Source organism: Pedobacter sp. KLB.chiD (genome assembly GCF_047040275.1).
Lineage (GTDB): Bacteria > Bacteroidota > Bacteroidia > Sphingobacteriales > Sphingobacteriaceae > Pedobacter.
On record NZ_CP178207.1, the window covers coordinates 2,421,585 to 2,479,255 of the forward strand.

The 57,671-nt window shown below is 43.3% G+C and carries 31 protein-coding genes and 1 pseudogene (2 of these 32 cut by a window edge); 11 read left to right on the forward strand and 21 right to left on the reverse strand.

Translation table 11 applies throughout. The features are described from left to right. Together ACK1I8_RS09875 and ACK1I8_RS09880 are read left to right on the forward strand one after the other, a co-directional pair. A protein-coding gene (locus ACK1I8_RS09875; RefSeq protein WP_412469159.1) for a glycosyltransferase family 4 protein crosses the window boundary here: on the forward strand, positions 1–446 show its final stretch. The gene continues 625 nt to the left of window position 1, outside the view; only the last 446 of its 1,071 coding nucleotides appear in the window; its start codon lies off the left edge, out of view; the stop codon is at positions 444–446. A gap of 1 nt (position 447) precedes the next feature. Next, positions 448–1,494, forward strand: a complete 1,047-nt coding sequence (locus tag ACK1I8_RS09880; protein WP_412469160.1) for a glycosyltransferase — start codon at positions 448–450, stop codon at positions 1,492–1,494. Here the strand turns inward: ACK1I8_RS09880 and ACK1I8_RS09885 are convergent. Next, positions 1,491–2,312, reverse strand: coding sequence for a glycosyltransferase family 2 protein (locus ACK1I8_RS09885; protein ID WP_412469161.1), 822 nt, complete (start codon positions 2,310–2,312; stop codon positions 1,491–1,493). The genes ACK1I8_RS09880 and ACK1I8_RS09885 overlap by 4 nt on opposite strands. Before the next feature lie 242 nt (positions 2,313–2,554). Between ACK1I8_RS09885 and ACK1I8_RS09890 the strand changes: the two genes are divergently transcribed. Then, on the forward strand, positions 2,555–3,346 hold the full coding sequence (locus ACK1I8_RS09890) for a murein L,D-transpeptidase catalytic domain family protein (RefSeq protein WP_412469162.1): 792 nt from the start codon (positions 2,555–2,557) through the stop codon (positions 3,344–3,346). On the opposite strand, the gene ACK1I8_RS09895 is transcribed toward ACK1I8_RS09890, so the two are convergent. The 6 genes from ACK1I8_RS09895 to ACK1I8_RS09920 form a co-directional block, all read right to left on the reverse strand. Next, positions 3,343–4,872: a L,D-transpeptidase family protein gene (locus tag ACK1I8_RS09895; protein WP_412469163.1), complete on the reverse strand. Its 1,530-nt coding sequence runs from the start codon at positions 4,870–4,872 to the stop codon at positions 3,343–3,345. The genes ACK1I8_RS09890 and ACK1I8_RS09895 overlap by 4 nt on opposite strands. A 182-nt stretch (positions 4,873–5,054) precedes the next feature. Continuing rightward, positions 5,055–5,954, reverse strand: a complete 900-nt coding sequence (locus tag ACK1I8_RS09900) for an SDR family oxidoreductase (RefSeq protein WP_412469164.1) — start codon at positions 5,952–5,954, stop codon at positions 5,055–5,057. A 108-nt stretch (positions 5,955–6,062) separates the two neighbouring features. Further along, complete coding sequence (locus ACK1I8_RS09905) at positions 6,063–7,544, reverse strand: TolC family protein (protein ID WP_412469165.1); 1,482 nt, start codon at positions 7,542–7,544, stop codon at positions 6,063–6,065. Further along, positions 7,545–8,903: an HlyD family secretion protein gene (locus ACK1I8_RS09910; protein WP_412469166.1), complete on the reverse strand. Its 1,359-nt coding sequence runs from the start codon at positions 8,901–8,903 to the stop codon at positions 7,545–7,547. Then, positions 8,896–9,900, reverse strand: coding sequence for an ABC transporter transmembrane domain-containing protein (locus ACK1I8_RS09915; RefSeq protein ID WP_412469167.1), 1,005 nt, complete (start codon positions 9,898–9,900; stop codon positions 8,896–8,898). Before ACK1I8_RS09915 ends, ACK1I8_RS09910 begins: the two co-directional genes overlap by 8 nt. A gap of 181 nt (positions 9,901–10,081) precedes the next feature. Further along, on the reverse strand, positions 10,082–10,537 hold the full coding sequence (locus ACK1I8_RS09920) for a GNAT family N-acetyltransferase (RefSeq protein ID WP_412469168.1): 456 nt from the start codon (positions 10,535–10,537) through the stop codon (positions 10,082–10,084). A gap of 167 nt (positions 10,538–10,704) precedes the next feature. Here ACK1I8_RS09920 and ACK1I8_RS09925 point away from each other — a divergent pair, with 167 nt between their 5' ends. Together ACK1I8_RS09925 and ACK1I8_RS09930 are read left to right on the forward strand one after the other, a co-directional pair. Then, the gene (locus ACK1I8_RS09925; protein ID WP_412469169.1) at positions 10,705–11,562 is read left to right on the forward strand and encodes a helix-turn-helix domain-containing protein; all 858 of its coding nucleotides are present in this window, start codon (positions 10,705–10,707) and stop codon (positions 11,560–11,562) included. Positions 11,563–11,634: 72 nt separating this feature from the next. Next, complete coding sequence (locus tag ACK1I8_RS09930) at positions 11,635–12,825, forward strand: FAD-dependent oxidoreductase (RefSeq protein WP_412469170.1); 1,191 nt, start codon at positions 11,635–11,637, stop codon at positions 12,823–12,825. A 119-nt stretch (positions 12,826–12,944) separates the two neighbouring features. Here ACK1I8_RS09930 and ACK1I8_RS09935 read toward each other — a convergent pair whose 3' ends face one another. Together ACK1I8_RS09935 and ACK1I8_RS09940 are read right to left on the reverse strand one after the other, a co-directional pair. Then, positions 12,945–13,643, reverse strand: coding sequence for a type 1 glutamine amidotransferase domain-containing protein (locus ACK1I8_RS09935; protein WP_412469171.1), 699 nt, complete (start codon positions 13,641–13,643; stop codon positions 12,945–12,947). A 6-nt stretch (positions 13,644–13,649) separates the two neighbouring features. Further along, the gene (locus ACK1I8_RS09940; protein ID WP_412469172.1) at positions 13,650–13,793 is read right to left on the reverse strand and encodes a hypothetical protein; all 144 of its coding nucleotides are present in this window, start codon (positions 13,791–13,793) and stop codon (positions 13,650–13,652) included. Between the two features lie 142 nt (positions 13,794–13,935). Between ACK1I8_RS09940 and ACK1I8_RS09945 the strand changes: the two genes are divergently transcribed. After that, positions 13,936–14,826: a GNAT family N-acetyltransferase gene (locus ACK1I8_RS09945; protein ID WP_412469173.1), complete on the forward strand. Its 891-nt coding sequence runs from the start codon at positions 13,936–13,938 to the stop codon at positions 14,824–14,826. 89 nt (positions 14,827–14,915) lie between these two features. On the opposite strand, the gene ACK1I8_RS09950 is transcribed toward ACK1I8_RS09945, so the two are convergent. The 8 genes and pseudogenes from ACK1I8_RS09950 to ACK1I8_RS09985 all read right to left on the reverse strand — a co-directional run bounded on the left by ACK1I8_RS09950 (position 14,916) and on the right by ACK1I8_RS09985 (position 47,985). After that, positions 14,916–15,575, reverse strand: coding sequence for a hypothetical protein (locus ACK1I8_RS09950; RefSeq protein WP_412469174.1), 660 nt, complete (start codon positions 15,573–15,575; stop codon positions 14,916–14,918). A 65-nt stretch (positions 15,576–15,640) separates the two neighbouring features. After that, positions 15,641–16,228 carry a Crp/Fnr family transcriptional regulator gene (locus ACK1I8_RS09955; RefSeq protein ID WP_412469175.1) on the reverse strand — a complete coding sequence of 196 codons (588 nt, stop codon included), beginning with the start codon at positions 16,226–16,228 and terminating at the stop codon, positions 15,641–15,643. Between the two features lie 312 nt (positions 16,229–16,540). Beyond that, complete coding sequence (locus ACK1I8_RS09960) at positions 16,541–28,687, reverse strand: MBG domain-containing protein (protein WP_412469176.1); 12,147 nt, start codon at positions 28,685–28,687, stop codon at positions 16,541–16,543. 530 nt (positions 28,688–29,217) lie between these two features. Continuing rightward, on the reverse strand, positions 29,218–29,763 hold the full coding sequence (locus tag ACK1I8_RS09965; protein WP_412469177.1) for a cupin domain-containing protein: 546 nt from the start codon (positions 29,761–29,763) through the stop codon (positions 29,218–29,220). A gap of 93 nt (positions 29,764–29,856) precedes the next feature. Then, positions 29,857–30,243 (reverse strand): annotated as a pseudogene (locus ACK1I8_RS09970) (transposase); the annotation flags it as partial. Positions 30,244–30,283: 40 nt separating this feature from the next. Continuing rightward, positions 30,284–31,087 carry an SDR family NAD(P)-dependent oxidoreductase gene (locus ACK1I8_RS09975; RefSeq protein ID WP_412469178.1) on the reverse strand — a complete coding sequence of 268 codons (804 nt, stop codon included), beginning with the start codon at positions 31,085–31,087 and terminating at the stop codon, positions 30,284–30,286. A 67-nt stretch (positions 31,088–31,154) separates the two neighbouring features. Next, a complete protein-coding gene (locus ACK1I8_RS09980) occupies positions 31,155–32,051 on the reverse strand; it encodes a PorP/SprF family type IX secretion system membrane protein (RefSeq protein WP_412469179.1) in 897 nt (298 codons plus the stop codon). Between the two features lie 13 nt (positions 32,052–32,064). Continuing rightward, entirely contained in the window at positions 32,065–47,985 is a 15,921-nt protein-coding gene (locus tag ACK1I8_RS09985; protein WP_412469180.1) for an MBG domain-containing protein, read from the reverse strand. Between the two features lie 761 nt (positions 47,986–48,746). Here ACK1I8_RS09985 and ACK1I8_RS09990 point away from each other — a divergent pair. The 5 genes from ACK1I8_RS09990 (at position 48,747) to ACK1I8_RS10010 (ending at position 54,589) form a co-directional block, all read left to right on the forward strand. Continuing rightward, entirely contained in the window at positions 48,747–50,033 is a 1,287-nt protein-coding gene (locus ACK1I8_RS09990; RefSeq protein ID WP_412469181.1) for a LuxR C-terminal-related transcriptional regulator, read from the forward strand. A 131-nt stretch (positions 50,034–50,164) separates the two neighbouring features. Beyond that, positions 50,165–51,577 carry a serine hydrolase domain-containing protein gene (locus ACK1I8_RS09995; protein WP_412469182.1) on the forward strand — a complete coding sequence of 471 codons (1,413 nt, stop codon included), beginning with the start codon at positions 50,165–50,167 and terminating at the stop codon, positions 51,575–51,577. Between the two features lie 61 nt (positions 51,578–51,638). Beyond that, on the forward strand, positions 51,639–51,896 hold the full coding sequence (locus ACK1I8_RS10000; protein WP_412469183.1) for a hypothetical protein: 258 nt from the start codon (positions 51,639–51,641) through the stop codon (positions 51,894–51,896). Between the two features lie 316 nt (positions 51,897–52,212). Next, the gene (locus tag ACK1I8_RS10005) at positions 52,213–53,127 is read left to right on the forward strand and encodes a M23 family metallopeptidase (protein ID WP_412469184.1); all 915 of its coding nucleotides are present in this window, start codon (positions 52,213–52,215) and stop codon (positions 53,125–53,127) included. A gap of 196 nt (positions 53,128–53,323) precedes the next feature. After that, positions 53,324–54,589, forward strand: a complete 1,266-nt coding sequence (locus ACK1I8_RS10010; protein ID WP_412469185.1) for a DUF2268 domain-containing putative Zn-dependent protease — start codon at positions 53,324–53,326, stop codon at positions 54,587–54,589. Between the two features lie 95 nt (positions 54,590–54,684). On the opposite strand, the gene ACK1I8_RS10015 is transcribed toward ACK1I8_RS10010, so the two are convergent. From ACK1I8_RS10015 to ACK1I8_RS10030, 4 genes are all read right to left on the reverse strand, one after another. Then, entirely contained in the window at positions 54,685–55,869 is a 1,185-nt protein-coding gene (locus tag ACK1I8_RS10015; RefSeq protein ID WP_412469186.1) for a retropepsin-like aspartic protease, read from the reverse strand. Positions 55,870–55,946: 77 nt separating this feature from the next. Then, positions 55,947–56,780: an XAC2610-related protein gene (locus ACK1I8_RS10020; protein WP_412469187.1), complete on the reverse strand. Its 834-nt coding sequence runs from the start codon at positions 56,778–56,780 to the stop codon at positions 55,947–55,949. Positions 56,781–56,792: 12 nt separating this feature from the next. Next, the gene (locus tag ACK1I8_RS10025; RefSeq protein ID WP_412469188.1) at positions 56,793–57,434 is read right to left on the reverse strand and encodes a hypothetical protein; all 642 of its coding nucleotides are present in this window, start codon (positions 57,432–57,434) and stop codon (positions 56,793–56,795) included. Positions 57,435–57,491: 57 nt separating this feature from the next. Next, positions 57,492–57,671: the end of a gliding motility-associated C-terminal domain-containing protein gene (locus tag ACK1I8_RS10030; protein WP_412469189.1), read on the reverse strand. 3,279 nt of this gene lie beyond the right edge of the window; only the last 180 of its 3,459 coding nucleotides appear in the window; the start codon falls outside the window, past its right edge — the gene reads right to left on this strand; it ends in the stop codon at positions 57,492–57,494.

The following is a 57,671-nucleotide window of genomic DNA, read 5'->3' on the forward strand; positions in this document are numbered from 1 at the left end:
AACTAGCTGGCTATCCGATTAAACTTGCCGGTAGTATTGCGGATTCGCACTATTTCCAGACTTACGTTGAACCACTGATTGGCGACGGCGTAGAACTGCTTGGAAACTGTAGCCATGAAACGCTTAATGAGTTAATAGGCAACGCCAGATGCGCGCTCATTACCCCTTGCTGGGATGAGCCTTTCGGCCTTGTTGTTGCCGAAAGTCTGGCTTGCGGTACGCCAGTAGCGGGCATTTCCCGCGGGGCATTGCCCTATCTGGTCACCGCCGGAACGGGTTGTCTGACCAGCAGTAATGATCCAGGGGAACTTGCAAATTGCATAAATAAGGCTGTTGAAATGGATCGGGCAGCCTGCCGCCGCCAGGCCGAAGAAAATCTGGATATTGAACGGATGATCGATGCTTATGAATTATTGCTAGCGGATACTGTAACCCGTGTAGCCTGATATGGAAATTGCTTTTTACGTTCATCACCATGGTTCAGGCCATTTGATGAGGTGCCTGGCCATTGCATCTGCCCTCAAAAACTGCCATATTACTTTTTTGGGGAGTGGACTTGAACAACATAAATCAGTAATCCCAGGCGATATTGACCTTATTTATTTACCGATGGATACGCCTGTTGTTGAGGACCATTATTTCCTGAATCAAAGCCAGGAGGGACTGCACTATGCACCGCTTAATGTTAGTGGACAGCTCCAGCGGGTAAATATCATAACCAGCTTTTTGGCCAGCCGCCCCAAATTGCTGTTTGTTGTCGACGTTTCAGTTGAAGTTGCCATGCTATCAAGGCTCTGTGGCGTACCCACAATCGTTGTCAGGCAACATGGTTTGCGGGATGATCTGCCACATCAAATCTGTTATCGAAATGCCATTGGATTGTTGGCGCCTTTTGACGTGCAGATGTCTGGAAAAGTACCAGCCTGGATCAATGAGAAAACTTTTTATAGTGGTGGGCTTAGTCGGTTTGCACCCAGTGCAGACCTGTCTGATGCCAGTAAAAGGAACGTAGCAGTGCTGATTGGGAGTGGTGGTACGAGTATAGATCACGATTTTTTAAATCATCTGTCCGGACAATGCACAGAATGGACCTTTCAGGTTGTGGGCAATAGCCAAAATGCGCAAAACATCAATAATTTACATTTTCATGGAAAGTTAGAAGATCCCCGGGATATTCTGGCAGACTGCTGTATAGTGATCGGCAATGCTGGCCATAATACAGTGATGGAATGTGCTTCGTTGAATAAACGGTTTATTGCCATAGCCGAAGAACGCCCATTTAAAGAGCAGGAAGAAAAAGCCATTATTATTGATAAATTGAAACTGGCAATGCACATCCCGGCCTCAGCGATATTCCACACGGATTGGAAAGAAATGCTTGAAAATTTATTAACCAGCCGCCCCAACTGGACAGGATTTATCAGAAGCGATGCAGCCGAACGCGCAGCAGCTTATCTGATGAGTACCCACCACTCTATTTTTCAGTATAATTAAGTCAATTTCAGCGCTTTTTCAATTTCCTGTGCTGAAGGCAAACGCCTTAATTCCAAATGGCCTTCAGACCATTTGATCAATCCCGCTTGTTCAAATTTAGTCAGCCAGCCTTCCATAGGCCAAATTCCCCATTTGCCCTGGAAAGCTTTTGCATTGCTGATAATATCTGAAAGGTGATTCATAGGCGGATCGTAACTGGGGTGATACTGATGGAAAGCCGTGGCATTTATCGTTTCCATAGGTACCTGCCTGGCTTTTGCGGCAAAAGCAAAATCGGTGTCTTCCGCCCCATATCCGGTAAACCGCTCATCAAATCCGCCAATTTTCCTGAAAACGTCTTTACTGCAGCCAAAATTAAGCGACCAAAAAAGCTCATAGGGATATTGATCAACATTTTCGCGTATGGGATCTGGTATGCTATATGCCCTCATACGTTCGAAAAGGTCTTTCTTTTCCATTGCCTGTGCCGTAAGATACCGCACCCGACCAGAGATCAGTGAATCAGTGCTGGTAAAAGCCTGAGCATAAACGGAAAGAAAATCTGGCGCAGGAATACAGTCAGCATCCAGAAATACTACCCGATCGTGACACGCTGATGATAAGGCAGCATTTCTTGCAGCTGCCAAAGGTAAATGATGAACACAGTTAACCACATACTGTTTGAGCGGAAAAGTACAGGCAGGCAGTGGATAGGGTTCCTCATTCATGTGTATAATGACAAGTTCCGAAGGTTGTGTTGTGCCAAGTTCCAGGCCGCTGATCATATTGATAAGTGCATTGCGTCGGTTTTTGACGATCGTAACCAGTGAAATATCCATGATATCTTAACTTGTCAGGAGGTGAAAAAGTTTGAAGAAATCCATTTCTGAAACGACTTTGGAGTCAGAACCTGGAGAATATATACAAACAAGATGGTTTTATAGGTTACATCGTTATCATCATGTAATTGTCAGCATTTGGCTTAAATTAGCAAACCGTTTGCCAATGTCGTATATTTGTTACATAATCCAAACAGCCTATAGAAAAAGCCCTTACTTTAAATTATTTTAATCAGTTATCTATGAGAAAATACATTTTGGGCATCTTCTGTATCATTTTATCCTTAAGCTTCTTCTTATTGGCTATGAGCAATAAAAAAATCGAGCATCCTAAAACGGTTGCCGGTGTTTCATCCTTGATTAAGCCAAGTTATGCCGCTTATGCAAAGTCGCTTTATAACCAGGTTCATTTAAAGGATTCCGGTCTGACTTATCCGGTGTTTGAAAAAGCACTTACCGGATATTTTAACCTGAAAGAAGCTGGCAGGTTATCGGATCATGCGCTTTTGAGTATTGCAGACTTTGACCAGAGAAGTACCAGAAAACGGCTATATGTACTGGACCTGAGTAAGAAAAAAATGATTCTAAATACCTGGGTAGCCCATGGCCAGCGTAGTGGCGATGATGAAACTGTGACTTTTTCAAACCAGAATGATTCGTATAGCAGTAGTATCGGTTTTTACGTTACTGGTGAAGAATATGTTGGGACGCATGGCAGGTCGCTCAGGTTAGATGGTATGGATGCTGGCTATAATGATAATGCCAGAATGCGTTCTATCGTTATCCACGGTGCACCTTATGTTAGCCAGGGTACCATTGCGGCTTTGGGCCGTTTGGGAAGAAGCCAGGGCTGTCCGGCAGTAAGTCCTGAGCTTTCCGATCAGTTGATCAGTGCAATGGGCGAAGGTAGCGTGCTTTTCATCAATAAAAGTGCAGAAAAATATGCTTCACGCTACCTGGATGAGCAGCATGCCGCATTGGCCGCGTTACCAGCCCTGAACAATACTGATCAGGGCGAGTTCCACCTGGATTAGGCTTTATTCAAGTGGGTATAAAGTACCGCATCCTGACCATAAATATCATTGGCAAACATTAACTTACCACTGCCTGAATCTTTCCAGCAGGTAAAGTAGGCGAGGTATACCGCAACCTGTTTGGGAAGTGAAATGTTTTCGGCTTTAGGATTTTTGCTTTGCATGCCTTCCCTGATTTTATCAAATTTTTCACCCGGGCCAAAAAGTACCCTGGCCAGTTCCAAAGGCTTTTCCAGCCGTACACAACCATGACTTACGGCCCTTACTGCTAAATTAAAGGCAGCTTTTGCTGGTGTATCATGCAGGTACACACTGCTTTGGTTATTGAACAGAAATTTGATTTTACCCAGTGAATTGTCTGCTCCCGGCTGTTGCTTAAAGGTATAGGTTTTACCGGCATCAGGTGCCGACCAATCAATAGTCTCCGTATCTTCCACCTTTTTACCTTTATAAAAAACATCAATGTTTTTGTTGCTTAAATAATAGCGGTCCTGAGTGGCATACTTCACAATTTCATTACTGGCTATACTTTCAGGAATATTCCAAACCGGATTAACCTGTACACTGTGTATCATGCTTTTCAGTTGAGGCGTTTCGCGGTTAAATGCCCGGTCCTTTTTCAGATCATTTTCATCATATTCGATCAATGAGGTTGCCTGTCCTGTATTGCGTCCTTCCCCTACGCAAACTTTCATGCTTAAAACTGGCTTTTGCTTTTCAATTACCTGAAGTTCAAAAGCCGGAATATTTACCCATACATATTTATCTTCCTGTTGAGCGGTATGCCATCTCAGGCGTTCCATGTTTACGACAATGATCCGTCTGGTTTCCTCAGTAGAATGGCCTGGGGCGGCGATATTTTGACTCAATGCAGTCTGAAGCATTTTATAAGCTTCGGAACTGGGTTGGATACTGTCTAGAAATGCAGAGATATTACGGGTTTGATAAGGTTTTATAAATGAAAGGGAATCTGGCCGGAGCACCTTGGTATAAAACTGTGCAAATATTTTTCTTGGACTCACAACGCCATATTGCATGGCTGCCGCATAATCGGTAATAGCACCACTTGCGATCAGTTCGAGATCAATAACCGCATCATAAGCTTGATCAAGTGTGTTGACCTCCTTTTTGGAATAGATTTTTGCTAATGCAGCATTTAGTTTTGCCGCCTGAAATTTTTCAGGCGAAAGACCATGTTCTTTCACCGCATTAATCTTTTTAGCAGCTTTCACTAATCCACTATCGGAAAGAAATTTAGCGATCAGAAGCGGTTGATAGTCTGCCTGCTCATAAATTTGCTGAGTAAACTTTGGGTTAGACATTGATTTAGCCCTTTTGTTTAACACAGCTTTCAATTTATCACTCAATACCTCAGCATCAAGGTCTTTATATAATTTAATTCCGGTAACCTTAGCCAGTTCAGCACCGGTTTCAGACTTAGGCTTTCGACAGGCCTCAAATAGCAGCAATAATGGTAAAAGCATTAATAAGCTTATCAAATGTTTAGGTAATTGCGTATTCTTCATGCTCATATAATTTATTTTTTGTTAAATTGTTTTCACTATTTAGATAACCAACTGTTAATCAACGACTTATTTTAAACAGAAGGTATTTTTATAAATTTTACATTTGTGGATCATTAAAATATAAGTACAAAAAATGCCCTGATGATGACCAGGGCAAATGATTAAAATTGATTTGTAATTGACTAAGGGTGTCCGCTTCCACCTGCTGCACCATAAATCTGCCCGGTTGCATAACTTGCGCTGTCATCTGCCAGTTGCACATATATTGAAGCCAATTCAGCCGGTTGGCCTGGCCGGGCCAAAGGCGTTTGTTCACCAAACTTTTCAATGGCATCCTGCGGTTGGCCACCACTGGTTTGCAGCGGAGTCCATACGGGACCTGGTGCCACTCCGTTTACACGGATGCCTTTAGGACCAAGTTGTTTTGATAAAGATTTAACAAAGGCTACATTGGCGGCTTTGGTCTGCGCATAATCAAAAAGATTTTCAGAAGGGTCATAAGCCTGCACCGAACTGGTTGATATAATCACCGATCCAGGTTTTAAATGTGGAAGCGCTGCTTTAGTGATCCAGAATGGTGCGTAGATATTGGTTTTCATTGTGGCATCAAATTGCTCTTCACTTAAGTCTGAAAGTGAGTCAACGGCCTGTTGTTTACCTGCATTATTCACCAATATATCCAGGCCGCCCAGTTTTTCTACCGCAGCATCAACCAATTGTTTGCAAAAGTCGCTGCTGGTAATATCACCTGGGATGGCGTATGCTTTTTGTCCGGCATCGGTAATAAGCTTAATCACTTCATCTGCATCAGTCTGTTCTTCTGGCAGGTAATTGATCGCCACATCGGCCCCTTCACGTGCATAGGCAATGGCTGCTGCCCTGCCAATACCAGAATCACCACCTGTAATTAAGGCCTTTCTGCCCTTCAACCTGCCAGAGCCACGGTAACTTTCCTCACCATGATCGGGCTGAGGGATCATTTTACTGGCCAGTCCGGGCGGCTGCTGTGGCTGGCGCTGAAAAGGTGGTTTAGGATATTGTTCCAGTGGATTTTTTAATGCCGTGTTTTGTTCATTTTCCATAGTTAGATATTTTAATGTTACTTTAAGGCAACAAGGTAAAATGGCCTTTGTTCAAATTATTTTCACTTTAAAATCACCTATCCAACTATTAAAAATAAACTATTATAATCAGCGTGATAAACGTTTCCCTGCCTGGTAATAAATTTCAGCCATTGCTTTCTGTAGATTGGCCTGTAACTCAGCCCGTTTTACCTGCATTTCGATCAGTTTAGTTTCCCGTGCATTGATCAGGAAAAGATTACTCTCTCCCAGTTCAAACTTCTGCTGTTCACCGTTAACAAGTGTGCGTTGGCTGGCTACGTTCCTGGTTTGCAATTCAAGTTGCCCCTGGTAGCCCTTGTATTGGTTAAATGCAGCCAATACTGCTGTCTGGATTTCCCTACCTGTTTGCTGCAGACCATATGCGATATCAGCCTGCTTGATTCTTACCTCACGAAGCTTGCCGCGCTCTTCCCTTAAAAACAAAGGGATAGCAAAATCGATACCCACCTTATAATTAGCCAGCTGAAAATCATAACTATCTGCTACGTACGAAAAATCCCGTCTTCCAGCTAAAAAAGCGCCCTTTACGCTCAGTTTAGGTTTTAACATCTCTCTTCTATACTGTTCCTCAACGCCTAACTGGGCCTGCTTGCTTTTGATCTTTAACAGCGTAGGATGAGCCTCTGTGGCATGGCTTACCAACGAATCAAGCTGTAAACTGTTCATTAAACCCTGCGCATCTGCTATATTTTCCGGGACAGCAAGTGAAGGAAGTTCCTGAGGTACACCATCTGCAGACCATAAATTATTAGAAAGTATAAGCCGGGCATTGTTCAGTTTAACTACAGATTCCTGAAGCTGAACCCTACGGTCTTGAAGTGTAATGGATGCCTCTACAGAATCAATCGGCGGTTTATCGCCAATCAGCACCTGTGCTTTTAAGGCACGGAATCTTTTTTCAGCAAGATCAACGCCTTCAGCAGTAAAACGTTGTTGTTCGAAAGCGTAATACCAGTTCCAATAGTCTTTGAGCGCATAAAGCCATACCGCATTGATCTGCGAAATTTTATCTGCCTCCGCATAGTCTACCATGATCTTTGCCTGGCGCAGCGTATTTCTGCGCGAGTCTATTAAAAGCCCCTGCCCCAGCGGAATACTAAGGCCTATACCCGTAAGCCCTGTATTGCTGGTCCTCGTTTCCGGGTTATTATAAGTCCCAACATTACGGTCATAACCAATATTTAAATCTGCACCTGCTAACCAAAGCGGAACCTTCAATTGGCTGTTCCAGTGGTTATAATATTCAGTGCCACCAAAAATTTTTCTACCAAAAGAAGCAACCACCTCCGGATCGAAATTCCCAAGCGACTGTAGCACTTTGGCCTGGGAGGCTTTAGGCAGCAAGGCAGCCTGTTTAACAACGGGATGTCCTGCCAGTACAATTTCCTGTAAATCGCGGAGCGAAAACACCTGAACACCTGCATCGTTTTTTTGCTGAGCAGATGCGGAGCAGACCAGAACAGACAGGTAGATGATAAAAACATTGCGCTTAAATAATGCCGCCAACCATCCTGGTCCGGAGGCATGCTTTGCGTAGTCAATCCTCATTTACTTATTATTGATATTTTCAGCAGTCGGTGCCTTATCTAAACTTGGCGGAAACCCGTTAAGCTGACGCCAGATCTCATACCATACCGGAACCGAGCGCAGGATAACCCTGCCATAAACCCCTGATCCCTGTCGCAACTGAATCGGCCATGGCTCATCACCCTCAGGCACCTTGTCGAGCTGCCTCACCAGTATACGGTATTTGCCATTTGTACTTACCCTGTCGATAACAGATACCTTACCTCCAAAAGTTCCCACTGCTACCGATGGCCAGCCTGAAAACTGAACAGAAGGCCAGCCTTCAAACTGCAGCCGAACATTGCTACTGTCTAAAATAAGCGGAACATCCATTGCATCCACATAGATTTCGGCAGCAACCTGCGGAGATAATGGCTGCAATGTTGCTACAGATTCACCTTCCTTAATATTCTCTCCGATACCCGCTTTATATGTTTTTACGATATAACCATCCTGCGGAGCACGCACTACGTAAAGCCCCCTTCTGATGTTGATATTTCTCATTTCATTCCGCAATTTTGATATCTCTTCTCTTACGGATGCTTTACCAGAAATCGCAGAACTCAGATCTGATTGTGCTGAGGCTAAAGACTGCGCATATTTTACCTTAATGTTATCCAGCTCGATAATGGCATTGGCCAGCGACTGCCTGGAATTATTGAGTTTATTTTCCTGCGCAACTTCTTTGGCCTTATCTTCGGCCAGTTTTAATCTTCTCGATTCGATATCAGTCAACGAAAAAAGACCGTTTTTATAACCTACCTCATAGCGTTCCAACCGTACTTTACTGGTTTGGTAAAAGTTTTTTACAGCCACCAGTTCAGCACTATCAATACTGACCTTGTTTTTCGCCTGCTTAACATCGTTGCGGGCGGCATCCAACTGTACTTTTAAACCATTATTCAGGGCGTTAATCTTGGCATCGCTTGCCGAAATCTTTTGATCGGCCGCCTGTTCGCTCCCCCTTTTGGCAGTCAGCTGTTCATCCAACCGTTCAGGCAATTCGGGATTGAAATAAGAATGGCTAGTTTCAGAAAGCACCAAAATGGTGTCGCCCTTTTTCACCTGCTGCCCTTCCGTTACGGCCCAGTATTCAATACGTCCGCCAATTTGGTTCTGTATGGTCTGCGGCCTGTCTTCAGGGCGTAAGGCCGTAACAGTGCCCCGACCAGATATGGTTTGCCTCCATGGCAGCAGCAATATGACGATAAAAAGTACAGCTACTCCAATCATTATTCTCCCCAGCAACCTTGGGCCGTTAACCGAAATTAATTGGTCCTTAGATAATACCGCATACTCATTCACTTTCCTTACCACCAGTTTTTTAGTCTGACTAATCATGCTGCAGTTCTCCTTCCTCCAGTTCCATATCGGTTACCACGGCAAGTTTCTCACTTCCCGTTACCATATCGAAAACGGTATTTAAACTGGTCATCAATTTTTCAACGGCATAAGTAATCTGTACAATAATCACTTCTGCGGCAACAAACTGCCCAAAAGTCATTTCCCTTTGAACAACAAAATAAGAGCCCAGCAGTAAAAGCGCACCCATCAGGGTAGTCCTTAAAACTACAGCGCTGGCAAACAGCCGTTTCAAAATGCTAAAGTGATCATTCCTCGCTTCCACATATCTGGAGGTAATTTCGTCAGTCACTTGTGCTATTTTATCCATTTCATGCTTTTTCCCGCGATAGGCATCCAGGTCTTCGGCCACATTTTCCAGATAAGCCACAACTTCATATTTATACTCCGATTCCTCAATGCTGGTTTCCACTCCTCTACGGTAATAAATGGCAATAATGACAACAATACAGGCGATGGTAAAAATGCCAAAACCAATAAATACCGGGTGGTAGAACGAGAGCAGTATGGCACTGAAAAATATCAGCACCCCTGATGCCACAATATCTATCAATAACTTGGTAAGACCTTTCTGTATGGTGAGCACATCAAAAAACCTGTTCACCAGTTCTCTTGGGTCTTCACCTTCAAATTCCTTTTTTTTAATTCTGGGCAAACGATAGGCAAATCCGATGGCTGCCTTGATAAAGATTTTTTGTTCTAAATACTCTACCAGCGAAAGCTGCCCCAAAAGCAGCATCCCACCAACTACAATTCCAATTAAAATTGCAGCAATCAGAATATAGGTTGAACTGTACATCGAACCGTTTGCGAGCAGATTAAAAACTGCTGCCGTACCCAGTGGAAGGGATAAGCCAATCAAGCCGATGAAACCGGCATATAGAAAGATGTAATTAATTGTAGATCGCTCCACATGAAGCATTTCTACAAGCCTCTGCCAAGGCGTAGGAGTCAAGTTTGTATGGTGCTTTTTCATAAATCGTACACGTAACACCTATCCGGTAAATTATGTTTTTGAAAACGTTTTTTTTCCTTTATCACCGCGCTTTTCGTTCTAAATTTGCCGCAATTCCAAAATTATTCGGTATATACAAAATACGGTAGAAAAAATAGAAAATTCTATTAGCGCGGATATATCAGCGATAAAATTGCATCAATCAACATTCTAACCTCATGGTTGTTAGTAATGGTTTAAAACCCGCTTTTTCATAGGCTTTTACAGCCGAGGCATTTTCGGCATAAACTTCCAAGCGTATTTCAACGATACTCTTAGATTTCGCCCATGAAATAAGTGCATCGAGGATAAGCTTATTCACTCCCCTTCCGCGCTCCTCTGGCACCACATACATAAACCCAATATAAGCATACTCTTTAAATAAATTATAGGACTTTTCTGCTGGCTTGATGAGTACATAGCCAGATCCTAACAGCCGTTTTTTATCTTCAACCACCATCAGGGCAGCTGCCGAGGAACTAATTAAACCAGGAAGATCATAGTACGTAATCTTCTCCTCTTTCATGGTTACATCAAAAGGACGCTCTGCTGAGATTACACCCTGCTCAAATCGCCTTAAGGTCTCCAGATCCTCATGTGTTGCTTCCCTAACGATCATAATTTTGAATATAAACTATCAATATTTTTAGCACAAATAAACATTTTAATTTTAAATAATCAATATAATTTACCTCTGGAGTACTGTTGCTGCTTTATATTTGTTTACCAGCTTATTTGCTTCGTTTTCGAAAGCCGACTTTTCTAATATCTTTGTTTAATCTAGCTATGGCGAAAAAGGTACAACACATCCCGGTCAACATTTTACCAAAGGGCACTACCCGGGGCATCATGATGTTGAGAAAATACTTTGATGGATATCCTGACAATAAAAACGTTAGTCGGCCGCATCGTGATGATGGCTATACCTTTATTTTGCAGGAAAAAGGAATTACGCATATTGAGATAGATTTTAAAACCTATCGTATTCAGGCACCGGCCATCCTATATCTCCATCCAAGCCAGGTTCACCGGCTGATTGCATTTGAAAAAGCAAAACTCAGCACCTGGATCATTGCAGAAGAAAACCTTCATCAGGCATACCTGAGGGCATTGAACGACCTCATGCCTGTAAACGCCTTGATACTGAGCGAAGCAACCCTTTCCATTTTTTTGCAGATGGTTTCTTTATCTTACACACTTTCAACAGAATTGCATGGCAACTTATATCATACCGCCTTAAAAGAAAGCATCAATACCTTAGCAGCATTCGTCACTTCATTATATCAGTCGCAATCTAATCTTAATGAAAATCAAAATAGGTTTGATATGATAGCCAGAGCCTTCAGAAAGGAACTGGAACTTCGTTACAAAACCGTTAAACGTCCGGCGTTATATGCAGATTTTCTGAACATTTCAGTTTCTTATCTCAACGAATGTGTAAAGGCTGCTACAGGGCAATCGCTTTCCAGCAATATACACCAGCGCGTTATTTTAGAAGCCAAAAGGCTTCTTTATCATTCCGACAAATCGGTAAAAGAAATTGCAAATGAACTCGGTTATGATGATTATTCTTATTTCATACGGCTGTTTGTAAAGGTTACCGGATCAAAACCTTTAGACTTCAAACGCAAAAACCGCGGATAGTCCTATACTTACGCTGAATAGACGTTCTTTTTAAGCGTATGATGCCTTTCCTTTGTGCAAATAAAACAGCATATGGAAACTTCTAAAAACATAAATTTAATATATGGGCGCCAAATCGCAATTGTTGGTGGTGGCCCCGGAGGACTTGCCCTGGCGCGTTTACTACAGCTCGAAGGTGCAGACGTGAAAGTTTACGAACGGGATATCAATCAGAAAGCGCGTGTACAGGGCGCCATTGTGGATCTACATTATGGTTCAGGTCTGAAAGTGCTTGAGGCAGCCGGACTAATGGATGCTTTTAAGGCCCGGTACATGCAGGGTGCAGATAGGTTTAAGCTGGTAGATGAAAATGCAAATATCCTGTTAAATGATTTGTTTCAAACTGGCAGATACACTTTCGGCGACGAGAATTTCCGTCCTGAAATTGATCGGGGTGCGCTGAGGGATATCCTGATTGATTCGTTACAGCCGGGTACGGTGGTCTGGGACAGTCAGCTGATTAACCTGTCTCTCAGTAATGGCCGATGGAAAATGCAATTCAAGAACGGCACTTACGACAGCTCCGATCTGGTAATTGGTTGTGATGGATACCGTTCCCGCATACGGGAATACCTCACCGACATCAAACCGGTATATACTGGTGCGGCCATCATCCAGGGAGAAATCGATGATCCCAAAACAGCTTGCCCGGAAATATACCAACTGTTCAACAATGGAAGCCTTATGGCAACCGGACAGGGAAAAATGCTTACCGTTCAGCCCAGGGGCGACGGTGGCCTAACCTTTTATGCAGCGGCTATGTATCCGGAAAATTGGGAAAAGACCAGCGGTTTAAATTTCAATAGTCCCGAAGAAGTGCGTAGCTATCTTTACAACTTTTATAATGGTTGGCATCAGGCATTCTATACACTTTTTAATGCCTGTTCACAATTCACCTACCGGCCGCTTAACTACCATCCGTTAAACTTGCGCTGGCAAACCAGACCCAACATCACCGTTTTGGGAGATGCAGCTCACCTGATGCCGCCAAATGGCGAGGGAGTAAATCTGGCGATGCTGGATGCGCTTGACCTCAGCAATTGCCTAAGTAGCGGAGTCTATTCAGATATGGAAGCTTCGTTAAGAGCTTACGAGGAAATGATGTTTGCAAGAGCTTCTCCTATCAGCGAAGAAACTGTAGAGGGAATTGAGGATTTTGCTTCGCCAAACCACGAATCAATCCAAAAACTCATACGGTTTTTCGGGAATGAAGAAAACAATTAGGATGATATAAACACAGTTCAAAACTTTAATATTACGTGCATCAGCTTAATTCCCTGATCAATCATCCGGATGTGAACCCGAACTTTTTAGGTTCGGGTTACATTTCCAATTTTAAGGCATCAGCTGGCGGCCGCCGTCTTAGTTAACAAATCTATAAGTGCCCTTGCAGAAGGGCCTGCCGATAGTGGATTTTGACCGGTAATAAGCAAGCCGTCCTTCTCAACGTGCGATAAAAATGGCACAAGTGCCGTTTTTACTTCTGCGCCAAGTTCTTCTAATCTGGTTTGAAGCAGATACGGCACGTTCCCAGTTCGGCCCACTAAAGTCTCTTCGGTATTGCTGAAAGCCGAAATGATTTTTCCCTTTAAAAACCCTGGCCGTTGCCTTTCTGCACTAATCAATGCCGCTGGTCCATGACATACAGCGGCAACCGGTTTTCCAGCGTCGAGGAAATTAAGTATTAAAATTCCACTATTATTGTCTTGAGCGAGATCCCATATCGGGCCGTGGCCTCCGGGATAAAACACCGCATCATAATCTTCAGACCTGACCTGATTTAGAACCTGGGTTTGCGAAAAGGCTGCTTTTGCCGCCTCATCATCGTTATACCTCCGGTTGGAACCGGTTACATGCTCCGTTAATTCGCTCATTGGATCAACAGGTGGCCTCCCTCCTTTCGGACTAGCTAAGGTTACCTCATAACCTGCATCTATAAATTCATAGTAGGGATCTGTAAATTCACCCAACCAAACACCTGTTTTCCCATCGGTATTATCCATGCCGCTATGTGAGGTTAATACCATTAACACTTTTTTCATATGATTTTATTTAATATCATCAGGTTCCAGTTCATTTCCTTCCTCATCAATGCGTTGGTGTTCATTCCAGTTTGAATCCGCTTCAGTTTTATCCTGCTGCTCCACATTTTCTTCTTCTGGCCGCTCTTCCTTTTCTTTAGGGTCTATCATAACAATCGTTATTAGTTTAAGTAATAACATTGCTGCGCATAAAATAGTTCAGCAAAATTGAATTTATATCCGGTTGCTCACCATAAGTTGTTGTTTACAACTGATGAAAAAGAAATGCCTATATTTATCGGAGACACTTATCATGATCAAAAAAGAAATTTTAACAGACAGGCTGATATTAAATGAACTGGAAACGCACGACCATTTGTTTATTTTTGAGCTGGTTAATTCTGCAGGATGGCTGGAGTTTATTGGCGATAGAAATATACGTACTGCTGAAGATGCGCTGGCCTATGTTGAAAAAATTATCGCCAGTCCTTTTATTAAATATTGGAAAGTGAAACTGAAAGCAAATGACCAATCTGCTGGAATCATCACCCTGATTAAAAGAGATGATCTGGAACATTATGATATCGGATTTGCTTTTTTACCTGGCTATACGGGAGCAGGATATGCCTTTGAAGCAACAAATGCTGTGCTTGAATCGCTCCCGGAAACGGTTTTGGCAGATCAGATACTAGCCATTACCAGGGAAGCAAACACGCGGTCGGTAAAGCTGCTGAAAAAGCTGAAGTTTACGTTTGAACGCCAGCTGGATGCAGCCGGAAAAACACTGTTGCAATATACTTTAAGCGCAGCCGAAATACAGATTGGCAAAATTACCCGTTCATTTTTTAACCTGTTTAACAATACGCTTAAGGAACCCGATTTTGAACCGGTATATCAGCTGTGTACCACTTCTGCAAGCATCATCAGGAAATCTGGTACGCAAGCAGACGTTTACGGACTGGAATCTTTTATTGAACCCAGAAAAAAAATATTAACGAACGGGACTTTACAGCAATTCAGCGAATTTGAAACGGATGAAGAAACCAGAATTGTCGGGAATATCGCACAGCGTTATTCAAAGTACCGTAAACAAGGACTGCTAAACGGCGTTTACTTTGAGGGCCGCGGACATAAATTTTTCCATTTTATGAAAGAGGCTGGCGAATGGAAAATTGCTCAGGTGATCTGGGAAGATGAAGTTTAAATCTAATAAGGAAGCCATAAATATTTCCAAGTTCCTATCCGTTCCCTATACTGCTGAATACTCCTTAAAAATTAGTGGGAGCTGCTGATTTAATTTTTTTCTTTTTTCCTGACCAATAAGCAGTAAATGGCTATACATCCCGGAATCATCGGAAGAACGGCAGTCCACATTCCCGGAAAATAATACTTCCCGGTGGTTCGAAAATAAAAGTTTGGCATTTTTAATATCCTTGTGCCTTCAATTGAGGCCGTTAACGGATGTAGATCATGAGGAAGCAATTTGGGTGCAATCAGCGGAAAGATAAAGTGTGTAAATTCTGCTACACCCGGACCAATAAATATAAACCAGGCCACAAATCCAGCTATTGGTACTTTATAATAGAGTCCGAGAGAAGTAAGCGTATAGATCACCGGACCAATTAGCGCAAATACCATTAAAAAACTCCTTTCACTCCATGGAATACCAAACAGCCTGCTCATTGCCGGCGCAAAGCCCATGAGGTATTCCTCCACAATGTGAATCTGCAGACCTGCAACAGTAAGGATAAAAAGTGGAAGGATGATATTCGGTTCCACGGGCTTTCTTAAATAGGTAAAGTACCAGCAGAACAGGCCAACCAGTGCAGAGCCTCCTACGATTACAACAGGCGGAAGACCGATAGAAAGATATCCCATAATGGGTGCCACAATGGTAAAAGTACAGGCTGCCAGAAAGCTGACTTTTTGAAATAATGATAAGGGGTTTTTCATACCAGAATAATTTTAACCCGAAGGTACAACCCTGTAACCCTACTGCATTTATCATATGATAAAAACTATTTCATCGCCCTGATTCTGCTTAAGGATACCTGTGTGATACCGATATAGGAGGCCAGATCGGCCAGGCTGATGCGTTGTAAAAGCGGTCCGTATGCTTTCAGGAATTTATGGTAAGCAATATGAGCTGTTTCTTCAAGGATACCGCCGATCCTTTCCATCATATTCACCGAAGCCAGAGAAAGTAGTTTCCTATAAAAGGTTTCCATGGAATGATACTGCTGGCAAAGCAGATCGAGATCATCGTAATTGAGACAGGTAATCAGGGTATCTTCTAGGGCCATAACCGCATATGAAGAAGGCTGTTGAAGTACAAAACTGTCCAGAACAGTAAACATATCACCTTCAGCGAAAAAGCGCATAATGAATTCGCGGGTATCTGTATAAAAGAAAGTTTTAGCCAAACCACTGTCTACAAAATAGATCCGCTTACAAACCGTTCCACTCTCCAAGATCAGTTCGCCTTTGCGGTACTTCTTTTGGTAGAGTTTTGATATCAAAGTACCTTTTGCCCCGTTTTCAAGTTTCGAAAGTAAAGAAACAAAGCTTAAAAAATCAGTTACGTTATAAAAATGATCTGTTGCCATAGTTGCAAATTAAGGAAATTGCAGTCAAATGCAGATCTGTTTTCGTAAAGCATTTGCCTGGTATAGCTTGTGATAACTGAAATGACCTGTTGGATGCAACACATCATTAAATTTGCGTCTCATTAAAACATTTAATCTTCATTTGAGCCAAAATTTAGGTCGACAATGATTCCTTTTGCTCACCCTAGCCGTTTTAGGATGAACAAAAGAAATCCGATTAAATGTTCTTATTATCGTAACCTGCTTTGACCAACTATTTTCAGCATCAAGAAAAAAGTAGCGTGTATTCGGCTATTGATGTTTTCATCGTCATTACTTTGTTAAGATGGTGATAAAGCCCTTCTGAACCAGTTTGTCCGGTCCATAGGTAATGATGTAATAATAAGTACCTTCTGCCAGCAGATTGCCGCCGAAAGTGCCGTTCCAGCTGTTGTCATAACCTTTCTTCTGGTATACCTTCCTCCCATTACCATCTATGATAATGACTTCATTCTGCGGATACATATCAATGTTCTGTACCATCCAGGTATCGTTAATACCATCGCCATTTGGCGTTAGGATGTTCGTGGCTACCAGCTGATAATCTTCAGCTACCTTAATGGTAATGGACTGGATACTGCTGCACCCACTTGCATTAATAACCCGCACGGTATATGTTGTGGTTTGCGCCGGACGTACCGTTAATGTAGCGGTATTTTGTCCACCAATGATACCACTTGCTGTAGACCAACTATAAGCTGTGCCTCCGCTGGCCGTCAGTATAGTGGTTTTCCCTTTGCTGAGTTCCGTACCCTTATCGCTGATAATATTTACGGTAGGCAGAGCATGAATTGTTAAAATGCCTTCTTCATAAACAAAATCGTAATTTCCGGATACACCGCCGGCTGGAGTTAGTGGATACGTGCCAGCCATATTCCTGTCTGCTGTGGTACTTACCTTTGGTTTGCTGCCGAGAACCTTTTCAGTCTCCCCGGATTTGAATCCATTGTAGCTTATTCCTAATGCCGGCAAATCATCACCCTGACACATTTTTTCCGGGTTAGCCCTTACCTTGAGTATTGCCTTCGCGATATCCAGTTTAGCACCAATATAGTTAATGATATAATTCGCATTTAAACTCAGGCTGCCCTGGCTGATGGTATAAGTTCCTGCATCCTCCCCGGATACACGGGTTAAATCACCTGAAAAACGGTCTCCATTTACTAAAGCCGGACTGAAAGTATAATTCAATGCCGGATCAGCATCACCATAGGTTTTGCGCTGTGCACCGGCCGTTACCGTAATCGCTTTCCTGCCAATCGTCAGATCAGCTCCTATATAGCTTAAATCGTAATTATCGCTCAAAGTCAATGTGCCCTGGTTGATCGCGTAGGTTCCAACGTTTTCGCCGACATTGCGCGTCAGGCTGCCTGCGAATTTATCACCCGTTACCAGTGCCGGAGCAAAGGTATAGCTCAATGCAGGATCGGCATCACCATAGATTTTACGCTGTGCATCGGTCGTTACCGTGACCGCTTTTTTGCCGATTGTCAGATCAGCGCCTGTATAGCTTAAATCGTAATTATCGCTCAAAGTCAATGTGCCCTGGTTGATCGCGTAGGTACCCACATTCTCGCCTGATAATCTGGTCAGATCACCTGTGAAACTGTCGCCCGTTACCAATGCCGGAGCAAAAGTATAACTCAATGCCGGATCAGCATCACCATAGGTTTTGCGCTGTGCATTGGCCGTTACCGTGACCGCTTTTTTGCCGATTGTCAGATCAGCGCCTGTATAGCTTAAATCGTAATTATCGCTCAAAGTCAATGTGCCCTGGTTGATCGCGTAGGTACCCACATTCTCGCCTGATAATCTGGTCAGATCACCTGTGAAACTGTCGCCCGTTACCAATGCCGGAGCAAAAGTATAACTCAATGCCGGATCAGCATCACCATAGGTTTTGCGCTGTGCATTGGCCGTTACCATGATCGCTTTCTTTCCGACCGTCAGATCAGCGCCTGTATAGCTTAAGTCGTAATTGTCATTCAAAACCAGCGTGCCCTGGTTTATCGCGTAGGTTCCAACGTTTTCGCCGACATTGCGCTTCAGGCTGCCTGCGAATTTATCACCCGTTACCAGAGCTGGAGCAAAGGTATAACTCAATGCCGGATCAACATCACCATAGGTTTTGCGCTGTGCATTGGCCGTTACCGTAATTGCTTTCCTGCCGATCGTCAGATCAGCGCCTGTATAGCTTAAATCGTAATTATTGCTCAAAGCTAAAGTGCCTTGTTCGATGGCATAACTGCCTATATTTTCTCCCGACATACGGGTTAAATTACCTGTAAAACTGTCGCCCGTTACCAGTGTTGGAGCAAAGGTATAGCTCAACGCCGGATCAGCATCACCATAGGTTTTGCGCTGTGCATCGGCCGTCACCGTGACCGCTTTTTTGCCGATTGTCAGATCAGCGCCTGTATAGGTCAACGAGTAGTTACCGTTCAAGGCCAATGTACCCTGGTTGATCGCGTATGTACCCACATTCTCACCTGGTAATCTGGTCAGACTACCTGTGAAACTGTCGCCCGTTACCAATGCCGGAGCAAAAGTATAGCTCAGCTTCGGATCATTTTCTCCATAGGTTTTGCGATGCGCATCGGCCTTTACCGTAATCGCTTTCCTGCCAATCGTCAGATCAGCACCTGTGTAGCTTAAATCGTAATTATCGTTCAAAGTCAATGTGCCCTGGTTGATCGCATAGTTACCCACATTCTCACCTGGTAATCTGGTCAGACTACCTGTGAAACTGTCGCTATTCATCAGAGCCGGACTGAAAGTATAGCTCAGCTTCGGATCATTTTCTCCATAGGTCTTGCGCTGTGCATCGGCCATTACCGTAATCGCTTTCCTGCCGATCGTCAGGTTAGCGCCTGTATAGCTTAAATCGTAATTATTACTCAAAGCTAAAGTGCCTTGTTCGATGGCATAACTGCCTATATTTTCTCCCGACGTACGGGTCAAATTACCTGTGAAACTGTCGCCCGTTACCAGTGCCGGAGCAAAAGTATAGCTCAGCTTCGGATCATTTTCTCCATAGGTTTTACGCTGTGCATCGGCCGTTACCGTAATTGCTTTCCTGCCGATTGTCAGATCAGCGCCTGTATAGCTTATGTCGTAATTATCGTTCAAAGTCAATGTACCTTGTGCGATGGCATAACTGCCTATATTTTCTCCCGACGTACGGATCAAATTCCCTGTGAAACTGTCACCCGTTACCAGTGCCGGAGCAAAAGTATAACTCAATGCCGGATCAGTATCACCATAGGTTTTGTGATGTGCATCGGCCCTTACCGTAATCGCTTTCCTGCCAATAGTCAGATCAGCACCTGTGTAGCTTAAATCGTAATTATCGTTCAAAGTCAATGTGCCCTGGTTGATCGCATAGGTTCCCACATTCTCACCTGGTAATCTGGTCAGACTACCTGTGAAACTGTCGCTAACCACCAGAGCCGGACTGAAAGTATAGCTCAGCTTCGGATCATTTTCTCCATAGGTTTTGTGATGTGCACCGGCTGTTACCGTAATCGCTTTCCTGCCGATTTTCAGATCAGCGCTTGTATAGGTAAGCGAGTAGTTACCGTTCAAGGCCAATGTACCCTGTTTGATCGCATAGGTTCCGACATTCTCGCCTGGTAATCTGGTCAGAACACCTGTGAAACTGTCGCTATTCACCAGAGCCGGACTGAAAGTATAGCTCAGCTTCGGATCATTTTCTCCATAGGTTTTGAGCTGCGCACCGGCCGTTACCGTAATCGCTTTCCTGCCAATCGTCAGATCAGCGCCTGTGTAGCTTAAGTCGTAATCATTGCTCAAAGCTAAAGTGCCTTGTTCGATGGCATAACTGCCTATATTTTCTCCCGACGTACGGGTTAAATTACCTGTAAAACTGTCGCCCGTTACCAATGCCGGAGCAAAGGTATAATTCAATGCCGGATCAGCATCACCATAGGTTTTGCGCTGTGCACCGGCCGTCACCGTAATGGTTTTCCTGCCGATTGTCAGATCAGCGCCTGTATAGCTTATGTCGTAATTATCGTTCAAAGTCAATGTGCCCTGGTTGATCGAATAGGTTCCCACGTTCTCACCTGGTAATCTGGTCAAACCACCTGTGAAACTGTCGCTATTCACCAGAGCCGGACTGAAAGTATAGCTCAGCTTCGGATCATTTTCTCCATAGGTTTTGAGCTGCGCACCGGCCGTTACCGTAATCGCTTTCCTGCCAATCGTCAGATCAGCGCCTGTGTAGATTAAATCGTAATTATCGTTCAAAGTCAATGTGCCCTGGTTGATCGCATAGGTTCCCACATTCTCACCTGGTAATCTGGTCAGACTACCTGTGAAACTGTCGCCCGTTACCAATGCCGGAGCAGAGGTATAGCTCAATGCAGGATCAGCATCACCATAGGTTTTGCGCTGTGCATCGGCCGTCACCGTAATGGTTTTCCTGCCGATTGTCAGATCAGCGCCTGTATAGCTTATGTCGTAATTATCGTTCAAAGTCAATGTGCCCTGGTTGATCGCATAGTTACCCACATTCTCACCTGGTAATCTGGTCAGACTACCTGTGAAACTGTCGCTATTCACCAGAGCCGGACTGAAAGTATAGCTCAGCTTCGGATCATTTTCTCCGTAGGTTTTGCTTTGCGCACCGGCCGTTACCGTAATCGCTTTCCTGCCGATCGTCAGATCAGCACCTGTGTAGCTTATGTCGTAATTGTCGTTTAAAGTCAATGTACCTTGTGCGATGGCATAACTGCCTATATTTTCTCCCGACGTACGGATCAAATTCCCTGTGAAACTGTCGCCCGTTACCAATGACGGAGCAAAGGTATAATTCAATGCCGGGTCAGCATCTCCATATGTTTTGTGATGTGCATCGGCCGTTACCGTAATCGCTTTCCTGCCGATCGTCAGATCAGCGCCTGTATAGCTTAACTCGTAATTGCCGTTCAAAACCAGCGTGCCCTGGTTGATCGCGTATCTACCCACATTCTCACCTGGTAATCTGGTCAAACCACCTGTGAAACTGTCGCCCGTTACCAATGCCGGAGCAAAGGTATAATTCAATGCTGGATCAGCATCACCATAGGTTTTACGCTGTGCATCGGCCGTTACCGTGATCGCTTTTCTGCCGATTGTCAGATCAGCTCCTGTATAGCTTAACTCGTAATTATCGTTCAAAGTCAATGTACCTTGTACGATGGCATAACTGCCTATATTTTCTCCCGACGTACGGATCAAATTACCTGTGAAATTATCGCCGGTTACCAGCACCGGAGCAAAGGTATAATTCAATGCAGGATCAACATCACCATAGGTTTTATGCTGTGCATCGGCCGTTACCGTAATCGCTTTCCTGCCAATCGTCAGATCAGCGCCAGTATAGCTTAAATCGTAATTATCGTTCAAAGTCAATGTGCCCTGGTTGATCGCATAGTTACCCACATTCTCACCTGGTAATCTGGTCAGACCACCTGTGAAACTGTCGCCCGTTACCAGTGCCGGAGCAGAGGTATAACTCAATGCCGGATCAGCATCTCCATAGGTTTTGCGTTGTGCATTGGCCATTACCATGACCGCTTTCTTTCCGATTGTCAGATCAGCGCCTGTATAGCTTATGTCGTAATTATCGTTCAAAACCAGCGTGCCCTGGTTGATCGCATAGGTTCCCACATTCTCGCCTGGTAATCTGGTCAAACCACCTGTGAAACTGTCGCCCGTTACCAATGCCGGAGCAAAGGTATAATTCAATGCCGGATCAGCATCACCATAGGTTTTACGCTGTGCATCGGCCGTCACGGTGACCGCTTTTTTGCCGATTGTCAGATCAGCACCTGTGTAGCTTATGTCGTAATTATCGTTCAAAGTCAATGTACCTTGTGCGATGGCATAACTGCCTATATTTTCTCCCGACGTACGGGTCAAATTACCTGTGAAACTGTCGCCCGTTACCAATGCCGGAGCAGAGGTATAGCTCAATGTAGGATCAGCATCCCCGTAGGTTTTGCGCTGTACATCGGCCGTCACCGTAATGGTTTTCCTTGCAATATTAAGTTCGAAAGTTACCGACTTAGCCGCAGGAATATTGTTATTTCCTTCCTGACTGGCCGTGATCGTTACTTTACCTGCTTTTTTGATTTTGATCTTCCATTGGTCGCTATCGTTCTGATCCTGGTAGGCTTCTGCGGTATTCGGATCCGCTGAGGCATAACTTACCTTTAAACCGGAACTGGCATTGGCACCAGGCCCAAAAGGGGCATCGCCGTAGGTTTTACTGACGATACCACTCATGGTAATGACCTGATCTTTTACCGACGACTCATAAGCGCCCAGATCAATATTGGCACCTACCAAACGTGGATTGCCAGCCAGATCCTTGTCGGTATTAAGCTTATTTCCTGTAGCCAAGTTGTAAGCATCATTACTACCCTGGCCAATGGCTGCACTGCCAGGTTGCAAGGTTAAATCGCCATTACCGGGATTGGCAAAATTAGGATTGCCGGTAATGATACCTGGGGTACTGGCATCCAAACCCTTAACAATGCTGTTAATAATGCTGAGTCCTCCTTTATAACCACTTATATTATTACTTTTTAAATTACTGTATAATATGCTGTTGATAATTTGGCTACCTGAATTATCATCATAATAAAGCCAACCGACTTTATTACCCATCATACTCATATTAAGCAGTTTAGGAGAAGACTTAGTATTAAACATCACCTCGCCGGGACCACCAGCCCAATTACCATAAAAACTGCTTTGGCTGATCACAGTTGAAGAAGAAACATTATACATCCCCCCACCTCTGGTAGCCATATTACTATAAAAACTACTTTGGTTAATTATGGGAGAGGAATTTTCATTATACATCCCCCCTCCAAAAGATGCACTACTGCTATAAATCCGGCTTTGGGTGATTGTTGGAGAAGAGAAATGATTATACATTCCCCCGCCGACTCCACCAGCACAATTACTATAAAAACTGCTTTGGCTGATAGCAGGAGAAGAAGCAGAATTAAACATCCCCCCGCCCGAAACGCAATTAATGGCAATATTATTTACTTCGATAACTTTTAAATAACCATTAGCATTCCCCCCATTTATACTAAACCCGTTTAATTCGGCCAACCCTACATCTCCTGCCGAAATAAGCACATGGTAAGCATTTTCGCCATTATTCTGGAATGTCAAATCTGCTCCACTACCCGTAACGATATCATCATTATTAAAATCTCCGGATAAAATGGTGCCGTTATTCACGCTACCCGCCCCGGGTAATATACGTTTATCGTTTAGCGTATTAATGCCATTACTGGGATCGAAACCGCCATAAAGTTTTACATTTTTAACCATTACAAACGACCGGTCACGGGGATCAGCCATGTGGGTACCATCTGCAAATTGATCTGCATCATGGGCACTATAAAGTGGTGTATAGGTGCCTTTGGCGACATAGATCGAGGATACCTTTTCATTGGTTTTCGCAAAGACGAGTGCATCTGCCAGTTCAGGAATCGCATTGGCCCAGCTATCGCCGCTGCCATTGCCTTTTTCAACGTTAATGTTCTGATTCACATAAAGCAGTGTATCTCCAAAAGCTTTAAAATCAAATTTGTACTCATAAGCGCCTATATCGATATTGGCACCTACCAGACGTGGATTGCCTGCAAGATCTTTGTCATCACTTGGTTTATTTTTTGTGATACGCGTATAAACTGAATTGCTCCCCTTCCCAATCGCCGCACTGCCTGGTTGTAGGGTTAAATCGCCCTTCGCAGGGTCAGTAAATTTAGGATCGCCAGGGATAATACCGGTGGTATTGACGCTATAATCTTTTATGATACTGCTATTGAAGATGAGCTTATTAACAGCCCCACCAATTTCCGGAACGTTATTATATATAATGCAGTTATAGACAGTACCAGCAGCATTAGGGTTATAATAAAGTCCACCACCAAAACCTGCTGTATTACCTGTGATGCTGATATTAAGGAGGCTGGGTTTTGAGATAAAACCAACACATATTCCCCCACCTAGGTCGGTAGCCTTATTATGGTAAAAACCGCTCTGGCTGATCGTGGGAAAAGAGCTTGACATGTATATACCCCCGCCATTTTTAGCCATATGATTATTAAAAATGTTATGCGTAATCTTTGGAGATGAGCTGATAATAAACATCCCGCCACCAAAATAAGATTGGACTTCCAAACTATTCAATTTGATGAGCACACTACCATTCGCATTCCCACCCTGTACAATGAACCCATTTAATTCAGCTAGCCCAACATCTCCAGCCGAAATGAGTACATGGTAGGCATTTTCACCATTGTTTTGGAATTTCAAATCTGCTCCACTGCCTGTAACGATATCGTCATTGTTAAAATCTCCGGATAAAATGGTGCCATTATTCCCGCTACCGGCCCCGGGCAATATACGTTTATCGTTTAGCGTATTAATGCCATTACTGGGATCGAAACCGCCATAAAGTTTTACATTTTTAACCATTACAAACGACCGGTTACGTGGATCAGCCATGTGGGTACCATCTGCAAATTGATCTGCATCATGGGCACTATAAAGTGGTGTATAGGTGCCTTTGGCGACATAGATCGAGGAGACCTCTTCATGGGTTTTCGCAAAGACGAGTGCATCTGCCAGTTCAGGAATCGCATTGGCCCAGCTATCGCCGCTGCCGTTGCCACCGTTTACATTTTTATCCACATAAATCAATGACGGCACTTGAGCATAATAGGTGATATCAAACTGATCGGCTTCTGTATTCCCATTACCTGCAGCATCCTGGGCCATATTAGCTGCAATATTAACTGTAACCACGCCATCAGCTTTTGGTAAGGCATCAAATGTATATGTTTTTCCACTGCCCGAAAACTTACTGATCGTAGCATTGCCTAACGTGATACCGCCTGATGTAAAACCACTTACCGATTCTGAAAAAGTAACCGTAAATTGGATTGGCGAAGTAAAAGTCGAGCCACCTGAAACGCCAGCACTACTACTAATCACCACCGATGGAGCGGTCGTATCAACTGTAAAAGTATGGGTATTACTATTTGCACTCACCACATCACCCCTTACCTGAGCAGTTGCATAAACGGTATGTGAACCTGATGCCAATGCTGCAGGCATTGTTAGCGACCAATTGCCGCCAGTTGCCGTTGTGGTACCTTTAGCCATTCCATCTACATAAACCATAACAGTTGCACCCGCCGTTGCAGTACCTGTAAAGGTTGGGTAAGTTGTGTTGATAAAACCGCCATTGTTAAAACTATTCACTACCGGCGGTGGAGTTATGGATTGAAATTGTACCGACACGGAATTAGACACTAAGTTCCCAGTGTTATTCGCATCGCTGGCCACATTGGCGGCCAGGCTGACTGAAACGGTTCCCGTTCCACTTGGTGTAACGTTGAAAGTATAAGGCCCCTTACCTGAACCAGAAAAACTGGTCGGGTCCACATTTCCACCGCTCACTGTAACATCAGAAGCTGTGAATGTAGAACCCACGCTTTGAGAAAAGTTTACAGCAAAGGAGATAGGGGAATTATACGTTGGGCTGGCAGATGGGGTGCTCACTATAGTGGTCAATGCAGGAGCGGTGACATTGAATGGTGCAGATGTGAATGTATCATAAGTAGATATGTTATTTGGCTGAATATTCCCAATGAAGACGTCATTAACGAAGACATTCAAACGTTGGTCAAGACTGTTATAGTTACGTTGTATTGCCTTAAAGCGGATCTGATAGGCGCCGGTAGGTAACGCCAAAGACTGAGAAATGCTAGCATTATTATCTCCTCTACTTGCCAAAAAGGCAACGGCATGGCCATCAAAGGCGGTAGAAGCTAAAGTACTGTTATTTAGCGAGATACCAGCTTCTCCAGTAAAGAACCATGGAATGCCTACCACACCCTGTGTAGTCTTGAGGAAGTTACCTGATGTGACATTGTTGTCTTCAAAGCTATTATTCTGTAGTGCATTTGGGATAAGTGTACCGGTACCACTGGCAAGAACTTGTAACTGGTCTACAAAGGCGGTAACGTCACCATTGCCTGAAGCACTGCCAGCGCTCTGTATCCGCAATGTTGGCGCAGCGGCAAAGCTTTTGGTGATGGTATAGGTTTCACCAGAAGTATAAGGCGCATTGCTGACGCCCGCGCTCAGGCCTGTAGCGTTGGCCAGGTCAAGTCTGATAGTACCATCGCCAGTTCCCGTATTAACAACAACCGTATAGGTGTTGCCGGAGCCGGACACGCTGCTTACTGAGGCACCGCTTATCCCAGTAGTGGTCAATGAAAAGTTACTGGCTGTTATTCCTGATACAGGTTTGTCAAACGTCACCTGAAATGGAACAGTTGAGGCATTAGTTGGGCTCAAACTGCTGCGAACTATTGAAGATACTGCAGCCTCATTAATAACAGTTACACTTTTAGTAGCCGTATTACTATCTGCATTAAAATCATTTACCGTAAAACTTACCGTTCGGGTTGCTGTATCAGGCGAAAGTACGAGATTATGAAAGGTAGTTGCTCTTAAAGCAGCCTGCCATTGCGCAACTGTTGCATTCCCCCCTATTGATGCTAAAGTTAATACCCCTGTATTAGAATTGTAACTACCCAATATGTAACCGAAAAGCATCCCATTGTTATTGCTAAAAGTTAAAATATCTTGCCCTGCATGGAAATTTCCGATAATTTTTACTGTGGCATTGTTTAACGTTGTATTATCTGCATCTGAAACCGTTAATGCATTATCTATGACCACTGGCGACCCTGAAAAGGTATTTGAACCACCTGTCGTGATAACCACAGGGGCTGCATTTGGCGGGGTAAGGGTATAGGTTGCTGAAGCCGTGTTGCCGTTTCCTGCTTCACCCAGTGCTACATTAGCAGGCACCGTAACACTAACCGCAGCACTACCAGAAGGTTTTACAATAAAATTAAAGATGGTGTTATCAGCAGTACTCAGATTGCTTGCTGTGCCATTGGTTACCGTAATATCAGAGGTTATAAATCCATTAACGGCTTCCGAGAAAGTAACGGTAAATGGAAATGGGGATGTACTGGCCGAGCTACCCGATGCACCAGCCAAACTACTGACCGTAGTATTAACTGATGACTCGTAAGCCCCGATATCAATATTGCCTCCTAAGAGACGTGGATTGCCGGCAAGATCAATATCTCTAATCAATTGATTCCCTGGTAGCGCATTATAAGCAGGATTATTACCCTTCCCAATCGCCGGACTAAAACGTTGCAAGGTTAAATCACCTCTGGATGGGTTGGTAAATTTGGGATCAACAGTAAAAACGTCCGCAGATTCAATACCTTCAAATTTCGAAGCGTCAAAATCTTTTATAATACTGTTTGTGATTTGTAACTTCAAGTTATATCCTGGAGAGGAAATTTTATTAATCTCTTTTTTATCCGGGTCATTCTGATTATTTGGCGTAAGATTGCCATACAAAATGCTATTGATAATCTGCCCATCTGAAAATCTATCATAATAAAGTCCTCCGCCGGTTCCATCAGTCGCTAAAGCGATGTTTCCAGTAATGCTAACATTAAGCAGAACCGGTCTGGATGTATCTGATATATATATTCCACCTCCATTGCCAGCACTATTATCGTAAAAACTACTTATGCTGATTTTAGAATGAGAAGCAAAACAATTAAACATACCTCCACCTTTATCCGCAGCTATATTCTCATAGATATTACACAACCGGACTGTAAGAGGACATGATGCGTTAAATATTCCACCACCGGAATTATCTGAAACAGCAATATTATTGTTTATTATGATATATGAAGTTCCATTTGCATTCCCCCCTTTTATGCTAAAACCATTCAGTTCCGTTGAAGTGTATGATTCACCTGAAACGATTACATGATAGGCATTTTCTCTGTTATTCTGAATCTTTAAGGTTGAACCACTACCTGAAACTATATCATCATTGTTAAAATCTCCACATAAAATGGTGCCATTATTACCTCCTGCCATACCCGGCAATATGCGTTTATCGTTTAAAGTTTTAATTCCATGATCTGGATCAAACCCACCGTATAGCTTAACATCTTTAACCATCAGGAAGGAGCGGTTACGGTGATCGGCTCCATTTGCCAATCCGGTACTATCTTTAAAATTATTATCTCCATTCTGCGGGCTATACATGGGTTTATAAGTGCCTTTGGCCACCCAAATTTGTTTAATGGCTGTATTGCTTTTCGCAGCTTTAAGCGCATCAGCCAATTGTTTTATTGGGCTATCCCAGCTATTTCCAATGCCATTGGCTTTGTTGATATTCACAAAAAGGATACCATTGGCATCTGGTGTTTGGGCCATAACGTTTAAACCCACAATTAAGCTCAGCAGAAGGGTTAGTAGTTTTTTTCTCATGATGTTTGTTTGGTGCCGCAAAACTAAATACGCCAAGCGGCATTTTTCCCACCCAGATGGTGTAGTTCTGCCTACCCATCCCGGGTAGGTTTTGCGTTTTTAGGCTTTATATTAATGTTTTTTGCTTCTTGACTTTGAATTTTGCAGGTATATCCAACACTCTTGATCATTTGTAATGAGCGCGTGATGAATTTGGAGTATCTTACTAAGATTTGCTTGTTTCCCTTCATCCAAACATCATCTCACCAAAGTAAATGGCATAGCTGGCAGAAAAAATGCATCGGAAGCAGGAAGCCAGGAAGATGATCTTGACAAGTAACTATATGATCATGAAAAGCGGCAATATGATCCTGACTCATGGGTATATTATAACAAATCAGGTGAGAAAAGAAACGGCCGTTTTATCCGACGATTCAGGCTGCAGATTCCATCTAAGTTAACCCTTGCTAATCAGGATAATGACAGCCATCCAATAAAAATATGAATTGAGGGATTTATCGGATGGCGATATCACAAATCATGTTTTGGACTTACACACAGTACTTATCCACCAGCTTTTGTTTCATCCCACTTTTTCCTGCCACCCATGAAAGTAAATTGATAAAAGGGCCTGTTATTTTTCCTTTCCAGCCTGGCAATCTCATGTCGCTCATTTTACCACAAACGGCCAGATGAATGGGATTTCGGGGAATATTATTTTTGGAATAAAGTCCGTCACCAGCCAGACCACATAAAATCCGGAGGGTATCTTCCAGACCCGTTGATCCGGGTTCTACCCGGTTGGTGAAAGTGATCGGCTGATTGTCTGGATTAAAAAAGCGATGGATCTCACCTTTCCTGACCAGATAGGAGTCTCCCGGTTGCAATAGAATCTCTTTTCCTCCCTGCAGTTCCATTCCAAGCCTGCCTTCCACGGCTGTAAAAAGTTCACTATAGGCTGTATGGTAATGTAAGGGATTGCCACCACGGGGTTCCAGTGAGATTTCAAGCTCACTGTACAGCCCGGCTGTTTCCGCAGAAGTTTTCCGGAAATGAATGGTTTCCTTTAATTCTTTATTATAAATGATGTTTTTCATCTTCCTTATACTTTTCATTAATAGCTTTTCTTATAAAAATACTTAGCGGTCCTAACTTAACCACATATTAAATCAGCTTTGAACCATGACTTTCATTTCATATTTTTCGTCTGATTTCAGTGCTTCCCGAACTTTATGCATAAATAACCGGGCCGTATTTTCTGCAATACCATAACGAACTGAGATATGCAATACAGACAAATCTTTTGTGTTTGTACTCATCTCAAAACAAATGAAAAAAGCCTTTCGCAAACCAAATTTAACCCGATGAAAAAGCGTACAGGAACCTGGACTTTCGGTGTCGCTACAAATATTACAGGTTCTTGAAAAATCTTTTCTAACCTGATACTTCGTGTGGCCACATTTGCGACAAGAATAACCATTTCCCCACTTCCAATGGGCAAGATATTCTTCGCAATCCAAATCTGTTTTAAAGCGTTCAGCGAACTCCAGAAGATTTTGACCCTTGAAAATTTCCATAAAAATCCAGTTTTACAATATACCAAAGAGATGAAATTACCTAATGACCTTCTAAAGATACTTTGTCTCCAACAGACATCATGTTTACCAAATTACAGGCCTTTCCTTTATCTACCAGAATTGCATCGCCGCTATTTAAATTGCTTGTTCCTGCAAATAACTGATTCACAACAGATGCAATATCTTCAACGGGAACAATGGCTTTACCCGGGTTTATACTGGCTCCGAAGGCTGCTTTCGCCTCTTCATTATGGTCTGTCAGACGGTCGGCCATTGGGGTATCTGTTACCCACGGACAAACAGCATAAACTTTGATGTTATCTTCCGCACATGAAGCGCCCACAGACCCGGTTATACTGAGTACTGCAGACTTGCTTGCACCATAAACCACCGCTACCGGTAAAGGTAAAGTGGTACCTACAAAAGATGCTGTATTTACAATCACGCCACTTTTTTGTTTTCTCATTTCCGGAAGTATGTGTTTGATGCATAAGATCACACCCTTGATATTTACGGAAAGAACGGTATCAATAATGACTTCTGAATTAGTTTCCAGAGGGCCTAATACACCTTCTGTACCTGCATTGTTAAACAGATAATCTATCTGGCCAAAATGGTCTATTGCAGATCGGGTAAGATGAATCACATCCTGCTCTGCCGTTACATCGGTATAAACATAAATCGCTTCGCCCCCATCCTGACCTATCTGATCAGCTACTTGTTTTCCTGCGTCCTTATTTCTTCCCGCAATGACAACTTTACATCCTTTTGCTGCCAGTTCGATGGCTACCTGTTTACCGATACCCGCTGTACCCCCTGTAATTACTGCTACTTTTTTTTCCATGTTTAATTTATTGATATCGTTTATATATTAGTTCATTTGCAAACATATCCAGGTAAAAAACGGCTTACTAGGGCACAGCCCTGATGCCAAACTCAAAATTGCCACCGTTATAAGAAGAGAGCGATGATGTGCTTGTACCATAGGTAAAATTCAAGGTATATTTTTGCTTATAGGTATAGCCAATATTAAAATTTAATATCTTGGAAGTACTGTACATGGACGTAAAAGCGAGTTGCTCATTCAGGACAGCGGATTGTATGCCAATGTCAAATATGGGATCCAAACCTCTTATCCCCCTAAGTGCAGCCAAGGGTTCTAACACTACAGTGTTGTTAGTACCCGGTGCAAAACGATAAGATGTAGCGAGGTAGAATGTAGACTGGTCTATATTTCTTACAGTATGGTTAGAGAAGATATACATCATGTTATTTAAGGAAAACTGGGCCGTTAAACCTCCACGGGTATAAGCCATACCGAAATCAGCATCAAATGTTGTTGGCCGATTGTTATAACTGGCAATTGCTTCATCATTAATTTCCCCTACAACCATGTTTTGATTAATTGAGCGATTGAGCAAGCCGCCACTCAGGCCGAAATGAAGGTGATCTCCACGGGAATTTAAAGGCAAATGATAAGCAAAGGTACCAAAGGCTGAAAATTGCCTGAGCAATCCAGCTGTCTCACTGGACAAATTTAGGCCTGCCGCCATTTTACCAAGACCTTTATCTGCACTAATCTGCTGTACGGCAGGTGATCCTGGAAACCTGGTCCAGGATTGACGGAAAGCAGTATTAAGACGAACCCGCTGTTCTAAACCAGCCATAGCCGGATTGGACAGATAACGATTGGAATAATATTGGCTAAATAGTGGCTCCAGTTGAGCCGACACCTTATTGCCTAAGAGCATAAAGTACAGGCCGCACACTAAAGCGATTTGATTTCTTTTTAAATTTAATTTTATCATGGTTATAAATCTGTTATCTGTAAAGAATGGTGATAAATCCTCTGCGTTTTGGTATGCCCTGGCCAAGGTCTATAATGTAATAATACGTACCCTCCGGAAGCGGCTTGCCATGGAAACTGCCATCCCATGAGTTATCATAATTTTCTTTCTGGTAAACCAAGCGCCCGGTACGGTCACTAACCTTAACGATATTGTTAGGGAAAGACTTGATGAAATCCAGTATCCATACATCGTTCTTACCATTCCCATCAGGCGTGAGGACATTTTGTATTGGCTCTTTTCCTGTATATATTAAGTTAGGAACAACAACCGACAGGTTTAAAGTGGTTACAACAACAGTGTTATCGGTAAAGGTTACCGAAACCTTATAAACCGTTTCCGGACTGATCACTGTTGGTATACCCGAAATAACTCCTGTAACGGTGTTTAAAATTAAACCATCAGGTAGTGCTGGAGTAATATCGAATTTCGCAGCTGTACCACCTTTTACAAGAGGTGATAAATCAGACATCGGCATTCCCTTGGTTAATATTAACGACGAAGCGTAAGTGACCTCATGTTGAACGATGGCCTTATTGATCACCAGCGTAGCGGTTTTAACAATGTCACCATAATTCGGCTGTACAATAGTCGCCGTAACCGTATAGGTTCCCGCATTGATCTGGCTGTTGCCGGCATAAGTTACCGTAGCGCCCGTTGGAAGGTTGGCTGCAAAGATACTCTTCGCCGTTCCGTCGTAACTAAAGCTGCCGTCTGCAAAAGTGATAGTGTTGATGCCGCTGTTTGGATCGCTCGACGCCGATTTGTTAATGGTCAAAGTAGCGGTTTTCACCACATCAGCATAGTTCGCCTGTGTGATAGTCGCCGTAACCGTATAGGTTCCCGCATTGATCTGGCCGTTACCGGTATAAGTTACCGTAGCGCCCGTTGGAAGGTTGGCTGCAAAGATGCTCTTCGCCGTTCCGTCGTAGGTAAAGCTGCCATCTGCAAAAGTAATGGTATTGATACCGCTGCCAGGATCGGTAGATGCCGACTTGTTAATGGTCAAAGTAGCCGTTTTCACCACATCGGCATAGTTCGCCTGTGTGATCGTCGCTGTTACCGTATACGTTCCCGCGTTGGTCTGGCCGTTGCTTGCATAAGTTACCGTAGCACCTGCAGGAAGGTTGGCTGCAAAGATGCTCTTCGCCGTTCCGTCGTAGCTAAAGCTGCCATCAGCAAAAGTGATGGTATTGATGCCACTACCCGGATCAGTTGATACGGTTTTGTTGATGGTCAAAGTAGCCGTTTTCACCACATCGGCATAGTTCGCCTGTGTGATCGTCGCCGTAACCGTATAGGTTCCCGCATTGATCTGGCCGTTACCGGTATAAGTTACCGTAGCGCCCGTTGGAAGGTTGGCTGCAAAGATGCTCTTAGCCGTTCCGTCGTAGGTAAAGCTGCCATCTGCAAAAGTAATGGTATTGATACCGCTGCCAGGATCGGTAGATGCCGACTTGTTAATGGTCAAAGTAGCCGTTTTCACCACATCGGCATAGTTCGCCTGTGTGATCGTCGCTGTTACCGTATACGTTCCCGCGTTGGTCTGGCTGTTGCCGGCATAAGTTACCGTAGCGCCCATTGGAAGGTTGGCTGCAAAGATACTCTTCGCCGTTCCGTCGTAGCTAAAGCTGCCGTCTGCAAAAGTGATAGTGTTGATGCCGCTGTTTGGATCGCTCGACGCCGATTTGTTAATGGTCAAAGTAGCGGTTTTAACCACATCAGCATAGTTCGCCTGTGTGATCGTCGCTGTTACCGTATAGGTTCCCGCATTGATCTGGCCGTTACCGGTATAAGTTACCGTAGCGCCCGTTGGAAGGTTGGCTGCAAAGATGCTCTTCGCCGTTCCGTCGTAGGTAAAGCTGCCATCTGCAAAAGTAATGGTATTGATACCGCTGCCAGGATCGGTAGATGCCGACTTGTTAATGGTCAAAGTAGCCGTTTTCACCACATCCGCATAGTTCGCCTGTGTGATTGTAGCCGTAACCGTATAGGTTCCCGCATTGATCTGGTCGTTACCGGTATAAGTTACCGTAGCGCCCGTAGGAAGATTGGCCGCAAAGATGCTCTTCGCTGTTCCGTCGTAGGTAAAGCTGCCGTCTGCGAAGGTAATGGCATTGATGCCGCTGCCAGGATCGGTTGATATGGTTTTGTTGATCGTCAGCGTAGCGGTTTTCACAATGTCACCATAGTTCGGCTGCACAATAGTCGCTGTTACCCTATACGTTCCCGCATTGATCTGGCCATTGCCCGAATAAGTTACCGTGGCACCTGCGGGGAGGTTGGCCGCGAAGATACTCTTCGCCGTTCCGTCGTAGCTAAAGCTGCCGTCTGCAAAAGTAATGGCATTGATGCCGCTGTTTGGATCGGTAGATGCCGACTTGTTAATGGTCAGCGCGGCGGTTTTCACCACATCGGCATAGTTCGCCTGTGTGATTGTAGCCGTTACCATGTACGTTCCCGCATTGATCTGGTCGTTGCCCGAATAAGTCACCGTAGCACCTGCAGGAAGGTTGGCTGCAAAGATGCTCTTCGCCGTTCCGTCGTAGCTAAAGCTACCGTCTGCAAAAGTAATGGTATTGATACCACTGCCCGGATCGGTTGATATGGTTTTGTTGATCGTCAGCGTAGCGGTTTTCACCACATCAGCATAGTTGGCCTGTGTGATCGTCGCTGTTACCGTATACGTTCCCGCATTGATCTGGCCGTTACCGGTATAAGTTACCGTAGCACCTGCAGGAAGGTTGGCTGCGAAGATACTCTTCGCCGTTCCGTCGTAGCTAAAGCTGCCATCTGCAAAAGTAATGGTATTGATGCCACTACCCGGATCAGTTGATACGGTTTTGTTAATGGTCAAAATAGCTGTTTTCACCACATCGGCATAGTTCGCCTGTGTGATTGTAGCCGTAACCGTATAGGTTCCCGCGTTGATCTGGTCGTTGCCCGCATAAGTTACCGTAGCACCTGCAGGAAGGTTTGCCGCGAAGATGCTCTTCGCCGTTCCGTCGTAGCTAAAGCTGCCGTCTGCAAAAGTAATGGTATTGATACCACTACCCGGATCGGTAGATGCCGACTTGTTAATGGTCAAAATAGCCGTTTTCACCACATCGGCATAGTTCGCCTGTGTGATTGTAGCCGTTACCATGTACGTTCCCGCATTGATCTGGTCGTTACCGGCATAACTTACCGTGGCACCTGCAGGAAGGTTGGCCGCAAAGATGCTCTTCGCTGTTCCGTCGTAGGTAAAGCTGCCATCTGCGAAGGTAATGGCATTGATGCCACTGCCAGGATCGGTTGATATGGTTTTGTTGATCGTCAGCGTAGCGGTTTTCACGATGTCACCATAGTTTGGCTGCACAATAGTCGCCGTAACCGTATAGGTTCCCACATTGATCTGGTCGTTGCCTGCATAAGTCACCGTGGCACCTGCAGGGAGGTTGGCCGCGAAGATACTCTTCGCTGTTCCGTCGTAGGTAAAGCTGCCATCTGCAAAAGTGATGGCATTGATGCCGCTGCCAGGATCGGTTGATATGGCTTTGTTGATCGTCAGCATAGCGGTTTTCACAATGTCACCATAGTTCGGCTGCACAATAGTCGCCGTAACCGTATAGGTTCCCGCATTGATCTGGCCGTTACCGGCATAACTTACCGTGGCACCTGCAGGAAGGTTGGCCGCAAAGATGCTCTTCGCTGTTCCGTCGTAGGTAAAGCTGCCGTCTGCGAAGGTAATGGCATTGATGCCACTGTTTGGATCGGTAGAAATAGTCTTGTTAATGGTCAAAGTAGCCGTTTTCACCACATCGGCATAGTTCGGCTGCGAAACTGTGGCTGTTACCGTATAAACACCCGCGTTGATCTGGTCGTTGCCCGCATAAGTTACCGTAGCACCTGCAGGAAGGTTTGCCGCGAAGATGCTCTTCGCCGTTCCGTCGTAGCTAAAGCTGCCGTCTGCAAAAGTAATGGTATTGATACCACTACCCGGATCGGTAGATGCCGACTTGTTAATGGTCAAAATAGCCGTTTTCACCACATCGGCATAGTTCGCCTGTGTGATTGTAGCCGTTACCATGTACGTTCCCGCATTGATCTGGTCGTTACCGGCATAACTTACCGTGGCACCTGCAGGAAGGTTGGCCGCAAAGATGCTCTTCGCTGTTCCGTCGTAGGTAAAGCTGCCATCTGCGAAGGTAATGGCATTGATGCCACTGCCAGGATCGGTTGATATGGTTTTGTTGATCGTCAGCGTAGCGGTTTTCACAATGTCACCATAGTTCGGCTGCAAAATAGTCGCTGTTACCGTATACGTTCCCGCATTGATCTGGCCGTTACCGGTATAAGTTACCGTAGCACCTGCAGGAAGGTTAGCTGCGAAGATACTCTTCGCCGTTCCGTCGTAGGTAAAGCTGCCGTCTGCAAAAGTAATGGTATTGATACCGCTGCCAGGATCGGTAGAAATAGTCTTGTTAATGGTCAAAGTAGCCGTTTTCACCACATCGGCATAGTTCGCCTGTGTGATAGTCGCTGTTACCGTATAGGTTCCCGCATTGATCTGGCCGTTACCCGAATAAGTTACCGTAGCACCTGCAGGAAGGTTGGCTGCAAAGATGCTCTTCGCCGTTCCGTCGTAGCTAAAGCTGCCATCTGCAAAAGTAATGGTATTGATGCCACTACCCGGATCAGTTGATACGGTTTTGTTAATGGTCAAAATAGCTGTTTTCACCACATCGGCATAGTTCGCCTGTGTGATTGTAGCCGTAACCGTATAGGTTCCCGCGTTGATCTGGTCGTTGCCCGCATAAGTTACCGTAGCACCTGCAGGAAGGTTGGCCGCGAAGATGCTCTTCGCCGTTCCGTCGTAGCTAAAGCTGCCATCTGCAAAAGTAATGGCATTGATGCCGCTGTTTGGATCGGTAGATGCCGACTTGTTAATGCTCAGCTTAGCCGTTTTCACCACATCGGCATAGTTCGCCTGCGAAACTGTGGCTGTTACCATGTACGTTCCCGCATTGATCTGGTCGTTGCCCGAATAAGTCACCGTGGCACCTGCAGGGAGGTTGGCCGCGAAGATACTCTTCGCTGTTCCGTCGTAGATAAAGCTGCCATCTGCAAAAGTGATGGCATTGATGCCGCTGCCAGGATTGGTTGATATGGCTTTGTTGATCGTCAGCGTAGCGGTTTTCACCACATCAGCATAGTTGGCCTGTGTGATCGTCGCTGTTACCGTGTACGTTCCCGCATTGATCTGGTCGTTGCCCGAATAAGTTACCGTGGCACCTGCAGGAAGGTTGGCCGCAAAGATGCTCTTCGCTGTTCCGTCGTAGGTAAAGCTGCCGTCTGCGAAGGTAATGGCATTGATGCCACTGCCAGGATCGGTTGATATGGCTTTGTTGATCGTCAGCATAGCGGTTTTCACAATGTCACCATAGTTTGGCTGCACAATAGTCGCCGTTACCGTGGACGTTCCCGCATTGATCTGGTCGTTGCCCGAATAAGTTACCGTGGCACCTGCAGGAAGGTTGGCCGCAAAGATGCTCTTCGCCGTTCCGTCGTAGGTAAAGCTGCCGTCTGCAAAAGTAATGGTATTGATACCACTGTTTGGATCGGTAGATGCCGACTTGTTAATGGTCAAAGTAGCGGTTTTCACAATGTCACCATAGTTCGCCTGTGTGATTGTAGCCGTTACCGTGGACGTTCCCGCATTGATCTGGTCGTTGCCCGAATAAGTTACCGTGGCACCTGCAGGAAGGTTGGCCGCAAAGATGCTCTTCGCTGTTCCGTCGTAGGTAAAGCTGCCGTCTGCGAAGGTAATGGCATTGATGCCACTGCCAGGATCGGTTGATATGGCTTTGTTGATCGTCAGCATAGCGGTTTTCACAATGTCACCATAGTTTGGCTGCACAATAGTCGCCGTAACCGTATAGGTTCCCACATTGATCTGGTCGTTGCCCGAATAAGTTACCGTGGCACCTGCAGGAAGGTTGGCCGCAAAGATGCTCTTCGCTGTTCCGTCGTAGCTAAAGCTGCCGTCTGCAAAAGTAATGGTATTGATACCACTGTTTGGATCGGTAGATGCCGACTTGTTAATGGTCAAAGTAGCGGTTTTCACAATGTCACCATAGTTCGCCTGTGTGATTGTAGCCGTTACCGTGTACGTTCCCGCATTGATCTGATCGTTGCCTGCATAAGTCACCGTGGCACCCGTAGGAAGGTTCGCAGCAAAGATGCTCTTCGCTGTTCCGTCATAGGTAAAGCTGCCGTCTGCAAAAGTGATGGTATTGATGCCACTGCCAGGATCGGTTGATGCCGACTTGTTAATGGTCAGCGTAGCGGTTTTCAAAATGTCACCATAGTTCGGCTGCACAATAGTCGCTGTTACCGTATACGTTCCCGCATTGATCTGGTCGTTACCGGTATAAGTTACCGTAGCACCCGTTGGAAGGTTGGTCGCAAAGATGCTCTTCGCTGTTCCGTCGTAGCTAAAGCTGCCGTCAGCGAAGGTAATGGCATTGATGCCACTGCCAGGATCGGTTGATATGGTTTTGTTGATCGTCAGCATAGCGGTTTTCACAATGTCACCATAGTTCGGCTGCACAATAGTCGCTGTTACCGTATACGTTCCCGCATTGATCTGGTCGTTACCGGTATAAGTTACCGTAGCACCCGTTGGAAGGTTGGCCGCAAAGATGCTCTTCGCCGTTCCGTCGTAGGTAAAGCTGCCATCTGCAAAAGTGATGGCATTGATGCCGCTGCCAGGATCGGTTGATATGGCTTTGTTGATCGTCAGCATAGCGGTTTTCACAATGTCACCATAGTTTGGCTGCACAATAGTCGCCGTAACCGTATAGGTTCCCACATTGATCTGGTCGTTGCCTGAATAAGTTACCGTAGCGCCAGTTGGAAGGTTGGCTGCGAAGATACTCTTCGCCGTTCCGTCGTAGCTAAAGCTGCCGTCTGCAAAAGTGATGGCATTGATGCCACTGTTTGGATCGGTCGACGCCGACTTGTTAATGCTCAGCGTAGCCGTTTTCACCACATCTGCATAGTTCGCCTGTGTGATAGTCGCTGTTACCGTGTACGTTCCCGCATTGGTCTGGCCATTGCCTGCATAAGTCACCGTGGCACCCGTAGGAAGGTTCGCAGCAAAGATGCTCTTCGCTGTTCCGTCATAGGTAAACGCTGCATCTGCAAAAGTGATGGTATTGATGCCACTGCCAGGATCGGCAGAAACCGATTTGTTAATGGTCAGCGTAGCGGTTTTCACAATGTCACCATAGTTCGGCTGCACAATAGTCGCTGTTACCGTATACGTTCCCGCATTGATCTGGTCGTTACCGGTATAAGTTACCGTAGCACCCGTTGGAAGGTTGGCGGCGAAGATACTCTTCGCCGTTCCGTCGTAGCTAAAGCTACCATCAGCAAAAGTAATGGTGTTGATGCCACTGTTTGGATCGGTTGATGCCGACTTGTTTATGGTCAGCTTGGCTGTATTATATTTGATGTTGTAATCAGGACTGGTTAATCCAGATACTTCAATCTGGTACTCACCTACATTTACTGCACCATTGGCTGCACCACCATAAGTTAACGTTCCTGTAAGTACACTTTCGTTCTCATTATTTACAAAACCGCTGTAACTGATGGCATTTCCGCCGGTATATGGAATTCCGTCGTAAATCTTCGTGCTATCTTTCGCGGTGATGGTTAAATCGGCAGGGATGATCTCTGCAGTACTGATGCTCAGCGAATCGGTATTAGCCAGGATATAATTCACTGCCTGTTCGCCAGAAAGTTTTAAACTGCTCAATGGCAGTTTTATGGTTTTATTTTTACCTGCATTTTTATTATTGTAAAAGACAGTATTAGCAATTAGGCTGAGCTTAACGTCATCCGCATTGACCACATCATTCTGGCCGAAACTTAGGCTCGTAGCATCAATGGTGTTTTGCCTGCTGCCATCATAAGTTTTGCTGATTATGGTGTTTGCATTGATGCCAACAGTAATGAGTTTCGCTGCAACATTAAGCTCGAAAGTTACAGATTCAGCGGCAGGGATGTTACCATTTCCCGACTGACTAGCCGTAATATTAACCTTACCCACTTTTTTAACGGAAATTTTCCATTTGTTGCCATCTGCAGCATCCTGGTAAGCTTCGGCAATGCTATTGTTGGCCGATGCATAACTTACCGTTAAGCCAGAACTGGCCGTAGCACCAGGCTCAAATGGTGCATCGCCATAAGTTTTGCTGATGTTGCCGGCGGTAATAGCCTGATCAGGCACCGATGATTCATAAGCACCCATATCGATATTGGCACCAATCAGACGCGGGTTTCCAGCCAAATCTAGGTCGGTAGTGATTTTACCACCAGCCCCAGTATAAGCCTCATTGCTGCCCTTACCAATGGCAGGACTTACTTTTTTGAGCGCTAAATTTCCAGTTGAAGGATCGCTAAACATAGGATCTTCATTCATGACAGCAGTAGCGGCCAGGTTCAAAGTATTGGAAATATCGTAATCTTTCACAATGCTGTTCAGCACGCTCACCTTAATGTTTGCATTGTCACTATATATCTCCTGTCTATTAGGGTTGTTTACATTATTAGGCGTAGTATTACCATACACGATACTGTTATTGATTTGTCCATCTGATGTGCTATCATAATAAATTGCCGCACCTCTACCCTTGCTTTTGCTTGCCTCATTTCCATTCATACTGATTTGAAGAAGCGTGAGATGAGTATTAACGGCATTAAATATTGCTCCGCCGGTACAGCCCGCCAAATTTCGATAAAAACTACTCTGGCTAATATTTGGAGAAGAATTAGAATTCCTTAATGCACCACCGATGCTATCTACGGCATTATTATAAAATTTACATAAGCTGATGGAAGGAGCCGAAAAAAACATATTATACATGGCGCCGCCACTGTAAGCTTCGTTGTGGTGAAAGCTGGTCTGGCTAATTAAAGGACGAGCATTATTGTTGAACAAACCAGCTCCATCTTTCGCTTTATTATGGTAGAAGGCGCTTTGCTTAATACTAAATTTAGGACTGGAATTGTATAATCCTCCACCCATATGAAGCTTAACCATTGCATTACCTACTTGATATGCCCGTTTGGGGTCGCCGGTGGCATTTCCGCCTTTGATGCTGAATCCGTTTAGTTCTGCGGTATTCAGATTTCCGGTGGCGATCAGCACGTGGTAAGCATTTTCGCCATTATTAGTTATTCTGGGGCTTTGATTATTGCTGCCCGCCACCACATCATCATTATTGAAGTCTCCTGATAAGATGGTTCCTTTTTCCGTGCCGTCATCAGCAGGCAATATGCGTTTGTCGCTCATTAACCTGATTCCCTGGTCAGGATCAAAACCGCCATAAAGTTTTACATCTTTTACCATCAGGAAGGCACGGTCACGGGGATCTGCCAACGCAGTACTATCTTTAAAGTTTTGTCCGTCCTCGGGCGTATATAGCGGTTTGTAAATTCCCTTTGCTACATAAATGGAGGTTATCTTTTTATTGACACCTAACTCATTGTTAGCCTTTGCAAATACCAGAGCATCTGCCAGTTGTGGAATGGCATTTGCCCAGCTATCGCCACTTTGATTACTGGTATTGAGGTTAACATTTATGTCTACAAACAACAGACTGTCTAAACCAGGCCGATAATCAAATTTAGATTCATAAGCCCCCATATCAATGTTTGCACCCATCAAACGCGGGTTTCCAGCCAAATCTTTATCGGCATTCAACTGACCGCCAGCCTGTGTATAAGCAGCATTGCTGCCTTTGCCGATAGCCGCACTACCCGCCTGCAGGGTTAAGTCGCCAGCAGCTGCGTTGGTAAACTTCGGATCGCCTACAATTACATTTGTAGTTTTAACATTCAGGGTTTTGGAAGCATCAAAATCCCGTATAATACTGTTCTGAATACTTACCGGGTTCGTGCCCGTATTCAAGCTATAAACTTCCTCCCTGTTCGGGTTGAGCGTATTTGGTGTGATATTATTGTACAAGATACTATTCACAATAGCTCCTGCAGAATTCACATCAAAATAAAGCCCCCCAGCATAACCATCAGAGCTTGCTAGAGCAATATTTCCGGATATACTACTGTTAAGGATTGTTGGACTGGAAGAATTTACATGATAACCCGCACCGCCATAGTAAGCAATATTGTTATATAAAATGCTTTGTTTCACTGTAGGCGAAGACTTGTCGCTATAGATACCCCCACCATAATATGCATAATTATCATAAATATTACTGAGGTTGATGACTGGAGAAGAATTTAAATTATATACCCCGCCACCATAGGTTCCTTTATTCCCATAAATGCTGCTTTTGTTAATTTTCGGATAAGACAGCTTGTTATATACTCCTCCTGCATAGGATCCGGAATTGGCATACATGCTGCTTTGGCTAATCACCGGATCGGAATTTTCATTATACATCCCGCCACCGCCTGCGGCTCCTGTATTATGATAGAAGTTACTTTGGTTAATGATTGGAGAGGACTTAATATTATACATCCCTGCACCAGTGTGAGACAAGATAATGCTCCCATTTACTCTGATATAGAGGTTTATATCTGCCTTTGCTCCTTTTACGCCAAAACCATTTATTTCTGCTGAACCAACTTCGCCGGCTGAAATCAACACATGATAAGCATTTTCTTCATTATTTGTAAAATCTAATGTTGATCCACTCCCGCTCACCACATCGTCATCGTTAAAATCTCCGGATAAGATGGTTCCTTTCTCGGTGCCGTCTTCCCAGGGAAATATACGTTTGTCGTTTATGCCTTTGACTCCCTGATCAGGATCAAAACCGCCATAAAGCTTTACATCTTTTACCATCAAAAAGGCACGGTCGCGATGAGGCTTACCCCCAGCAACTAAAGCAGTACTGTCTTTAAAGTTTTGTCCGTCTTCAGGAGTATATAACGGTTTATAAGTTCCCTTTGCTACGTAAATGGCTGTTACCGGCTTGTTCGTACTTACCTTGTTATTGGCATTGGCAAATTTCAAGGCATCGGCCAGTTGTTTCATCGGACTATCCCAGCTACTGCCATCACCATCAGTTTTATTGATGTTCACATACAGGATGCCATTGGCATCCGCTGCTTCGGCCTTTCTAATCGTCAGCGTAGCTGTTTTAACAATGTCCTCATAGTTTGGCTGTACAACAGTCGCCGTTACCACATAGGTTCCCACGTTCGTTTTGCCGTTGCCATTATAACTCGCCGTAGCACCGGCTGGAAGGTTGGCTACAGAAAGATCTTTTGCCGTACCGTCGTAGACAAAGCTGGCATCCGAAAAGGTAATGGTATTGATGCCGCTGCCCGATGTCGTGTTTGGTGCCTTGCTAATGGTCAGCTTGGCTGTTTTAACAATGTCCTCATAGTTTGGCTGCGAAACGGTGACAGAAACATCATATTTGCCCACGTTCGTTTTGCCGTTGCCATTATAACTCGCCGTAGCACCGGCTGGAAGGTTGGCTACAGAAAGATCTTTTGCCGTACCGTCGTAGACAAAGCTGGCATCCGAAAAAGTGATCTGGTCTGCACCGCTGCCCGATGTCGTGTTTGGTGCCTTGGTAATGGTCAGCTTGGCTGTATTATATTTAATGTTGTAATTAGTACTGTTTAATCCAGATACTTCAATCTGGTACTCACCTACATTTACTGCACCATTGGCTGCACCACCATAAGTTAACGTTCCTGTAAGTACACTTTCGTTCTCATTATTTACAAAACCACTGTAACTGATGGCATTTCCGCCGGTATATGGACTTCCGTCGTAAACCTTGGTGCTATTCAGAGCTGAAATAGTTAAATCTGCCGGCTTGATCTCTGCCGTGCTGGTACTCAGCGAATCAGTATTCGAAAGTATATAATTCCCTGCCTGTGTACCCGAGAGCTGCAAACTGCTTATTGGCAGTTTTATGGTTTTGTTTTTGCCTGCATTTTTATTATTGTAAAAGACAGTATTGGCAATTAGGCTTAGCTTAACGTCATCCGCATTGACCACATCATTCTGGCCGAAACTTAGGCTCGTCGCATCAATGGTGTTTTGCCTGTTGCCATCATAAGTTTTGGTGATTATGGTGTTTGCATTTAAGCTGGCGTTAATGTTTTTTGGTGCAATAGTAAGCTCGAAGGTTACCGGTGTGGCAGCAGGTATACTGCCGTTCCCACCCTGGCTGGCCTTAATGCTTACCTTGCCCGCTTTGTTAATCTTAATTTTCCATTTGTTGCCATCATTGGCATCCTGGTAGGATTCGGCAATAGTATTGTCTGCCGATGCATAACTGACCGTTAAGCCAGAACTGGCGGTAGCACCAGGCTCAAATGCCGCATCGCCATAAGTTTTGCTGATGTTATTGGCAGTAATGGACTGATCTGCCACCGATGATTCATAAGCACCCATATCTATATTGGCACCCGTTAAACGTGGATTACCGCCCAGGTCTTTATCAGTATTAAGTTTATTTCCTGTGGTCAGGTTATAAGCTTCATTGCTACCCTTGCCAATGGCAGGGCTGCCTGATTTTAAGGTGAAATCATTTTTGCTTGGATCATTAAATAAAGGATCGGTATTTATAACACCACTGGCCAGCACATTAAGCGTTTTGGAAGCATCATAATCTTTTAATATACTATTCTTGATACTAACCGGAGCGCTACCCGTGTTTTCACTGTAAACCTCCTGCCTGTTGAGATTGTTGCTATTATCAGGAGTGGTGTTGTTATAAAGGATACTGTTGATCAGGCTACCAGCTGAGGTAGCATCGAGATAAATACCGCCTCCTTTGCCATCATTTGTAACAGCCGTATTGCCTGTAATACTAACATTAAGAAGTGTAGGTTTGGAGCCGTACCTATTAAAGATTCCACCACCTTGCGAGGCAATATTTTTATAAAAACTACTTTGGGTAACAATTGGTGAAGAATTATTATTATAAATCCCGCCACCAAAAGTAGCGCTATTGTTATAAAAGTTGCTCCGGCTAATGTGGGGAGAAGAAAAAAACAAATTATTTATTCCGCCACCATATTCAGCCGTATTCGAATAAAAATTGCTTTCACTAACGGTTATGGATGAATTATCAAGATTAAATATCCCCCCTCCAAGGCTAGTTGCGTTATTATTAAAAAAGTTGCTTTTGTTGATAGTTGGAGAAGAATGATCTAAATTATAGATCCCGCCGCCTCGACTAAAGGCATTATTGTTATAAAAGCTCACCTGAATGATCAAAGGAGATGATCTCAGATCATACAATCCTGCCCCGTTATTAGATGGGATACTAAGGTTATTTACTTTGATACCATCCTCAATACCAGATTGATTACCATCAGCATTACCGCCTCTTACTCCGAAACCATTTATTTCTGCTGAACCAACATCTCCGGCTGAAATCAGTACATGATAAGCGTTTTCTCCATTGTTGTTAAAATTCAATTTATCATTCACCATTTTAACTACATCATCATTATTAAAATCTCCTGATAAAACAGTCCCCACATCTGATCCATCCTTACCTGGCAATATGCGTTGGTCACCTATTGCTTTGACATTATTATCCGGATCGAAACCGCCAAAAAGTTTTACATCTTTTACCATCAGGAAGGCACGGTCGCGCTGATTCTTATTGGCTACTACCAAAGCGGTACTGTCTTTAAAGTTTTGTCTGTCCTCAGGCGTGTATAATGGTTTATAAGTTCCCTTTGCTACGTAAATGGCTGTTACCGGCTTGTTCGTACTTACCTTGTTGTTGGTATTGGCAAATTTCAAGGCATCGGCCAGTTGTTCCATCGGGCTATCCCAGCTACTGCCATCACCATCAGTTTTATTGATGTTCACATACAAGATACCGTTGGCATCTGGTGATGCATTGTGGATTGTCAAATTGGCCGTTTTAACGATATCCTCATAATTTGGCTGTACAACAGTCGCCGTTACCGCATAGGTTCCAGCGTTCGTTTTGCCGTTGCCCACATAACTCACCGTAGCACCGGTTGGAAGGTTGGCTACAGAAAGATCTTTTGCCGTACCGTCGTAAACAAAGCTGGCATCCGAAAAGGTGATGGTATTGATGCCGCTGCCAGAAGCCGTGGAAGGTGCTTTTGCAACATTAAGTTCAAAAGTTACCGGTGTGGCAGCAAAGAAATTACTATTTCCTGCCTGGCTAGCCGTTATATTCACTTTCCCGGCTTTCTTTATGTTAATTTTCCATTTGTTGCCGTCATTGGTATCCTGGTAGGCTTCGGCAATGCTATTATTTGTCGACGCATAACTGACCGTTAAGCCAGAACTGGCTGTAGCGCCAGGTTCAAATGGACTATCGCCATAAGTTTTATTGATGTTGTTGGCTGTGATAGACTGTTCTGAAAACGATGATTCATAGGCCCCCATATCGATATTGGTACCTATTAGGCGTGGGTTACTGGCTAAGTCCTTATCTGTACCCAGGTTTCCACCCGCATCAGTATACAACTGGTTATTACCTTTGCCTATTGCTGCACTTCCTGCTTTTAGGGTATAATCACAATTGTCAGCATTTGCAAATAAGTTGGCGGTGCTGTAGGCTGTACTGGTACCAGTCAGGTTGCCATTGGCTGTGTTGCTTTCTCCCTGCACCAAGCTGTATTTAATATTTTTGACAGGGTTACCTGCTAAAGTACTATTGGCTGCATCGGTTGTACTGATTCGATTGCCATAAACAATGCTGTTGCTCACGTTAAAATCTGCGAAGACATTTTCATTAAAATAGATAAAGCTAGTGCCCGTGTTTCCTGCTAAAGTGCTGCTGTTAAGGTTAATGATGTTGGAAGAAGAAGAAGAAGAATAAATCCCTCCGCCTCCGTTGCTTGCTCTTTTATTATTTACCAAGTTATTGCTTACCGATGAATTGGTTAGGCTAACCGAAGAAGAAGTAGAATAAGAATATGAATAGATCCCTCCACCATCACTGCCTGCTGTATTGTTATTTACCGATGAATTAATTAGGCTAACTGAAGAAGAAGTAGAAGAGGAAGAAGAAATCCCTCCGCCTCCGATGCTTGCTTTGTTCTTCTTTACCGATGAATTGATTAGGCTAACGGAAGAAGAAGAAGAATAAGAATGAGAGTTAATCCCTGCGCCATTATTTGATGCTGTATTGTTAGTTACCGATGAATTGGTTAAGCTAATAGACGAAGAACGAGAAGAATAAGAATAAATTCCTCCCCCATTTGATCGAGAAACGTTTATTCCATTCACTGTTATGTAATTAGTGCCATCGGCATTCCCTCCCGTTATTTCAAAGCCATCTAATTCTGCACCACCGCTTGTTGAAAGAAGCACGTGGTAGGCATTTTCGTAGATGTAATATATGGTGCCCCCACCAACAAAATTCGCCTCAATTTCGTCGTTATTAAAGAAATCGCCACTTAGAATTGTACCCGTGCCAGCTGTACCCTGGCCTATGCCGGTAAATGATGGCCTATCAAAAATGCTGGCTTCGGTACCATTAAAGCCACCGTACAATTTTACGTTTCCTACCATTAAAAAGGAGTTGTCTCTACCTTCATCAGCAAAATTTGCCCCGTCTCGAGGGCTATACATTGGTTTGTAAGTGCCTTTGGCCACCCAAATTTGCTTAATGGCTGTATTGTTTTTTGCAGCTTTGAGCGCATCGGCAAGTTGTTTTATCGGGCTATCCCAACTACTGCCATCGCCATTTGTTTTATTGATATTGACATACAGAATGCCATTGGCATCAGGCGTTTGAGCCATTGCGCTTAGACTGATCATCAAGCCAATAAGCAAGGCCCATAATTTTTTTCTTAATAAAAAGTTGCTGCTCCACTGAGAGACAGTGGTGCCAGTTGAAATAGGGAGGGTAAACATTATTCTTTTTGTTTGGTACTGCAAAACTAGCTGGCCTGAGCTTGCCTTTCCCCACCCGAATGGTATAGTTTTACCTACCCACCCTGGGTAGTTCTACTTAAAAAAAGCGCTAAAAGTGAGATTTAGGCCTATCCAGTGGGGTAGCTTAATGGCACGTGTACCAAAGGCGCCATTTTACCGTTCAAAATGATTTTTTTTTTGCGAGCCTTGATTGACCACCATCATCCGCTAAAATCAGGATTGATTTTGCATCATGTCCGAACTTAAATTGATCAGGTATAGGGTAGAAAATCTATTCATCTTATTCGGAAGCCAGGCCTCAAACTCGCCAAAGACATGATCTCTTTTACCGATTGATTGATGGTGCTACCATGCCGGTTTTAGCAAACGTGCTTTCGATTGAGCCTGTATCACAAACCCGTGTTCCTTTGCCACGACATTGGTTAGGCCCATAGCTTTTCGCCAGAGGCAAACCTACACAGTGCATTATAAAATATCTTTTGACATTTATCATATCAATTAACAGGGCTGAGCTACGCATGACCATGCAAACAAGCTATTCCACACGATAGGACTGATTTAGTATACACATTAAAGCATCAAAAAAAGCGTCTGGTTTTAAGCTTTCTCATTTTTTTGATAAATTTGTAAAAATTAGTTTATCCTTGTATCGTTTCCTCTTTTTGCTGCTATTCCTTTCTTTAGCTAAGACGGGAAAAGCTGAACTGCCTTGTCGTATTGAATATGCCAGATTACCTCAAATGGTATGGCCCTTAGCACTGAATTCGCTACATTTTGAGCCTTATGCAACTGAAGCTCAAGCCCACCATGATGGTTATTATGTTTTCAGGATCCGTCCAAATATCAAAACTGACGTTCATAAAAAACTGATATTATATTTCCCGACAGAACACCTGTCTGGCATCCGGTTATGTAAGCTGGATCAAAACAGCCTCTATCCAATTGATAGTGCGGGAAACGACTACCATAGCGACATCACCCCATGGGGATATCCGCGTTTCAGGGTAAATGGCGGGACTGATGCCTATTACCTGGTTACCTCTTTTAAAAAAGCTACCTATTTTCCCGTTAAATTGATGGAGGAATATCAATTCAGGCGTTTTGAGGTAAAAGGAAATTTCAGTTTAGGCATGTTTTACGGGCTTGCTACCGTTATATTTATCGTCAATACCTTGTTTTTTATCTTTTTTCGCGAGCGGGTATTTGCTTATTATGGACTCTTTCAGGCTTGTATTGTGACCTCCATCGCCTGTTCTGATGGCCTGTTAACTTTTTTCAGCAATGATCCCTATCTGTTAAATTATGCGGATATCCCTCTTCATATCGGTGCTTTTGTTGCCGGTTTTTTCTTTTCTCAACATTTTATAAAGGCTCCAGAAATTTTCAGGAAAATGAGACTTCCGGTAATCCTGGCGGTAATCTGCAGTGGTTCAGCCTGGTTACTATATATTAAACATGGAAACATGTTATTTTATATCATCGCTGAGTGTACTGCCTTAGCTATGTTAACGAGTTATTGGATTATTGCCCTGTTTAAGTTTAAACATAATGAAAATGCCAAAACTTATGTATTCGCTTATTCCATCTATTTATTTTTCGCCATAGAATATTATGTTTTCAGACAAGTTGGTTTACCGAGCATCCAAATTTTTTCAGGTCAGCTAAAAGTCAGTTGTGTAGCTGAAATGATTGTATTTCTTTATAGCATGATACAACGGGCCAGCCTGGTACTTAATGAAAATCGCTATTTCAGACAAAAAATAGAGGAACATTTAGCGGAAAAGACAGATCAGCAAGAACTTGATTTGCAAAGCCTTCGGGAAACATACGATCTCACCGACCGGGAATTAGAAATATTACATTTTCTTGCGCAGGGCATGTCTAACCCTGAGATTGCGGAGCAGATCTTCATTTCAGTAAATACGGTAAAATACCATATGAGAAATATTTTTATGAAAATGGAGATCAATAGCAGAAATGAAGCGGTAACAAAACTTAAATCATTATCAGCGCACAAAAACAACTAGCGCAATGCGGTAAAACAAATGGGGGGTGTATTTTGAATCCACTATTATTTACTGTAAAAGTATAGGTGAAGATCTCGTGCCAGATGCAACACATTTGTAAATCCGGCGTCTTATTCTTAAATGTAATATTGATGAATAAAACCGGAATTACCACCCTTCTATTGCTTATCTGCACCAACATGTATGCCCAGAAGACCTCCCGTGCCAGGCTAGATAGCGTGTTTGCCGTAATGTATAATCAAAAACAGTTTAACGGGTCTGTACTGGTGGCCGAAAAAGGTAAAGTATTGCTGGCAAAAGGTTATGGCTTCCGCGATACGTTGTCCAGGTACCAAACAAATAAAAATACCATCTATGAACTCGGGTCCTGCTCAAAGCAGTTTACGGCTGCAGCTATTGTACTGCTACACCGCCAAGGCTTGCTTCAATATGATGATGCGATTGATACATACATCCCCGAACTGAAACAATGGCATGATGTTAAGATATATGATCTGATCAGGCATACCAGCGGCCTTCCTGAATATATCGGCGATATGGCCAAAAAATGGGACCATAAGAAAATTGCCAACAATAAAGATCTGATAGTATTTTATGCCCTGCGGAAAGATACCCTGAGTTTTAAACCGGGCAGCATGCACAGGTACAATAATACCAACTATGCACTTTTGGCGAGTGTCATCGAACGCATTTCCGGCAAAACTTACGCAGATTACCTCGGGGATAACATCTTCAGACCGCTAAAAATGAAGTCGACATTTGTTTATAACAGAAGACTAAATCCAAAAAGGATAAAAAATTATGCTACCCGATATGTCTGGAAGCGCCAATCGTTTGATAAAATTACGTCCGAAAATCCAGATTACGGAGATAGTGTAGTGTATTACCTGGACGGCATTGTGGGGAATGCTAAAGTGAATTCTACCATTCTGGACCTGTATAAATGGGAGAATGCCTTAAAATCAAATAACTTTTTCAGTCGGGCTGAGTTGGAAATGATGACTGAAGTAACGAAAACCTCCAAGGGTAAAAATATTCCTTATGGTTTCGGACTTGAACTTTCCGGCGGAAAAAACAAACTTTCTTACGGGCATACGGGGAGCTGGGATGGCTATGCTTCTTTTATTTACCATTCGGTAAGTAAAGACAGGACTATTATTACGCTCCAGAATTTCAAGATGGGCGCTTATCCGTTCGAAACCGTTAACCAAATTTTGGACAATCGTAAAATTGAGATAGAATACCCCAAAAAAATCACATTGCCTGATGCTCAAATCGCAAAGTATGCAGGTACTTATATCACTAAAGATGATGGCGAAGAACAGCAGATTACCTACCTGGCGGGCCACCTGGTGCATAATACCAACAGGATTAAATGGGATATGCGTTTTTTTCCTATTGCTGAAAACGAATTTCAAGGCATAAGGCAAGGCGGTGCAGACGGTGTACTTCGATTTACACAACTGCCCAACCAGGAAATAAAACTCGAAATGCTGGAGTATGGCAAAGTGATCGGAACCGCTTTCAGGAAAAATAACAATTGACGTGATGACGTGTTAATTCTACATCATTTAATTTATGGTTAGTTGTTATTTAACGTGAATTATGGGTCTTAATTTTACCAACAATCATGAACGTTTGGCTAAGCCAAAGCAGAAAATCTTCGTTCTCGGCATCACCGGCCTAACAAATTTTTCGGGGAGCACAATCAAAGCCCACTCCATGACTTTAATAGAAAAATTTTCAGCCGGCGTCTTTTGTTTCTTTTTGACGGCAAAAAGAAAGAAGACCGTCCGTCCAGGACAAAAAGAATGCTCAATTGATATAAAAATAAAGGTTTTTGTATCCCAAATGATTTTTTAGATTTATAACTCACGTTATTTATATCATCATGTAACCTGATCCCATCAAACCACATCTAATAGATAAATATTATCGCATGAAAAGTATTGGTCTAAAAATAATCTATTTAATTTGGTTACTCAATTTTGTTTTTTTGAGTCCTTCAAGCGCACAAGATTCACCATCGAAGCGCACAGTTCAACCTTTTTCATTTCCCCTGCAATTGGAAATGCGAATACCATTTGGCCCTACTGCTTTTCCGAACGGATCCAATTTCTTTCTGATCTATGAACTTTATCTCACGAACTTCAGTGCATCACCCATTCATTTACAACGGATGGAACTGTTTAATGGAGACCGAAAGAGCAATGCGCCATTCCTATCGTTCGACTCCCTAGAACTCAAAAGCATGGTAAAAGTTTTGGGCGAAGACAATCCGGAAGACCGCCTGAATATTGGAGCTGGAAAGAGTGCAGTAATATATATAGAAGCAAAAACGAACAAAGAGATACCTTTTCCCAACAATATTATACATCGGATCATTACCTCGGCTGATTCTTTAGATGGAGCGGAAGTAAATACACATACCACTAAACTTCAAACGTTTAGATCTCCTGTAGCGGGTTCAAATTGGATTGCGGCCGATGGCCCTGGCAACAGTATTGATAATCATCACCGACGGGGAACTATCATTCTTGGTGGACGTGCAGTGAATTCGAGGCGATTTGCGATTGACTGGAAAAAGGTTAAAGACAGCGTGTCTTTTTCCGGCGATGCAGCAAATGTACGTTCATATTTCTGTTATGGGGAAAAAATATTTGCAGTGGCCGATGGGACAGTCATCTCTGCCACGGATGGATTACCAGATAACATTCCCGGACACGGAAAAGCTTTTCATCCGGCAGTACCGCTAACTTTAGAAAAACTGCCGGGTAACCATATCGTCATTGATCTTGGTGAAGGACACTACGCCCACTATATGCACATGAAGCCGGGTACTGTGCGTGTTAAAAAAGGAGATCATGTAAGTAAAGGGCAATTATTGGGCAATATTGGTAATTCCGGAGATGCACGGGAACCGCACCTGCATTTTGAGGTAACTACCTCTGCACAGCTCCTTTTGGGAGAAGGTGTTCCTTATGTAATTGACCATTACCGATCGGGCATTCAAAACGGTTTCGATGATCTACACCATAATGAATTGCCTAAAGAGAAAGAAATTGTCGATTTTGGAGAAGTAAATAAAAAATAACCTTCCAAGGCTTTTATTATTGACTATTCGACTTTGCTAAATGTTATAAAAGGTTTAGCAAACGGTTTTAATTTTGGCGCCAATTGCTGGCAGATTGTTTATTATTGCTTATGATTATTTCAAATTTTTATTCTATTATTAAAAACCACCTCACTTGAAACCATCTGCCCTACTATTACTGCTATCACTATTTTTTTTGAAAACAAATGCCCAGGATCTGCAACAGCGTATTATCACATCCGATATTAAAAACTTTTGGACCGCTTACGATAAGATTAAAGAGACCAGTGATAGTACTTTGCACACGGGTTACCTTAACGATCTGTTTATTAACAAAGGTACTAATGGCTTAAAGTCGATCATGAAAGCGAGAGGATATACGGCTAAATCTTATTTAGATGCCATTCGTCACTATCCGCTTTTTTGGCGTTCGATAAGGGACAATACCCTACGTGCAGATGAGTTTGCAGATAGTATTGCCACAGAAATAGATAAATTGGGCAAAATTTACAACAAGCTTAAACCTGCCCATATTTACTTTACCGTTGGCGCCTTACGCACCAATGGAACAACATTGGATGGAAATGTGCTGATCGGCAGTGAACTCGCACTGGCTGATGAAAATACCGTTTCCGCTGAATTCCCTAAAGCGTTATCGCATCTGAAAACTTTTTTTAACAGCAACCCGATAAACAATACCGTATTCTTAAATGTGCATGAATATGTGCATACCCAGCAAAAAAGCAGTATTGGATATAATCTGCTTTCACAATGCGTTATTGAAGGCGTAGCCGAATTTGTAGCGGTTAGGGTTACCGGGAAGCCATCATCAGCGCCGGCGATCCATTTCGGCACACAACATTCCGAAAATATAAAAAGCGTGTTTGCCAAACAGATGTTTTTTAACGATACTGGATTCTGGTTATACAGTAATGCTGAAAATGAGTTTAAAATGCGCGATCTGGGCTATTATGTAGGGTACGAAATCTGTAAAAAATATTATCAGAATTCGAAAGATAAAAAACGGGCCATTAGAAAAATGATAACACTTGATTATAACAATCCTACCGCTTTGTACCCATTTGTGGATCGATCTGGTTATTTTGAAAAGCCCGTATCGAAATTTTACAGGGAATATGATAAAGATCGCCCTAGGGTTGTAGAGATTAAAGAATTTAAAAACGGGAGCAAAAAAGTTGATCCAAATTTATCGCAGATGACCATCAAGTTTTCGGCTAAGATGGATAAACGGTACCGGAATTTTGAACTTGGGCCCTTAGGAGAATCGAGGGTATTGAAGATCAAAGAATTTACAGGCTTTTCTGAAGATGGGTATTCGGCCTCCTTTAATGTAAACTTAAAACCCAATACCAGATACCAGCTGCTGGTGGGAAACGGTTTCCGCAATGAAAATGGAATGCCACTTAAATCATATCTGATCGAATTTACAACTGCAGATTGATCAGTTGTTGCCAACTGTTTAAAATCACAATGTAGATTAAGAAATAAGAAACTTTAAATATCTTTTTCCACAATTTATTTTATTAGATAGAATAACTATCGTAATTTCTCTATCCTGAATACACATTGTTTAACTTTCCCATCACTGTCAACATAACCTACCTCGATATTTTCGTTTTCATTCAACAACATTTGCCGATAAACCTGTAGGTCTATCGACTTCACTTTATTGATGGATGAAATAATTTGACCTTTCCTGAGGCCACAATGATAGGCTGCGGATTGCCCGAAGATATCGTCTATCATCACCTTCCCTTCTTGTAAAATGATCTTAAATGGCGGAACAGCTGTGGTAAAATCCTGTGGATATAAAAAATTCGGCTTCAGGTAAAGTTTTTTGGAAGCATAATCTAAAATAAAATCAAAACGGTTTATAATCTGGCTTCCTAAAATCCCCAGATAACCACTATATGAGCTAACCCCTGCCTGGTCTGAAGATATATTTACAGGAAGTTTACCCTTGAATGTATATGGTCCGATAGATATGGAGGCAACGGCCCCAAGCGTTGTAGCGCTCTTATTACTTAAATTATTTTGCGTACTCAAAACCGTTTTCCCCACTTTTGCCAATAAATTGTTTTTTTGCTGGAAAGGAGTATTAAACAAGAGGGTGAGCCCTGCTCCGCTATCAAATAAGATATCTCCGGAAAGTTTTTCCCCATTCAATAACTGAACATCAATAGAGAAGCGGGGAATAGGTATTCCATTACCAAACACGAAATCTATCGTCTTATAGTTGGTGGTATCCAAGGCTGTTTTAAACGGATATAACAATATTTGTCTTTTCGTAATATTTACCACCGTTAAATATTTACTTAGAATATCATTGCCAATAATACCATCAAACTTTCTGCCGTGGGTAGCATTTAACCTTGACAGATCATCAAGAACAAAATTCACATGATCAATTGTTGTTGATTGGTTCAGGAAAAATTTTTGGTCTGTAGCGTAGCGGTACATTTTACTGCCACTTGCTCCTGGAACTTCCTGTTGAAGATCTGCTTTAATATCAAATTTTTCGGCTATCTGATTATCCAGTAAAATTGTAGAGGCACCTGTATCAAAAAAGAAAGTTAAAGAGTCTTTACCATTCAAAGCAGGTAATTTGATCAGAATACTTTTGCTGTCATACAATTCAAATGGAAGTACGATTTGCGAATAGCTTACTGTATGGAATAAAGCAAACAGGATAAAAACAAGAAAAGATACTTTGGCTTTCAATGGTATTGGTTTTGGTCGGTTAGGTTTTGCAATAAGAGGTTTGCTTAAATATGAATTTGATATCAAGAACAAGATAATTAGTTGTCAGCTCTTTTGGAACTTACCCAGGTTAAATATTTATAGTCCCTATATTGATATACATTATTCCACCAGGTTGCCCCGCCCCTGCAAGATGTAAGAAGCAACTTATTCTTCTTATCCAACGTCACATCACAAAATCCGGAACATTTGGCCCTGGGATCATTTGGTTCTGCAAGTAAGTTGAAGCGCTTTGATACCGGGTTATACAGGTAAATGGTAAAGGTACGGTAAACTCCCATTCCCGCATCGGGGATCGAAAATGCCACATCATCATAACCGTCAAAATTATAATCTTCTATCGTGCCTTTACGCTGTGGGTCAGGGCTATCAAAACCAGGCAAATGAGCTGTTTTTGTAATTTTATCGGGATAGCGGAAGCTAAGCGTTTCATCCATACCTTTTGAAAAGGATATGATGACCCCATTCAACAAAAAACCTGTTTTTTCAAAACCGTCTTCCTGGTTTTGCACCTGCTCCAGCTTAAATAGCTGATGATCTTTGTGCCTCAAATAAGATGCAGCTGATACCTGACTGCCTTCCTGGCTCAATTTATATACTCCGGTTACTTTTCCTTCCACTACTTCATCCCAAATGTAGGATACTTTTGATGTTGATGTTTTGCCCTGTGCTGTTCGGTTTTTTAAGCTTAAGGGAATAATTCCCTGCTGCCCAAGGTATTTTACATAGGCTCCCTTCCCCCCATCAGCATAATAGATATTCATAAGAAAGGGTTTAGCTCCGGAAGTTGATTTGAGCAGAAAAGGCTGTGCATGAGCAGCCCAGCTGATCATCGCCAAAGCCACCACTAATTTTAAGTTTCTGATCATCATTAGCACCGCGATTTATATGAAAAAATTAAAAAGGTTAATCCCAGCTAACGTCCAAAAAACATAATCATGGATTTTGCTTGATTTCGATGGTATTACTGTTTCAACAACCTCAACTTTATTAAGTTTTTTGATTAGAAATACAATTAAACCAGGTGCCAATAAAAAAAGGACAAATATCCACCATTTGTAATTATACTTCCATAGATCTGTCCAGCGTAGAAATGCATTCGATCTGAAAGTTATCTTTCTCAACCCAAAAAAGGGAAAAGTCTCAATCTCATCTCCTTTTCCTCCAAAAATATCCTGCTTCTGTTTAATCTCCTTTTTTTTGATGCGATTGTAGTCGCTTTCCCGAAGGTAAAAAGAGATATTAAGTTTGCGGCTCTTTTTATCTATCCCCCAAAGCCAGGTATTTAGGCCTTCCACTATACCCGGATATTGCCTGCTGATCCGGGCCTTATCTTTTACGAAATTGTATGTCACCGTTGTGCTCCTCAAGCTAGCATATACAGCTGTATGATTTTCCGCATTTGCCCATTCAATGGGTTTCATGCCCGAAAAATCATAACAGGTAAGTATAATTGTATAACAGGTATAAAGCGCCCAGAAATATACAAAAAGCGGCAGTATAAAATCAAGATTAACCTTTTTCATTTATTTTCCAACCAATAAGTCATTGTTGCCTGCTCTTTGCCTAACAACAGCCCAACATTAGTATAATAGCGTTAACGAACCCGTAACCATTTCGCACTCCTGACCTAATTTTATAACATAATAATATACGCCGGTAGGAAGTCTGGTACCCTTAGTTGTTCCATCAAACGGCATCTTATATCCAATCGATTCATAAACCTTATTTCCCACTCTGTTAAAAACCTGAATGTTTGCCTT

Coding starts and splice junctions, on each gene's coding strand:
- ACK1I8_RS09885 (WP_412469161.1), bottom strand. CDS start 2,312: ATGGATATTTCACTGGTTACGATCGTCAAAAACCGACGCAATGCACTT.
- ACK1I8_RS09945 (WP_412469173.1), top strand. CDS start 13,936: ATGATCAAAAAAGAAATTTTAACAGACAGGCTGATATTAAATGAACTG.
- ACK1I8_RS09965 (WP_412469177.1), bottom strand. CDS start 29,763: ATGAAAAACATCATTTATAATAAAGAATTAAAGGAAACCATTCATTTC.
- ACK1I8_RS09985 (WP_412469180.1), bottom strand. CDS start 47,985: ATGTTTACCCTCCCTATTTCAACTGGCACCACTGTCTCTCAGTGGAGC.
- ACK1I8_RS10000 (WP_412469183.1), top strand. CDS start 51,639: ATGGGTCTTAATTTTACCAACAATCATGAACGTTTGGCTAAGCCAAAG.
- ACK1I8_RS09890 (WP_412469162.1), top strand. CDS start 2,555: ATGAGAAAATACATTTTGGGCATCTTCTGTATCATTTTATCCTTAAGC.
- ACK1I8_RS09925 (WP_412469169.1), top strand. CDS start 10,705: ATGGCGAAAAAGGTACAACACATCCCGGTCAACATTTTACCAAAGGGC.
- ACK1I8_RS09880 (WP_412469160.1), top strand. CDS start 448: ATGGAAATTGCTTTTTACGTTCATCACCATGGTTCAGGCCATTTGATG.
- ACK1I8_RS09900 (WP_412469164.1), bottom strand. CDS start 5,954: ATGGAAAATGAACAAAACACGGCATTAAAAAATCCACTGGAACAATAT.
- ACK1I8_RS09950 (WP_412469174.1), bottom strand. CDS start 15,575: ATGAAAAACCCCTTATCATTATTTCAAAAAGTCAGCTTTCTGGCAGCC.
- ACK1I8_RS09920 (WP_412469168.1), bottom strand. CDS start 10,537: ATGATCGTTAGGGAAGCAACACATGAGGATCTGGAGACCTTAAGGCGA.
- ACK1I8_RS09960 (WP_412469176.1), bottom strand. CDS start 28,687: ATGAGAAAAAAACTACTAACCCTTCTGCTGAGCTTAATTGTGGGTTTA.
- ACK1I8_RS09975 (WP_412469178.1), bottom strand. CDS start 31,087: ATGGAAAAAAAAGTAGCAGTAATTACAGGGGGTACAGCGGGTATCGGT.
- ACK1I8_RS09935 (WP_412469171.1), bottom strand. CDS start 13,643: ATGAAAAAAGTGTTAATGGTATTAACCTCACATAGCGGCATGGATAAT.
- ACK1I8_RS09995 (WP_412469182.1), top strand. CDS start 50,165: ATGAATAAAACCGGAATTACCACCCTTCTATTGCTTATCTGCACCAAC.
- ACK1I8_RS09910 (WP_412469166.1), bottom strand. CDS start 8,903: ATGATTAGTCAGACTAAAAAACTGGTGGTAAGGAAAGTGAATGAGTAT.
- ACK1I8_RS09980 (WP_412469179.1), bottom strand. CDS start 32,051: ATGATAAAATTAAATTTAAAAAGAAATCAAATCGCTTTAGTGTGCGGC.
- ACK1I8_RS09895 (WP_412469163.1), bottom strand. CDS start 4,872: ATGAAGAATACGCAATTACCTAAACATTTGATAAGCTTATTAATGCTT.
- ACK1I8_RS09905 (WP_412469165.1), bottom strand. CDS start 7,544: ATGAGGATTGACTACGCAAAGCATGCCTCCGGACCAGGATGGTTGGCG.
- ACK1I8_RS09915 (WP_412469167.1), bottom strand. CDS start 9,900: ATGAAAAAGCACCATACAAACTTGACTCCTACGCCTTGGCAGAGGCTT.
- ACK1I8_RS10025 (WP_412469188.1), bottom strand. CDS start 57,434: ATGAAAAAGGTTAATCTTGATTTTATACTGCCGCTTTTTGTATATTTC.
- ACK1I8_RS09990 (WP_412469181.1), top strand. CDS start 48,747: ATGGTATGGCCCTTAGCACTGAATTCGCTACATTTTGAGCCTTATGCA.
- ACK1I8_RS09930 (WP_412469170.1), top strand. CDS start 11,635: ATGGAAACTTCTAAAAACATAAATTTAATATATGGGCGCCAAATCGCA.
- ACK1I8_RS10005 (WP_412469184.1), top strand. CDS start 52,213: ATGGAACTGTTTAATGGAGACCGAAAGAGCAATGCGCCATTCCTATCG.
- ACK1I8_RS09955 (WP_412469175.1), bottom strand. CDS start 16,228: ATGGCAACAGATCATTTTTATAACGTAACTGATTTTTTAAGCTTTGTT.
- ACK1I8_RS10020 (WP_412469187.1), bottom strand. CDS start 56,780: ATGATGATCAGAAACTTAAAATTAGTGGTGGCTTTGGCGATGATCAGC.
- ACK1I8_RS09940 (WP_412469172.1), bottom strand. CDS start 13,793: ATGATAGACCCTAAAGAAAAGGAAGAGCGGCCAGAAGAAGAAAATGTG.